Annotated in this window: 37 protein-coding genes (2 of these 37 cut by a window edge); 24 read left to right on the top strand and 13 right to left on the bottom strand. The window is 41.1% G+C overall.

Annotation, left to right across the window (positions count from 1 at the left end; translation table 11 throughout):
* On the bottom strand, positions 1–2,002 hold the 5' portion of the coding sequence (locus AAW12_RS13490; RefSeq protein ID WP_156167644.1) for a SusC/RagA family TonB-linked outer membrane protein. Its footprint begins 1,199 nt before the window's first position; the window shows 2,002 of its 3,201 coding nt (coding positions 1–2,002); the start codon lies at positions 2,000–2,002; the stop codon falls past the left edge of the window.
* A 256-nt stretch (positions 2,003–2,258) separates the two neighbouring features.
* On the opposite strand from AAW12_RS13490, the gene AAW12_RS13485 reads away from it, so the two are divergent.
* Positions 2,259–2,951, top strand: a complete 693-nt coding sequence (locus AAW12_RS13485; RefSeq protein ID WP_084823171.1) for an outer membrane beta-barrel protein — start codon at positions 2,259–2,261, stop codon at positions 2,949–2,951.
* Positions 2,952–3,094: 143 nt separating this feature from the next.
* Here AAW12_RS13485 and AAW12_RS13480 read toward each other — a convergent pair whose 3' ends face one another.
* Positions 3,095–5,485: a TonB-dependent receptor gene (locus AAW12_RS13480; protein WP_084823170.1), complete on the bottom strand. Its 2,391-nt coding sequence runs from the start codon at positions 5,483–5,485 to the stop codon at positions 3,095–3,097.
* Positions 5,486–5,955: 470 nt separating this feature from the next.
* Here AAW12_RS13480 and AAW12_RS13475 point away from each other — a divergent pair, with 470 nt between their 5' ends.
* The 8 genes from AAW12_RS13475 (at position 5,956) to AAW12_RS13440 (ending at position 18,690) form a co-directional block, all read left to right on the top strand.
* Positions 5,956–6,576, top strand: coding sequence for an RNA polymerase sigma factor (locus AAW12_RS13475; protein WP_046674158.1), 621 nt, complete (start codon positions 5,956–5,958; stop codon positions 6,574–6,576).
* A gap of 57 nt (positions 6,577–6,633) precedes the next feature.
* Entirely contained in the window at positions 6,634–7,629 is a 996-nt protein-coding gene (locus AAW12_RS13470) for a FecR family protein (protein WP_046674157.1), read from the top strand.
* Positions 7,630–7,745: 116 nt separating this feature from the next.
* Entirely contained in the window at positions 7,746–11,399 is a 3,654-nt protein-coding gene (locus AAW12_RS13465) for a SusC/RagA family TonB-linked outer membrane protein (protein WP_053003676.1), read from the top strand.
* A gap of 13 nt (positions 11,400–11,412) precedes the next feature.
* Positions 11,413–13,065 (top strand): SusD/RagB family nutrient-binding outer membrane lipoprotein, encoded by a 1,653-nt coding sequence (locus tag AAW12_RS13460; RefSeq protein WP_046674156.1) that lies wholly within the window; start codon positions 11,413–11,415, stop codon positions 13,063–13,065.
* A 65-nt stretch (positions 13,066–13,130) separates the two neighbouring features.
* Positions 13,131–14,324 (top strand): purple acid phosphatase family protein, encoded by a 1,194-nt coding sequence (locus AAW12_RS13455; RefSeq protein WP_046674155.1) that lies wholly within the window; start codon positions 13,131–13,133, stop codon positions 14,322–14,324.
* A gap of 159 nt (positions 14,325–14,483) precedes the next feature.
* Complete coding sequence (locus AAW12_RS25505) at positions 14,484–15,332, top strand: glycerophosphodiester phosphodiesterase family protein (protein ID WP_084823169.1); 849 nt, start codon at positions 14,484–14,486, stop codon at positions 15,330–15,332.
* Positions 15,333–15,424: 92 nt separating this feature from the next.
* Positions 15,425–15,919 carry a hypothetical protein gene (locus AAW12_RS13445; protein WP_156167643.1) on the top strand — a complete coding sequence of 165 codons (495 nt, stop codon included), beginning with the start codon at positions 15,425–15,427 and terminating at the stop codon, positions 15,917–15,919.
* Positions 15,920–16,326: 407 nt separating this feature from the next.
* Positions 16,327–18,690 carry a glycoside hydrolase family 3 N-terminal domain-containing protein gene (locus tag AAW12_RS13440; RefSeq protein ID WP_084823168.1) on the top strand — a complete coding sequence of 788 codons (2,364 nt, stop codon included), beginning with the start codon at positions 16,327–16,329 and terminating at the stop codon, positions 18,688–18,690.
* Positions 18,691–18,746: 56 nt separating this feature from the next.
* Here the strand turns inward: AAW12_RS13440 and AAW12_RS13435 are convergent, their stop codons facing one another.
* The 8 genes from AAW12_RS13435 to AAW12_RS13400 form a co-directional block, all read right to left on the bottom strand.
* Positions 18,747–19,784, bottom strand: a complete 1,038-nt coding sequence (locus tag AAW12_RS13435; RefSeq protein WP_053003674.1) for a sialidase family protein — start codon at positions 19,782–19,784, stop codon at positions 18,747–18,749.
* 160 nt (positions 19,785–19,944) lie between these two features.
* Complete coding sequence (locus tag AAW12_RS13430) at positions 19,945–21,381, bottom strand: alpha-L-fucosidase (protein ID WP_046674153.1); 1,437 nt, start codon at positions 21,379–21,381, stop codon at positions 19,945–19,947.
* A gap of 74 nt (positions 21,382–21,455) precedes the next feature.
* The gene (locus AAW12_RS13425; protein ID WP_046674152.1) at positions 21,456–23,048 is read right to left on the bottom strand and encodes a SusD/RagB family nutrient-binding outer membrane lipoprotein; all 1,593 of its coding nucleotides are present in this window, start codon (positions 23,046–23,048) and stop codon (positions 21,456–21,458) included.
* Between the two features lie 4 nt (positions 23,049–23,052).
* Positions 23,053–26,373, bottom strand: a complete 3,321-nt coding sequence (locus tag AAW12_RS13420; protein ID WP_046674151.1) for a SusC/RagA family TonB-linked outer membrane protein — start codon at positions 26,371–26,373, stop codon at positions 23,053–23,055.
* Between the two features lie 23 nt (positions 26,374–26,396).
* The gene (locus AAW12_RS13415; protein ID WP_046674150.1) at positions 26,397–27,560 is read right to left on the bottom strand and encodes an ROK family protein; all 1,164 of its coding nucleotides are present in this window, start codon (positions 27,558–27,560) and stop codon (positions 26,397–26,399) included.
* Between the two features lie 487 nt (positions 27,561–28,047).
* On the bottom strand, positions 28,048–29,628 hold the full coding sequence (locus AAW12_RS13410) for a SusD/RagB family nutrient-binding outer membrane lipoprotein (RefSeq protein WP_156167642.1): 1,581 nt from the start codon (positions 29,626–29,628) through the stop codon (positions 28,048–28,050).
* Positions 29,629–29,647: 19 nt separating this feature from the next.
* Positions 29,648–32,872 (bottom strand): SusC/RagA family TonB-linked outer membrane protein, encoded by a 3,225-nt coding sequence (locus AAW12_RS13405; protein ID WP_046674148.1) that lies wholly within the window; start codon positions 32,870–32,872, stop codon positions 29,648–29,650.
* 49 nt (positions 32,873–32,921) lie between these two features.
* Positions 32,922–34,088, bottom strand: coding sequence for an ROK family protein (locus tag AAW12_RS13400; RefSeq protein ID WP_046674147.1), 1,167 nt, complete (start codon positions 34,086–34,088; stop codon positions 32,922–32,924).
* Between the two features lie 227 nt (positions 34,089–34,315).
* On the opposite strand from AAW12_RS13400, the gene AAW12_RS13395 reads away from it, so the two are divergent.
* The 3 genes from AAW12_RS13395 to pnp all read left to right on the top strand — a co-directional run bounded on the left by AAW12_RS13395 (position 34,316) and on the right by pnp (position 38,682).
* A complete protein-coding gene (locus tag AAW12_RS13395; RefSeq protein ID WP_046674146.1) occupies positions 34,316–35,527 on the top strand; it encodes an acyltransferase family protein in 1,212 nt (403 codons plus the stop codon).
* 104 nt (positions 35,528–35,631) lie between these two features.
* A complete protein-coding gene (rpsO, locus tag AAW12_RS13390; protein WP_046674145.1) occupies positions 35,632–35,910 on the top strand; it encodes a 30S ribosomal protein S15 in 279 nt (92 codons plus the stop codon).
* Positions 35,911–36,498: 588 nt separating this feature from the next.
* Positions 36,499–38,682: a polyribonucleotide nucleotidyltransferase gene (gene pnp, locus AAW12_RS13385; RefSeq protein ID WP_046674144.1), complete on the top strand. Its 2,184-nt coding sequence runs from the start codon at positions 36,499–36,501 to the stop codon at positions 38,680–38,682.
* A gap of 334 nt (positions 38,683–39,016) precedes the next feature.
* Here pnp and AAW12_RS13380 read toward each other — a convergent pair whose 3' ends face one another.
* Both AAW12_RS13380 and AAW12_RS13375 read right to left on the bottom strand, forming a co-directional pair.
* Complete coding sequence (locus AAW12_RS13380) at positions 39,017–39,343, bottom strand: DUF493 domain-containing protein (RefSeq protein ID WP_046674143.1); 327 nt, start codon at positions 39,341–39,343, stop codon at positions 39,017–39,019.
* Positions 39,344–39,420: 77 nt separating this feature from the next.
* Entirely contained in the window at positions 39,421–41,703 is a 2,283-nt protein-coding gene (locus AAW12_RS13375) for a GH92 family glycosyl hydrolase (protein ID WP_046674142.1), read from the bottom strand.
* Between the two features lie 147 nt (positions 41,704–41,850).
* Here AAW12_RS13375 and AAW12_RS13370 point away from each other — a divergent pair, with 147 nt between their 5' ends.
* Positions 41,851–42,861 carry a LacI family DNA-binding transcriptional regulator gene (locus AAW12_RS13370; protein WP_046674141.1) on the top strand — a complete coding sequence of 337 codons (1,011 nt, stop codon included), beginning with the start codon at positions 41,851–41,853 and terminating at the stop codon, positions 42,859–42,861.
* On the opposite strand, the gene AAW12_RS13365 is transcribed toward AAW12_RS13370, so the two are convergent.
* Entirely contained in the window at positions 42,851–43,231 is a 381-nt protein-coding gene (locus AAW12_RS13365; protein WP_046674140.1) for a methionine-R-sulfoxide reductase, read from the bottom strand. The two genes, AAW12_RS13370 and AAW12_RS13365, sit on opposite strands and share 11 nt — an antisense overlap.
* Before the next feature lie 491 nt (positions 43,232–43,722).
* Between AAW12_RS13365 and AAW12_RS13360 the strand changes: the two genes are divergently transcribed.
* From AAW12_RS13360 to AAW12_RS13310, 11 genes are all read left to right on the top strand, one after another.
* Positions 43,723–44,985 (top strand): cytochrome c3 family protein, encoded by a 1,263-nt coding sequence (locus AAW12_RS13360; RefSeq protein ID WP_046674139.1) that lies wholly within the window; start codon positions 43,723–43,725, stop codon positions 44,983–44,985.
* A gap of 37 nt (positions 44,986–45,022) precedes the next feature.
* Complete coding sequence (locus tag AAW12_RS13355) at positions 45,023–48,037, top strand: TAT-variant-translocated molybdopterin oxidoreductase (protein ID WP_046674138.1); 3,015 nt, start codon at positions 45,023–45,025, stop codon at positions 48,035–48,037.
* Positions 48,038–48,066: 29 nt separating this feature from the next.
* Positions 48,067–49,551 carry an NrfD/PsrC family molybdoenzyme membrane anchor subunit gene (nrfD, locus tag AAW12_RS13350; protein WP_046674137.1) on the top strand — a complete coding sequence of 495 codons (1,485 nt, stop codon included), beginning with the start codon at positions 48,067–48,069 and terminating at the stop codon, positions 49,549–49,551.
* A gap of 6 nt (positions 49,552–49,557) precedes the next feature.
* A complete protein-coding gene (locus tag AAW12_RS13345) occupies positions 49,558–50,094 on the top strand; it encodes a DUF3341 domain-containing protein (protein WP_046674136.1) in 537 nt (178 codons plus the stop codon).
* Positions 50,078–50,716: a c-type cytochrome gene (locus AAW12_RS13340; RefSeq protein WP_286833372.1), complete on the top strand. Its 639-nt coding sequence runs from the start codon at positions 50,078–50,080 to the stop codon at positions 50,714–50,716. Before AAW12_RS13345 ends, AAW12_RS13340 begins: the two co-directional genes overlap by 17 nt.
* Positions 50,717–50,735: 19 nt before the next feature.
* Positions 50,736–51,971 carry a hypothetical protein gene (locus AAW12_RS13335; RefSeq protein WP_046674134.1) on the top strand — a complete coding sequence of 412 codons (1,236 nt, stop codon included), beginning with the start codon at positions 50,736–50,738 and terminating at the stop codon, positions 51,969–51,971.
* 43 nt (positions 51,972–52,014) lie between these two features.
* Positions 52,015–53,352 carry a cytochrome c oxidase subunit II gene (locus AAW12_RS13330; RefSeq protein ID WP_046674133.1) on the top strand — a complete coding sequence of 446 codons (1,338 nt, stop codon included), beginning with the start codon at positions 52,015–52,017 and terminating at the stop codon, positions 53,350–53,352.
* A 28-nt stretch (positions 53,353–53,380) separates the two neighbouring features.
* Complete coding sequence (locus AAW12_RS13325) at positions 53,381–55,252, top strand: cbb3-type cytochrome c oxidase subunit I (protein WP_172462307.1); 1,872 nt, start codon at positions 53,381–53,383, stop codon at positions 55,250–55,252.
* A 78-nt stretch (positions 55,253–55,330) separates the two neighbouring features.
* Positions 55,331–56,374, top strand: coding sequence for a COX15/CtaA family protein (locus AAW12_RS13320; RefSeq protein ID WP_046674131.1), 1,044 nt, complete (start codon positions 55,331–55,333; stop codon positions 56,372–56,374).
* Positions 56,375–56,447: 73 nt separating this feature from the next.
* Positions 56,448–57,353: a heme o synthase gene (gene cyoE / locus AAW12_RS13315; protein WP_046674130.1), complete on the top strand. Its 906-nt coding sequence runs from the start codon at positions 56,448–56,450 to the stop codon at positions 57,351–57,353.
* Positions 57,353–57,671, top strand: partial view of a heme-copper oxidase subunit III gene (locus AAW12_RS13310; RefSeq protein ID WP_046674129.1) — the 5' portion only. The gene runs 263 nt beyond the window's last position; only the first 319 of its 582 coding nucleotides appear in the window; its start codon is at positions 57,353–57,355; the stop codon falls past the right edge of the window. The genes cyoE and AAW12_RS13310 overlap by 1 nt, the downstream gene beginning before the upstream one ends.

The raw sequence follows: 57,671 nt of genomic DNA, 5'->3' as shown, positions 1-57,671 counted from the left end.
ATGATGCGCGGAATTTCAGGTTGGGCATCCATTTGACATCATAGAAATCTTCTGAGGAAACCTTCCAGCCAAAGGAAGCTGAAGGGAATGTTCCCCATCTGCTTTTTCCGCTCATAAAACGTGATGAACCGTCCGTCCTTAGATTGGCTTCCAAGAGATATTTGTCATCCCAAGATAGGTTGATGCGGCCAAAAAACGAACGCATAGCCCAATCGGTGATGTTGCCTGAAGCCGACGCATCCATAGTCGCCGCGTTGAGGACGGTCAGCGAGGGGTCTACCAAATCGAGTTTGGATGCTGCAAACCAGCCATCTTTAAAATACTCCTGGCTGGCACCGACCATGACTTCATAGTTCAGTTTTTCAAACAGTTTGTTTTTATATTTAGCAATTCCATCCATGTAATAGCGGTAGGATTTGATCGATTCGTTGGTTACTGAAGAACGTCCTGTACCCGCTGTTGCAACTGTATTGGTCAGAAAGTTCCAGCGATCATTAAACACGGGTTGCGAATAGACGAAATCATCATCATAGGTATAGGTGTATGATCCCTCGATAGAAAGTCCTTCGATAGGTTTCAGTTTTCCGTAGAATCGTGATACAAAGCGGTTTTTGTTGATGTTACCTTTCTGCGCATACAAGCGGTGGAGCACGTTGTTGGACTGCGGATCGTCTTCCGGATTATTTGGTGAACCAAATCTGCCATCTGGCGCACGCAGTACCATTCCTGGGGTACTTGCTGCAGCAAAAGTAAATACATCATCGATGATGTTGGTCCCAATATCTGTTTTGGAAACCACACCATTGATATTGGCTCCCAACGTTAACCAGGGTTTTACATCCGCTTCTAAATTGATACGTCCGGTATGACGTTTGTACGTTGCCTGTTCGATGATTCCAGGGTTGTTGAGGAGACCATAGGAGCCAAAGAACTTGATTTTGTCACTACCTCCGGTAAAGGAAAGGTTATGGTTTTGGCTGATTTTGTTTTGGAAAAGCTCCGAAACCCAGTCCGTGTTGGGGTATTTCAATGGATCCTGTCCAGCGTTCTGGCGCCAGAGGTCAATTTTTTCCTGCGAAAATATGGGCTTAGCATTTGGATCGCCATTGCGATAGCCTTCATTGATCAGCTCCATATAGTTGGCATAGTTGGAAACCATTCCAATGGTGTTGGATGGTTTTTGACTCGAGAAATAATTGTTGTAAATAACTTTAAATTGCTCTGATTTACCTTTTTTCGTAGTAATGAGGATAACGCCATTTGCGGCTCTTGAACCATAAATTGACGCTGAGGCAGCATCTTTCAACACCGATATGCTTTCAACATCTTGTGGGTTGATTAGGTTCATGTCGCCAATAACGCCGTCGATCACGACAAGTGGGTTGGCATTATTGAGTGTTCCCTGTCCACGAACACGCAGTGTTCCCCCATCACTGCCCGGTCTACCTGAGCCCTGATTAACATATAATCCCGGTGCCTGCCCAGCTAGGCCAGCAGACAAGGAGGTTACAGGTCTGCTTTCCACCACCTCAGACATCTGGATGGAAGAGACCGAACCGGTTACATTCTCTTTTTTCTGTGTACCAAAACCGACAACAACAACCTCGTCAAGTCCCTTGGATTCATTTTCCAAGGTGATTGTAAGGGGGCTGCCGGCTTGCGCCTTAGTCTCGATACTTTTATAACCGACGCTGGTGAAAATTAATATTGCATCGTTCTGTTGACTTTTGAGTTCGAATGAACCACTTGCATTGGTCGATGTTGCTAGATTCGTTCCTTTAATCTGAACGGTGACATTGGCAATGCCTTTGCCGTCTTTGTCTACAACCTTACCCCGAATGGTTGTCTGCTGTATGGCCAGTGAAAGCTTGCTGTTTGTTTTAACAGGTGCAAATGGAGTCGCTTGTGTTGTCAGGCTAGATACGACCAACAAGCAGGATAATGGTATTGCCGGATACATCCAACGATTCTTCGAAACGGATGCGTTTTTGATCTTGATCATAGGCTTTTAGATTTAATTGGTCTGAAAAATAAATTTTCTATGAAGTGAATTTACAGTATTGGCAGAAAACAATAAGCACGTTTTTTCGCAATCGTTTTCGTAACAGAGCGCCGAAAAACCGAAAGATTTTTGATTAATATTTGTTTAGAAATGTATGACTGCCGGGAGTATTTTGGATTATTTGTTCAACGGTCGGTGTAGCGTTTAAAAGCAATTATCGTTAAATAAAGAAATTATGTAAACCTATTTCTTTCGTATGATGAATATCAAAAAAACCGCGTTATTGTTGTGTCTGTCACTTGGAGCATATACAGGCTATGCGCAGACAAAATGGAATGTAAAAGCTGGGGTTGCCTTTTCAAATGTGGATGCTAAAAATAAAGCGGGCGATAAGGCCAGCACGGCCGCGGTTTCAGGTCTGTATTTGGGGCTCGGTCCCACATTACGCCTCAGTGAGTATTTCTCTTTAGAACCGGCCTTTATATTCGCTAAACGGGGATTTGAACGAAATGAGGGAAATGTTATCGGTTGGGGTAAGGATTTTAAAGCACATACGTCTTATATCGAAATGCCTATCGATGTTGTTTTTAATGCTACGATTGGTGCAGGTAAACTGGAGGTCGGTATAGGCCCTTATATCGGTTATGGATTAGGTGGGAAATGGAAAACCTCAGGCCCTGTCCATTTAGGTGATATTGCCATTGGTGAGGAGGGCGACATTAAATTTACGAACGATGCCAGTGAAGGTGCATATGGAAGCTATAATCTTGGGAGACCTTTTGATTATGGCGCTCGTGCAAAAGTGAATTATCTTTTTAGGGAACATTATCTTGTCGGCATAGAAGTTCAGAAAGGAATTGCCAATTTGGAATCCAAATGGGGGGATTATAAATCTGGAGATGCTATACGTAACCGCTCTTTGGGTATTTCGCTTGGCTATCGGTTTTAGTGACTTGAAAACGGCGAATAATTAGTTGACGTTGTAGGAAGCATGAGCCGTCTCATCAATCCAGTCGTTTGCCTTCAGCGCCTGCTGTCTGGAGACAAACGACTGGAAATAAATCTTTCCGTTGTACGTGCTACTCTTGCGAATTAGAATTCAATCCGGTAGTTAATGGTTGGAATAATACCAGTCCATTTTTGGGGTTCAATGATGCGTTTGCTGAAATTATAATGCATACCTACCGTGTTCTCTCTATTGAGTAGATTCTGAATATCCAAAATAAACAGATGGCTTACTTTTTTGCGGTTAACCCGATAGCTCGATGAGAAATCAACACGTACATAGGGATCGGCAGTCAGTGTATTGATGCGATCTTGGTCAATAATTTCTTCATCCAGACGAAGCGATTCTTCTTCCAGAACAGGGGAATATTTTCTTCCGCCGGCATAAATTAATTTGGCATTCAGACCGAACAGATTATTTTTATTCTTTCCCACGGTCCATTCTTTCCCCATCAGCAAATTTCCTACATAACGTGTGTTGAATGTAGTATTGTACTCTTTACCATTAAGCGCCTTGAACTTCGAGTCAAAAAGGGAGGTCGTTGCCATAAAGTAATAACCCTTGCTCAAAGACTTTTCAAGCGTGAGTTCAATGCCGTAGTTTTTACCGGTTCCTTTATTGATAAGCTGGCGGTAGCTTGAAGTACCAATGGCTGCAATATCCGATACATTGAGTAAGGAGAAGTTGATGTCGGAATCGGTCGATACTGGGACATCATAAAGATGTTGATAATATATTTCTGTCTTAAATCGGAGTGTTCTGCTGAGGTTCTTTTCATAGCCGATTACCACCTGGGCGGATTTGGTTGGCGAGAGAGCCTTGTTTGGTTCAGGGCTTGTTTGATCGCTACTCTTAGCAAAATAATAAGCCAAGGGTTCCAGTCGGTTATATAAGCCGGTTCCGAAGGAGATGGTTTGGTCTGCAGCAACATGCCAATTGAGACCAAGCCTTGGCTCGATAGACCAGCTTTTGCTCAACGCAAAGTAATTTGTATGTACGCCGGTGTTGAGCGTCAATTTTTCGTTTAAAACTGTTTTTAACTGTGCAAAAGCATCATAAGTATTTGTATTCCCATTCTCTTTAATCCGTTCCCGTAGGCTGGCTAATTCGGCGTCATAGCTTAGTGCATACAAATCATAACGTAATAGGCTTGCATTGAAGCCCGCTCTAATCGTATTTTTACTGTTGGCGCGATAGTTTAACGTACCTGCATAGCGAAGAGCCGTATTCGTAAATTTGTCCTTGTGATAGAGGCTGGAAGTATAGTCCCGTGTTAATGTATCGGTTCGGTTGGAATTACGGCTAAGGGACATGGAAACAATGTTTGTGAAATATAATCTGTCGTTCGCAATGTACTGATGTTTTAGTCCGGCACTTCCGGCATTAAATTTTACATCCAGATCCTGGGCATCTGTCCGTTCCTCCCATTTTTCGTGATTACGCTCGGCAGTTTGTTGAAGTTTCCCCAAGCCGCCTATACCGAATAAGGAAAAAGTTCCAGCCTTTTTTGTGGGAAAGACAAAATTAAAAGAAAGATCCTGGTATTTTGGGACGCCTGTGTCTGAAACTTTTACACCTACTTTTTCCAGGAGACTCAAGGAAGAATAGCGGTAACTAATCAAATAGGAGGCGTCACTTCCTTTTTTGAAAGGCCCCTCTAACGTTGCTCCTACGCCCAGGACTCCGACGTTGAACGTGTATTCGCGTTTGTCGGTATTTCCTTTACGAAACCTCAGGTCAAAAACACCAGCCGTTGCATTGCTGTATTCCGCTGCAAGTCCACCGGTATAGAAATCAGACTTTCCCAATACCATGGTATTGAGCATGCTGATTCCGCCGCCCGCAGCGCCTTCGGCTCCAAAATGATTGGGATTTACAATTTCGATACCTTCAAGTCGCCATTGTAAGCTTTTTGGGGAATTTCCGCGAACAATAATTTCATTGTCATCGCCGCCGGCAGCGACACCTGGAAAACTCTGTGCCATACGGGCGGGATCAAAAAAAGCGCCTGCATAACGATTTGTTTCCTCAGGAGAAAAGGAACGTCCACTCGTCATTGCCATCTGATTGAGCGGTTGTTTCCCTGCATTGGCGTAGACGATAGCCTCAGCTAATGCATTAGTTTGTGTCTCCATTTCCACATTAACCATATTCTCCCGGCCACTGGTGATGAGTAATTCCGTAAATTCTTCTGGTTTGTATCCGGCCATGCGAACTTGAAGCTGTTGACGCCCAACCGGAACTTGCTGCAGCCGAAATATGCCCTGTGCATCAGTACTTACAGACTTTGTCCCATCGCTGGATGAAATAACAATTGTGGCACCTACAATCGGTAATCTGGTATTTTTATCTATCACGGTTCCTTTGACAGTTTCGGTCACAACCTGATTTTTTTGCTTTGGTGATGCTGGTTGCTGGGCTAATGTAATCCCTGCTTGAAGCGATAATCCAATGAGTAAGATTGGCGATAGTTTCATAAAAGATTAGTTTTTATCTTTATGACAGCTGGCTTTCAATTTACCCTTAGCTTTTCCCTGATTTTTTTGTTTTTCACGCTACTTATGTGCATGATTCAATTTCAATTTACCTGTCATTGCAGGAAATTTTAGGTATTTTTATCAGGTGTAGTTATTAACATAAAGTGTGTTGATTATAAGTTTATTAACATTGTTATTAACATTTTTGTGGAGCTGTTTTTGGCCTAAATGCTTAATCGTGAAAAAATAGGAAATCCGCTATGTTTTTAACAAAATATCTGCTCTAAACTAGAAAGTTAACATGTTTATTAACAATTCCTGGGATGGTTTTTTACAAACAGGAAGCGGATTGCATTCAAATGGCGCAGTTCATTCAAATGGCGCAGTTTATTCATATAGTAGAGTGCATTCAAATAAAAGCTTCCCGAAAAATTAACATTTTGATAATCTGACGAACCTATCTTTGTGAGGTGAAAACTACCGAAGCCAATGTAGATAACCACCATGTGTTGCGTTTTAAAGAAGGTGACCCCACCGCTTTTGCCTATTTCTTTGAGCGGTATTGGGAGGATCTATACACTGTCGCTTTTCGTCACCTTCGGGAAGAGGATCAGGCAAAGGATCTTGTGCAGGAAGTTTTTATCCATATCTGGGAAAAACGATCGCTCGTGAGTACTGAATACTCCGATATAAAATTCTATTTCCACAAAGCCCTCAAAAACAAAATACTGAATTACTACGCCTCAGAGCGGGTACGAAAACAGGTCTTGGAAAATTCAATGGAACGCATGGAGGCTTTTTCCAATTTGGATAGTCAGGCTTTTGCTAGGTATAAGGCGCTGGAGACTATTGTAGATGATTCGATCGACAAATTACCTAAATTGATGAAAGCAGTCTACCTCATGCGTTCCGACAATTATTCGATCACACAAATTGCCAAGGAACTCAATCTGGCGGAACAGACCGTTAAAAACTACCTGTCAGAGGCCAAAAAGATCATGCGGTACGAATTGACAAGACGATTTGCCGACCATGATTCTATATTTCTATTGCTTGCGGGCAGCGCTCTCCTTTATGATTATTTAATATAAAGAACATATTTAATTAAAGTACTTTGCCCGCTTTGATCTGTATTAGTATAAAAATTAATGCAGGTGAATTTAGAACGTTTTAAACTTATCATAACAGATTATCTCGGAGGAAAATCGACCGAGGAGGAAAGAGGTCATGTTGACAATTGGTACGAGTCGATTTCAAACGATGATATTAATCCCTTTATCGATGCAAATCATCGGGAAAAAATCAAACAAGAATTATTTATTCGTGTAGGAATAGCTGAAGCACCTGTCAAGGAAAAGAAGATGCAAGCCACAGCGGTCAGAAAATTCTCTTGGCTTTCAGCTGCAGCGGCTATTCTGGTTATAGGAGGTATCAGTCTGCTATTTTTTCAGCATAACCCGATGTCGCTTTCCCAAAAGCAGACAGAAACGATCGCATTATTGACAGAAACGGTCACGGATGCGGGCGAACTGAAAGAAATTCAGTTGCCTGATGGGACATCCATTTTTTTAAATGGAAATACGCGTATTCGCTACGATCGCAAAAATTTTGCTTCAAATAGAAGATTCTTTTTAGATCGAGGGGAGGCATTCTTTCGGGTCAAACGGGATACCTTACATCCATTTAAGATAGAAACAGGCATCGTTTCTGTCGCAGTCCTAGGAACATCCTTCAACGTTAACAATTCGATGTCTACTAAACAGGTGACGGTCGAAGTTAAAACGGGGCGTGTGCGTGTTGCAAATGCAAAAAATGGAGCGAACCATATGCTTACAGCAGGTAAGGCCGTACGGTATAGCGTAGCTCATAATGACTTTGAAACTTTCGATAGGGATCCAGCTTATATCAATCTTTGGACACAAGGCGGTATGCAATTGAATAACATCGGCTTCAAGGAACTAAAAGAAGTAATCTATAATCGCTTCGGCGTTATGCTGCATACCGACAATCTGAATACTGATACATTTAATTATTCACTGATGATACCGCATGTACAGTCATTGGATCAAGTGCTGAATATCGTTTGCAATATTCATCAAATCAAATTTAGGAGGGAGAAAAATGGAATAATCTTATACAAATAAAGCTGTAGGGGTAGAACAGCATAATTTATCTGCTCAAGAAAAGTGCTCATCTGGCAAACCGCTAAATCGACCAGTGAGCACCCGAATATTCATGTTTAAAACATTCATACAAATATATGTATAAAATAATTAAGCTTACCGGCCTTGCGACAAAGCTTGCGCTCTGCTCCATGGTCTCTTGTGCTGTAACCAATAGCCATGCTGGAGGATTGGAAAAGATCAATCGCGCTTATTGGGATAATATCAATATTCATTTGTCTGGTGGCAACGCCGCGCAGGCGGTACTGCAGTTGTCAAAACAAACAGGTCAAGCCATCGGCTACGATCGGAGTGTGCTCCAATTAGATCGGGTGTTAATTGCCGAAAAGAAATTCCAGAATGCGAGCTTCGAAGAAGTCCTTGCCTATATTCTGAACGGAACCAACATCAAGTCAAAAAGAGTCTCAGGCGGTATTGTTCTTGTGAAAAATACGGGTAGACAAGAATCTTATGATTTGAAATTGCAGCTTGTCGATCACACAAAACAGCCTATTGGGGGAGCTTCTGTGCATATTCCATTGACTGGACAGAGCGCCTTTTCGAATGCCAAAGGTGAAGTGACTATTCGATTAGCTGCCGGCGTATACGATGTACTGATAAGCCATGTTGGCTATGAAAAAAAAGAGTTGAAGGATCTCAAGCTCGATGCCAACACGACAGGTATACGTCAGGTGATATTAAATGAAGATGCGAACGAATTGGATGAAGTGGTGGTAACCGCATTGGGTATCAAACGCCAAGACCGTTCACTGGGTTATGCTGTCGGTAAAATTAAGGGTGAGGATATCAATCGGGTCAACAATGATAATTTTCTGGTTGGTATGGCCGGAAGAGTACCCGGGGTTTCGATTAGTTCTACTGGACCCACTGGTTCCAGCGTGAATATGGTGATTCGTGGGGCATCATCGTTAAGTACAGACAACCAGCCGCTATTTGTCGTGGATGGAGTGCCCTTGATGAATAGTTTAAATAATGTTGGTCAGATCGGTGACGACAACAAAGTGGATTATGGTAATGCAATTGCCAATATCAACCCCGAAGATATTGACAATATTTCCATCTTGAAGGGACCAAGTGCAGCGGCGCTTTACGGCTCACGTGCGGGTAATGGTGTGGTGCTGATCACAACCAAAAGTGGTAAGAATGCGGAGAAGATGACTATTGCTGTGACTAGTAATACAGTATTTGATATTCCTTATAAATTTATTGAGTTGCATAACAAATTTGCCAGTGGCACCTTGCCATGGCGGCCAGGCGACCTACCCGGCAATTTAGTTATTGAGGAGGAGTCGAGTGTTATGGTAGGCGCTGCGCTAGATAAGGGCTATAAAGCTGTCCAATGGAATAGTCCACTTGACGAGAACGGTAAACCCATTCCTACGGAACTAAAAGCGTACCCCAATAATATCAAAAACTTTGTTCAGACTGGAGTGACAAGCACCAATGGGATTTCCCTGAGCAACAGAAGCGAAAAACTGGACTATCGTTTCTCTTATTCCAATATGGCCAATAAAGGTATTATCCCCAATTCGGATCTGTTTAGAAACACCTTGAATATCAATTCGACCATGCGCCTGCGCAATAGCCTGACATTGGGCCTCTCATTAGATGCCAGTAGAAATAACTCCAACAATAGACCTGCTGGAAATCGCGGAACCAATCCGATGCAAGCGGCCTATGAAGTTGCGCCTCACATCAATATTCTGGATTTGCAGGATTATTGGCTGCCGGGGCAGGAGCAGATTCAACAGCGTTCACAGTCTATTGGCAACCACAATAACCCGTACTTCCTTGCCTATGGGGTGAACAATGCTTTTACAAGAGACCGTGTCTTTGGAAATCTACGGTTAGATTGGACCATCAAAAAAGATTGGACGGCCATGATTCGGTACGCAACGGATATCTATTGGGAAAACAGGGAAACAAAAATCCCTTATAGTTATACGAACGAACCTAGAGGTGCTTATGGAATTGTTAATCTGATGAACATGGAACAGAATATCGACTTTCTGACGGCATATACAAAGAAGATCACCGACTTTCAGATCACAGGATCATTGGGTGGGAATTTGCGGTATAATCGTGGTAAAACCGTGCAAAATACATCAAAGAATGGCGCTGGACTCATCACGCCGGGGCTCTATACATTGGCCAATATCAGTCCACTGAACCTGGATTTCTACAGCACAATTTCTGAAAGAGCGATAAACAGTGTTTACGGACTGATCAATCTAAGTTACCGGGATATGGTTTATTTGGATGTGACTGGTCGTAATGACTGGTCCAGCACCTTACCTGTAAACAATCGATCCTATTTTTATCCTTCGGCATCTCTAAGTGTGTTGGCCAACCAGGTATTTTCTTTGCCTAAAACGATCAATTTGGCTAAGCTGAGAGCGGGTATTGCGCGCGTGGGAAATGATACTTATCCTTATAATCTTTCCAATGTACTGAGTAATCCAGGTAGCTGGGGTGATGTATTGCGGCTAACACGTTCAGGATCACTCTTGGTTCCTAACCTGAAGCCCGAAATTGCCACATCTTACGAATTTGGCTTGGATCTGGGTATGTGGAATAATCGATTGAAGTTTGAAGGAACATACTATAAGCTGGAGAACAAAAATCAAATTATTTCAACAACCTTACCGGGATCAAGCGGTTTCAATTCGAAAAATATCAATGCCGGACTGCTAAGCAGCCGAGGTATTGAACTTGCTGTTTCCGGGCGACTTATTGCCAGGGAAAATTGGTCCTGGGACGTTGGTGTCAATTGGCATCGCAATCGTACACGTATCGATGAGCTTTCTGATGGTGTAGAATTCTATACCTTTTGGACCGACGGTCGGGGTGGGGCACGTACCTATGTCGGGGAAGAGATCGGGGATCTGTACGATTCCAAGTTAGTGACCGTGGAGGATCAGTCGTCGCCGTATTATGGTTTTCCCATTCTCAATAAAAATGGTTCTTGGCAGGCTGTACGGATCAATAATAGTCGCAACAAAATCGGAAATTTTAATCCCGATTTCACGATGGGCCTACAGTCAAGCCTTCGCTATAAAAAATGGACGATGAATATTGCCGCAGATATGCGTTTTGGCGGGAAATTTATGTCGCAGACTTATCGCTATTTCGAATCGAACCTAACCACGCAACGTTTTCTTGACCAAATGATCAATCCCAATGGGATGACAGGTGAAACGCTGCGCAATTATTTGGTCGATAACAATCTTGTTCGTGTACAGGGCAATCGTTATCCCATTGTTGGAGGACCAGGCGAAGAGTATGGTGGTTATCCGATCAGTGTGGGTGGTCTTGTTGGCAATTTTGGCGTGTTTAATCCTGGTGTTATCGCACAATATGATGATAAAGGTAATATCACAGGTTATACGGAGAATCTGGGTGGTGAAGGAACAAAATATATCGCTTATTCAGACAATTACCCCTGGGATTTTATGAATGCAGCAACATTTGATGCATCTTTTATCAAGCTTCGGGAACTTTCCTTTAGCTATGATTTAACAGGAAAATGGCTGAAGCGTCTTGGGATAGAAAATGGTAGCGTGGGCGTTTATACCCGTAACCTGATCTTATGGACCAAAGCAAAAGTAGGTATAGATCCGGAAATGGCCTTCCAGCCAGAAACTGGTGTTGGATTTAAACAGGGGATTGAGCGCTATAACGTTACCCCTTGGTCAATGCCTATTGGATTTAAAGTAAATGTGACATTTTAAATATACAACATAAATGAAAAATCAGTTGAAGAGATTCACCATGGCTGTAGTAGGTCTTGGTATAGTATGGAATATTTCAGCTTGTAAAGATCTGACTGAACTTAATATCAATCCAAACGGTGTAAGTGAGGAAGATGCCAATCCCAATCTGTTGTTACCGACAATATTGACAGGAGCAGCAAAAAAATACAATGAGTTGAGTTTCTCAGATCTTGGCGGAGTCATGCAGCACACGCAGTTTGATGCTTGGTTCAATTCACATAATGATTACGAGTGGACTGGAGGAATTTTGAGCTGGGAAGCTTATTATGGCTTTTTACGTGACAATGAACTTATGCGTAAACGCGCGGAGAAATTGGGGCTAGATTTCCATAAAGGAGTTTCGCTGGTGATGCGCGCTTACTTATTTGGTTTGGTGACCGATCTCTGGGGGGACGCACCTTATACCGATGCCTTAAAAGCGGAACTGGGAGATGCTGTATATAATTTTCCGAAATACGATAGCCAGGAAATAATCTATAAGGGAATTATCGACGAGTTGAAACAAGCGAACGACCTTCTATCCCGTCCCGATGGTTCCTATGAGGTACTGGCTAATGCGGATGTTTACTTTGGCGGAAAAGCTTCAAAATGGCGCCGTTTTGCCAATTCGTTGGCCTTACGGTATTATATGCGAATTTCAGCAAAGTCTGCGGACTTTGCCAAACAGGGGATTGAAAGTATTGTTGCCAACCCCGATAAATTTCCACTTATTACAAGTGCAAACGATGATGTGTTGATGGATTTTGTTGGTAATAATGCAAATGACTCCTGGCCGTCAAATACCGCTTATGATGCCAGTGGAAGTAATTTTAGACGCATGAAAATGTGTGCAACATTAGTTGAACGGCTGCAAGAACTGGGCGACCCTCGTCTAGCGGTTTGGGCGAAAAAGATAGAGATCCCTATTGAAATCCGTAATACTGAACCTGCAGGTACAGATAAGATCGTCAATGGTGTCCGGATTGTATCACCGGATGTTGTCAAAGGTATTCCGGTGGATACCGATAAGGAGTATGTTGGACTGCCGCCAAGTGTTTCTAAAAATCCTTCAGCCTACAATCTCAACCCAACACCAGGGCAGACCTCAATCAACCCGCATGTTTCTTACCTGAATGATAGCTATCGTTCGGCGAAGGGAAGTTTATTAAAAGCACGATTGCTTTCTGCTGCCGAAGTTAATTTTATTTTAGCTGAAGCGGCTTGGAAAGGATGGGGGATGCCTGAGTCAGCGAAGACCTATTATGAGCGTGCTATACAGGAGTCGCTGGCAAGCTGGGGAAAGGCGGCAGACTATTCCAATTATATCCGTCAGAAAGGTGTGACGTTTGAAAATACCCAAGTGCAGATTATCGAACAAAAATGGATCGCCAGTTGGACAACTGCCGCACAGTCCTGGTTTGATTACCGTCGCACAGGGTACCCCGCTTTAAAGGCCGGCCCCGCAGCCATTCGAACACAGCTTCCTGTTCGCGTACCTTATATGCAAACCGAAATGAGTGTGAATCAGAAAAATGCTGAAGAGGCCTTGAAACGTATTGAAAAGACCGCTTATTCACAAGCGGATAATGAAAATAGTGCTTGGTCAAAACCTTGGTTATTGCAAGGGACAAACAAGCCCTGGTAATTCGTAATCATCAATTAAAAGTTATTAAACATAACAATCAAATCGATTCATAAAACAATATCACCATGAAAATCAAACATATTCTTCTAGCTGTAGTACTATGCTGCACTTTATTGGAAGGGAAAAGCCAGACGGATAATAACGCCAAACAACCTGATCGGATTACGTTGACCTGGTCCGATAATCCCAGCAATACACAGTCTGTTTCTTGGCGGATCAATGCGGATAGGACTAAAATCATTGGTCAGATTACCGAAGAACAGAGCAATCCGGAACTTGAGAAAAATGCAACTACAATAAATGGAACAGCGCTATCTCTCGAGCGAGGACAGCAAGAGGATGCTTATGGACAGGTAACCTTCCGTGACCTGAAACCCGGTACAGTTTATGCCTATCGCGTTGGAGATGGCAGCAATTGGAGTGCCTGGAACCAATTCAGAACTGCGGAGCGTTCAGGCGCGTTTTCATTTATCTATTTGGGCGATGCGCAGAACGACCTACGTTCACGTTGGGCACGTGCCATTCGTCGTGCTTTCCAGCAGGAAGCAAATGCTCGTTTTATTGTTCACGCGGGCGATCTGATCAATCGTTCAAATGCGGATGAGGAATGGGCAGAATGGCATGAGGCCGCAGGATTTATTCATCAGATGATCCCTGCTGTTCCAACACCCGGGAATCACGAGTACCGTCGCGATTCGTTGGGGAAACTTGTCTTGGATCCGCATTGGAAAGTACAATTCAACTTGCCGAAGAATGGACCTGAGGGAATGCAGGATGCTGTTTATTACCTCGATTATCAGGACCTTCGTATGATCTCTCTAAATTCGCAATTGATTATGCTGGATTCGACTGCAGCAGCAACGCAGGAAAAATGGCTTGAAAAAGTACTGGCATCGTCAACAAAAAAATGGAACATTGTTGTCATGCACCATCCCGTATACTCCACGGCAAAAAATCGTGACAATACCATCTTGAGAGAACGTTTCAAACCTATTTTCGAGAAATATGGTGTCGATTTGGTCCTTCAGGGGCACGATCATACCTATGCTCGTGGCGGGCTGGGTAAAAAGCGACCTGTCTATCTCCTGTCTGTAGCGGGGCCTAAGATGTATGAATCAGATTCTGAGCGCTGGATGGAAGTTGCAACCTCACAGACGCAATTGTATCAGGTGATCAAACTGACCGCTGATAAACTGTATTTTTCAAGCTACAAGTTGAATGGGCAGTTGTTTGATTCATTCGAGTTGTCGAAAAAGTAGAACGACATAGACGGAAGGTGATCCATTCAAACCGGATTACTTTCCGTCAATATAGGTGCAGGATTCAATCCATGACGCGATTAAGATGTAACTGCAGCGAGATCGCCGGTTTCTAACGCATAACAAAAAGAGGTTGCTTAAAATAATAGCTATACAGCAATGAAAAATATTATATTTTCTACTATCTTGTTGAGTATGATAGTAAGTTCTACAAGCCATTTATATGCTCAGTCGAAAGATTTAATAACCAAGTTAGATCAACAGAGTTTACACATAGCTGCCCACCGGGGAGCTCATCTGGAGCAACCGGAAAACTCGATTGCCGCTATCGAAGAGGCTATTCGGCAGGGGGCTTCCGTGGTAGAGGTGGATGTAAGGGCAACCAAAGATGGTGTGCTTGTGCTGATGCACGATAAAACAGTCAATCGCACGACAACCGGGCAAGGAGAGCTTGCCAAACAGACCTATGCCGAGCTTCAACAGCTCCACTTACGCAAAAAGGCAAATGGTGAAGCCTCGGATCATGTTATACCAACCCTATCGGAAGCTTTGCGCGTTGCAAAGGGAAAAATTATTGTTGACCTCGATTTTAAAGAAGATCGCAAAGAGTTTATTAAGAAAACCTATGAACTTGTTGAACAGGAGGGAATGGAAGACCAAGTGCTGTTTTTTCTTTACGATTACAAAGACATGCCCAAGATTTACAAATTCAATCCAACGATAACACTTTTTCCGAGGGCACGTAGTATGAAGGATCTTGAGGCCATACTAAAGATGAAATTAACCTCAATTGTCCATCTTGATGAATCATTTACTGATACCGAAAAACTTAATGCATTGCGCAAACAGGGTATTTATTTTTGGATGAATAGTTTGGGGGAATATGACGACAAAGCAGAACAGGAAGGAAAGGAAGCTTATCGATCTTTTTTGGAGAAATATCCTTTTGTACGTCTTATTCAAACAGATCATCCGAACTTGTGGCGCGAAGTGCTTTCCGGCTCTTAGTCTATTTTTATCTGTTTAGTTAATAATAATTAATTTATTGTAGCGATATTGGTAGGATGATCGTCATACAGCTATAACTAATGGAAACCGCAATGAATAAATTATTTACGGGAAGTTTTGCTATCCTCTTTTTACTGACGAGCTGCAGTAAGGAAAATGAAGTGACTGTACCTATGGATGTTCAAAAACAGCTGGAAAGTTTTGAATGGAGCCCTATCGTGTCTGTGAAAGGTACGACAAATGAGCAGCATAAGTATAAACTGAAAGATTGTGAAAAGGATAATGTGTATACGTTCACATTTGCTGAATCAGCGAATAAGTTCACTGTCAATCGTGGTAAGGAACTATGTGGGGATGATAAGCTAACATTTGAAAGTTTGATTTTTGCTGAACAACAGCATCGCGCTTTTATCTATGATAAAGAGAAGAAAAGTATCAAGTTTGCCGACAGTAGCCCTTACCAAAGTTATGAGGTACAGATTGATGCTGATCAGCTCATATTGATTTCGCGCAATGATAATCCGCTAGCATACGCAGCTCCAATTGAATACTATTTTCAAGGTAAGCGGGTGGCTGCAAAAAAATAAGTAGTATATTTCCTTTAATACTCAAAAGAAAGACGGCTTGCCGTCTTTCTTTTTTTAGTTATATATGGATAAAATCCCATTCTACTGATTGGATCAATTTTCCTTGCTCCCTGATGTCATGCCGATCTCGCAATGTGCTAGAGCGAACCTTGTGTTTTTTGCAATTTGTTTTCCTTCAGTTGAGTAGTTAATCTAAATCAGACCGTTGATCTTACTGTTTTACGTACATGTAATTTAAACCGATGCTGCGAAATATAGATGGTTAAAAGAATTAGGAATCAAAATTTAACTTGATTATTTAGGCTAAATCGTTAATTTAGTGCTTTGGAAACCGGTTGCATAGGTGCAGTGAAGTAATAATACCGTGTCCAATTAATGATTAAAACTAGATAAATAATAATCTACTTATGAAAGTCCGTATATTACTGATGGCGGCAATGACGACATTGCTCTGCCCACAACTTCAAGCCCAGCAATTGCCCTATAAGAATAGTGCCTTACCTATTGAAAAAAGGGTAAGTGATCTATTGGGAAGAATGACTGTGGAAGAGAAAGTCGGGCAATTGAGCAAATTGCTGGGCTGGGAAATGTATAGCAAAAACGGAAAGCAGGTTACAATCAGCAATAAATTGCGAAAGGCGGTAAAAGAACAGCATATCGGATTATTATGGGCTACCTTACGTGCCGATCCCTGGACACAAAAAACCTTGCTGAATGGTTTGAGCCCTGTAGAAGCTGCGCGCGCTACCAATGCGATCCAACGTTATATGGTGGATAGCACGCGCCTTGGAATTCCATTGTTATTGTCTGAGGAGGCGCCACATGGACATATGGCTATTGGTGCAACGGTGTTCCCTACCGCGATCGGACAGGCGAGTACATGGAACCCACAGTTAATCCAGGCTATGGCTTCAACAATCGCCATGGAGACTTATGCCGTGGGTGGTAAAAACGGTTACGGTCCTGTATTAGATTTAGCACGAGATCCACGATGGTCGCGTACTGAAGAGACCTATGGGGAGGATCCCTATCTTATTGGACAAATGGGAAGTGCAATGATCCGTGGTTTTCAAGGGGAAAAGCTAGGTGAGCGGCATAAAATAATAGGTACTCTAAAGCATTTTGTTGCCTATGCGGCTCCGGATGGCGGTCACAACGGTGAGTCCGTGTCGTTTGGCGAGCGAAGCCTGCAACAGTATTTTCTGCCGCCTTTTGAGCGTGCTGTAAAATCTGGAGCTGGTTCAGTGATGACCGCTTATAATAGTATTGATGGTATTCCTTGTTCTGCCAATTCCTGGCTGTTGAATGACATCCTACGGAAAGACTGGGGATTTAAGGGATTTGTCGTATCGGATCTATTGAGTATATCGGGGCTCAATGGCGGACATGCAACAGCAGCGACTGCAGAAGAAGCGGCTTCACAAAGTATACATGCTGGATTGGATGTTGATTTAAGCGGTACGGGGTATGGTTCAAATCTGCTTAGGGCTGTTCAAGAGGGGCTGGTTGAACCTGCTGTTCTTGATACCGCAGTGGCCCGTGTGCTTCGTATGAAATTCAATCTTGCCCTTTTTGATCATCCTTACGTGGATGAAAAATTGGTAGCGCAAAAAGTCGCTACGGCACAAAATAAAGCCGTGGCAAGACAGGTGGCACGCGAGTCAATTGTTTTGCTTAAAAACGATCAGCACATTTTACCCTTAAGTAAATCGTTGAAACGAATAGCCGTTATTGGCCCCAATGCCGATAATGCTTATAATCAGCTTGGCGATTACACTGCTCCACAGGCCGACGGTAAAGTGCAGACCCTGCTGACCGGGATCCGAGCGGCAGTTGGTAACAGTACCAAGGTCGATTATGTGAAAGGTTGTGCGATCCGTGATACCAGCAATTCAGATATTGCTGCTGCTGTTGCAGCGGCAAAGCAGGCCGATGCAGTGGTTTTAGTACTCGGAGGTTCGAGTGCACGTGATTTTAAAACGTCGTATCAAGCAACAGGGGCGGCCAATGTTGATCCCAATACGGTAAGTGATATGGAGAGTGGAGAAGGATTTGACCGCGTTTCCCTGGATATGATGGGCGATCAGATCAAGTTGCTGAAAGCGATACAGGCTACCGGAAAACCCCTTGTACTTGTTACGATTATGGGAAGACCATTGAACTTAAATTGGGCTGCTGACAATGTACCAGCAATTGTGAATGCATGGTACCCTGGACAGGAGGGAGGCTTGGCTATTGCTGATGTATTGTTCGGTGACTACAATCCGGCGGGAAGATTACCGATTTCGGTACCTCGTTCGGTCGGCCAGCTTCCGGTACATTACAACCATACAAAACCCAAACATCACGACTACGTGGAAATGTCGGCTAAGCCATTGTATGCTTTTGGCTATGGGTTGAGTTATAGTAGCTTCGATTACTCCAATTTACAAATCTCTTTGAAGGAGGCCGAACATGATTTCGCTTGTACAGTGTCATTCGATATCGCCAATAACGGTAAATTGGCTGGCGATGAAGTCGCACAGCTGTATGTTGTGGATGAAGTAAGTTCGGTCGTGACACCGGTCATGCAATTGAAGCGATTTGAACGCAAAAAGATTGCAGCTGGAAAGACGGAACGCTATTCTTTTCAATTGACCAAAGAGGACCTCAAATTATGGAGTGCAAGCAAGGCATGGAAGACAGAAAAAGGAAAGTTTAAATTCTTGGTTGGAGCATCTTCGGATGACATCCGACTGAAGGGCGAAATGGAATTAACAAGAGATTATTAATCCTAAACCACAAACAATACTATAGGGCTGTCCAATTTTGGACAGCCCTATTTTTTTTATTTGAGCACAATATGTTTGATACTTTTCCTATTCCAGGTATAGGTGATATGGATGAGGCCCTTTGAATCCTGAATGATTGTCGGATAAGAATACTCATCGTTCTTTACGCCATCTTCCAGGGTTAGGATATCTTTCCAATGTAAGCCATCCTTTGATATGGCGACATGCAGTTTTGTACGTCCTTCCCACCAGTCGTTACCTGCTATGGCCGGATTGAAGACGATCATAAATAAACCATTTTTTAGGCGGATGGCATCGGTGGCTGAATTGGGATTGAGCAGGTTTGTCGCTTGCCAGGACCCCCAGGTAAGGCCTTGGTCTGTCGAAAAAGCGGCCATCACCTTATTTTCTTTACTTCGACAAAGCACCTGAATGCGTCCATCCGCGTGTTGAATCACACTTGGTTGAATGACCTGTATGCTGGTATCGGGACGTATTGCGCTGGTGGACCAGGTGCGACCATGATCGGGGCTAATTTCTAGGTGTGCTTTCCAGATTTCTGTTTTGGATTCCGTGCTGGAAGGGGAGAGCAGGAGTCCGTTTGTCAAGGTGAGCGGTTTATTCTTGATAGGTCCTAATATACCTTCAGGCAACTGCCGCGGTGCTGACCAGCTGGTTCCTTTATCAAGCGAATGTTTGACATAGCCCTTCCATTCTCTGGGGTTGGGTCCTATTTTATAATATAAAGATAGGGTGTCACTGTGCGGATACTGATAGAAGACAGGATTCCATGTTGGAAAACGGTTGTCACCAAGGATGCCATCTGCAATCTGTACGGGACGTTGCCACTGTCCATTACTATACAGTGAACTCCATATGACAACATCGGGGTTAGATTCATGTGTACCACCAAACCAGGCTACCAATAAACTGTCTTTTCCGACGACTTGAATCGTGGAGGCATGGCATTGCTGGAATGGAACTTGGCCTGTTTTAAAAATTTGCTCTGACACCAGGATCTTAGGTCGATACGTTGCACATGAGAAAGTTACAAAAAGAAGGATAAATAGTGGAAATAGGTTGATTTTTTTCATTGGGAATTAAGGTTCTAAAAACCCATAGTTTGTTGATGTCTTATTTTCTTATTCCCGAGCAGAAGCTTTGGGTATGTTGAAATGTTCGGGCGGTCATCGGGAAACAATGATCTTTTTAAATGATAAAATTCCGTTGGATTATATCCAACGGAATTTTATATTATTTGCTTTGCAATTGAATTGCAGTAGCATAGCTAAATCGTGTACTAGGACTTCTCAAGGTAATTTGGTTACCACGTTGAGACCAGTCCAATTTACCTTTATGACCTAGAATAGCAATCTTTTTTACGTTAAAATTGTCGGGTACTTGAAAGACGTATTCATTGGGCTGCCGGTAAGTATCACCTTCAGAAAGATGGAATACATTGACCACTTTACTGTCTTTGCTTCTGGTGTAGTAATAGTCACCTTGGTGATAAGGAGCGATGGTACGTGTTGCAAACACTGCAGTTTGATTGATTTTCATCCAGGCTGCCAGCTCGTTCAAGCGATCGTATGCAGCCTGATCGTAATCCCCTGTAGGGCCAGGGGCTATGTTCAATAAGTAGTTTCCGCCGCGAGAAATAATTTTCACCAATGTTTCTACGATTTTTTTGGTCGGCTTGTATTGATCGTTGGGCACATAACTGAATGAATTACCCATGGTGATGCAACTTTCCCATGGAATATCCAACGGATGTTCAGGAATCGCTTGTTCGGGAGTGACATAATTTTCCCAGTTTCCAGGTACCGTACGGTCAACGACGATAATACCCGGTTGATTTTTTCTTGCCATGCCACCGATGCGGTCCATGTCAATATTTTGATCCATTTTGATTGTCTGTTGCCAGTCGACAGATTTGTCAACCGTTTCTAAGGGGCGGACCTGGCCTCCATCCAACCAAAGGATATCAACCTTGCCGTATTCGGAAGTCAGCTCGTTGATCTGATTGTAGGTAAAGTCTTTAAATTTTTGCCAGCGGTCCGGATATTTTTTAGGGTCATAATTTACATTTCTGTCTTTTGGCGGAAAGTAGGACCACCAGTAGTAATCGGAGTGCCAGTCCGGTTTGGAGAAATAGGCGCCAATTTTGAAGCCATCATTGCGAAAAGTATTGAAGATTTCTTTGGTTACATTGGCCTTTGGATTTGTCGAAAATGGCGTTTTAGCAGAGGTGATTTTATAATCCGATTCTTTGGTATCGAACATGGCAAATCCATCGTGATGTTTGGTTGTAAAGACGACATATTTCATGCCGGCAGCTTTAGCGGCATCGGCCCATTTTTGAGGATTAAAATCTGTTGGATTAAAGGTTGTCTGTAGATTTTCGTAGTTCTTGAGGTATTCGAAATAGGTTTTACCATGTTCGGGTTTGCGTTGGGTCCAACCTTCATCTTCAGGACAGATACTCCAGCTTTCAACGATTCCCCATTGACTATAGGTACCCCAGTGCATGAAAAGGCCAAACTTCATATCTTGCCATTGTTCGAGATTTTCAATCACTAGAGGATCTGTCGGTTTTTGATAGCCATTAGATACGTTATGTGCTTGGCCAAACGCTAATGTTGCGCTTGAAGCAATCAGCGCGGTGGATATAATGGTTTTTAGTTTTTGCATGGATAAAGATAGTGAAAATGATAAAAAGAAGGCCACCTTAGGTGGCCTTCTTGTAGATAGATATAGCTTATGCGTTAATTTACGTCCCAGAAGAGTTTGGTGTCAAGCTTATCTTTGCTTTTTACAGCGTCATAATTTGCGCCATTTAAATTCACTTCTGTTGCGGGGATATTCCATCTCGCAGGGACAGTTTTTTGAATATCAGATACTTCTGTTCTAAAAGTAAATACAGGGTAATTTAATCTTCTTACTTCCGCCCAGGATTGTAAAGGTTGAATAACGTTGAAGTGTAGCCATTTCTGAGTGGCGATTAATTGAACGTTATTTGTTCCCCAACCAATATTTGAGATGTAGGTATTGATCTGATCTTCTGTTGGTTGTGCTGCGGCAGTAGTTGTGTTGTCTTTGCTTAACGCCCTGATTGCAGGAAATAGTGCAATGGATTGTTTTATGCCTTGTTCGAAAGCTGATTTTGCAGCAGCATTATTTCCGGTCCTGTTGTAATATTCTGCAAGTAAGTAATTGACTTCTGATGCCGTGATCAATAAGCCCGGGAAATATTCATTTCTCGAGTAAGTAGAACGATTATAGATGGCAATCTTACTTGGATTAGCTGGTGTTCCGGAAATCAAAGCAGTTTGTTCTGCACTCGTTAGAGACTGATCTAGCCCAATATAAGCTCCATTAGCACCTTGTCCAGGTTCAAAAATAAATGGTAATCTCGGGTCTGCCTTTGAAACCATGTTGTCAATCATTACTTTCCCGGCAATATTGGCGTTCCAACTTTCTAAACCATCTCTAAATCCTCTTGCATTGATATCTGATCCTGAATTGAAGACACTGATGTCGATATTATCTGCATTGGTGAGCGTTAATGGATAAGTTGATTGATTTCCAATAATGTCGGCCAGCTCTTGGTTTGCTCTTGCTGTAAAAGTAGAGGCAGCACTTACGCGAGTCAACATACGTAGGCGAAGGGAATTACAGTATTTTTTCCATAGTGTAATGTCACCTTTGTTTATTAAATCTTGCGTTTTAAAAGACGTGGAAACACCTGAAGTTAGTGCTGGTAGTGTATTAAGCTCGGTACTAATGGCTTTTAGGTCATCCAGCATCGTTTTATAAATATCTTCTGCAGTGTCATATTTAGCATACGAGCTCGGATAATTTCCACCATTGGTGCTCAACATGCCTGCTTGCGACCAAGGGATATCTCCATGTAAATCAACAACCTGTTGCGTTTGATCATAAAAGAAAATCTTTGCTGCAAGGTAAAATATGCGTAGCTGAGTTCGCTCTGCTTCTGGCAATGCTGTGTATACTTTTTCAAATTCTCTGTATTGTGCAAGACCTGCATAATAAGTATTCCACCGATCTTGGGTAGAAGCACCTCCCGGTATTAATTGATTATTCTCGTTTGCCCATCCCGTAGCCTGAACATAGCGATTAGCAGTCGATCGGAGGATAACAAAGTAATTCCAGTAACTTGGGACAACCAGTTCTCTGTAGGAATAGGTAATTCCTGCGAACTGTTTGTCGGCTGACACTTCACTTATTTTTCCTGGATCTCTATATAACTCATCAAAAGATGATTTACTACAAGAGGTTATTGCTGTAATACCCGCGGCACATAGACCAGCAAGTAAGATGTGTTTTTTGATTTTCATAATTTTAGAAACTTGCGCGTAACATTAAACCATAAGTTCTTGTTGCTGGACCTGAACCAGCATTGGTAATTTGTTGTGACCAGTGTGAACCACCTGTCATTTGTTCAGGATCGAGGTGTTTGGCGGTTCTGTAGATGAAGAACAAGTTTCTTCCAAAGGCCGATAAACTGATGTTTTTCGCTTTTAACTTGCGAGCGAAATCTTTCGGAAGTCTATAAGCGAGCGAAAGTTCACGCATCTTGATATAGTTGTTTTTCTCTACATAAAGTTCATAACGAGAGTTTCCGCCATATTGTGGGCCACCCCAGTTATAGGTTGAATTGAAGTAGGTCGCTTGGGAGATGATATTCGCGTTTTTAGTACCATCTAATAAAACCCCGTCCAATAACATACCATCATGATAAACCGTTTCTCCATTAGGTCCAGTGGAACCAGTAGTAGCAATTCCTTTTCCTCCAGACAAGTAGTAACTCAATCCACCATGTTCAGCGTCCATACCCTCTAAGGTTTCTTCTAGCAAGCCTCTACTTTTCATCCAGTTGATACCGGTAGGCATAATATGTCCTCCCCAGCGGAAGTCAATTAGAGCGTCCAAAGTGAAATTTTTGTAACTAAAGGAGTTGATGAACCCACCAATTGCTTTAGGCATGGCATTACCAACTTTTTTGTACGTTGTGTTATCCAATTGATATAAACCATTTGCGTCAACAATCATTCGTCCTTGATCATCTGTTTTTACCGGCCGAGCGTAGATATCACCCAATGGTTCTCCAACTCTCGAAATAATCTTAGCTGCATCACCATCAATAAATCGGTGCTCTAATTCGGTCGCACCGCCTGCTAATTGCTCGACCTTGTTTCTGTTGAACGCAAGGTTAACGGTTGTATTCCACTTGAAGTTTTCACTTTGAACTGGTGTACCGTTAACAACAAATTCCCATCCTTTGTTACGTAATGTACCTACGTTTGCAACAATGGAGCTAGCACCTGTCGTCATTGGTAAAGAGAAATCTAGGATCTGATCTTTGATCTGGCCATTGTAATAAGTAATGTCAAATCCTAATCGGCCTTTTAACAATCTAGTTTCTAAACCAAATTCGATCTCATGCTTGGTCTCAGGTTTAATGCGCTCATTTCCGAAGCCGGAGGTTGGAACCTGTGTATAAATCACAGATCCTGTTCCTTGATCGCCCAGTGTTTTTTGAGAGAAGCTCAAGGCGCTTTGGAAAATATTAGGATAATTTCCCACAATTCCCCATGAGCCTCTTAATTTCGCATAATCGAAGACTTCCGGAAGTTTAAACGCATCAGATAAGATTAAACTTGAGTTGACCGATGGATAATACAAAACATTGTTATCTGGGTGCATCTGTGAAATAAGCTCACGACGTAATGTCCCCTCTACATACCAATAGTCTTTAAAACTAAAATTTAAAGTTCCAAAAGTTGCATCTCTTAATGACCAAACCCTAGCTTGTGAGCTTCTGGAATCATTAACGGAGGCTGATAGATCATACCAATTGCGTTGAGATAATCCGCCGTTAGTCCAGCCACTAACCGAAAAGTCCTGATTTTTTGTCGCAGTATAGCCTACTGCAGCTCCTAACTTAATGTCCTTATTAATTTGTTTTTTATAGGAGGCAAGAAGGTCGGTGTAATAAATGTTTTGATTTTGATTCTTTGTCGTAAATCCTGACTCGGTGTCAAAACCGTAAAGTAATGGGAAGCGATTAGGGCTGCGGTCTTCAAATCGTGCTGATGTAACGTCAGCAGAGAATCTAGCGCGAACAGATAAATCGTCTGTGATTTGATAAGTATTCGTAAATGAACCAATTAAACGGTTTGAATATTCATCACTTGTTTTAGCTCGAGTATTCCAATAATAATCTAATACATCGACTTTATATCCGTTGTGTATTAGATTTTCACCCGGGGTAAGACTTTGATTCGTTCCAGTTACATATTTGTAACCTAGGCTTGTTTGATAGCGATCTGCATACCAGTCTGGGTTATCAAATGTGGAAATCATCCCCGTAAAATTGTTAATCAAACGATCCGTCATAAATGGCCTGTTATGCGTATGCTGATTGATATAATTAACGACAACATCGGTTGTCAGTTTATTCCACAATTTAAATGTTGAGTTAAAATTGACAATGTTCTTTTTGTTATACGAATCGAACGACGTCATCTGATTATCTTGACGCGTAAGGGAGAAACGAACATTTGACGTTTCTGTTGCGTGGCCTAGCGCGAGATTAAGGGATGTATTGTTGGGATTGTTGAAAAACTTTCCATAAGCATTCTGAGCTTCATAAGGCCGCACTTTACCGTCCCATGTTACCGTTGGTAGTCCATCAAATTTAGGCCCGAAGTTTACCGTTGCGGGTAAAACACCTCTTGTAACTCCATCAACAGCCCGATCAGCACCATAATAGAAAAATTTATCTTCTGCCTGTCCTCCATTTGCATAAGCTAAGCTATAGCCTGGCCCCCGTACATTTTGGAATTTGGGTAGGTATGCAATTTGATCATGCGTATAGTTTGCATTAAAATCAATTGAAAAGCCTGTACCCCCCTTATTTGATTTTGTTGTGATAAGGACAACACCATTCATTGCTTCAGATCCATATAATGCAGCAGCTGAAGCGCCTTTTAAAATGGATACTGTTTCGATATCCTCAGGGTTTAAATCCTCAAGGCCATTACCACGAGCACGTTGGTCGCCCCAATAATTGGAGTTATCAAATTTATTTTGGCGCATAGGTACCCCATCAATAATGACTAATGGTTGTGAACCTCCTGTGATAGAGTTAATACCACGAATATTGATATTTACGCCTGAGGTCGCTCCCCCTGGAGCAGTTGTGATGCGTACGCCCGGTGCTTTACCATATAATGCCCCCGCAAAGTTTGGTGAACCGGTTTTTGTTAGTTCTTTAGAATCAATCGTACTCATGGCATAACCAAGCTCTCTCGGGGCTTTTTTGATACCCATGGCAGTAACAACAACTTCTTCCAGGTTGGATTGATCGCTGGTTAAGCTTACGTTGATTGTTTTGTTGGAACCAACCACAACTTCTTGGGATTTGTAGCCCACCATGGAGATGCGCAAAGTTTCACCTGTTGAAGCTTGGATTGTGAAAGATCCATTGCCGCCAGTTTGGGTGCCCCTGCTGGTTCCTTTTACGGAGACAGTGGCGCCAGAAATTGGTCCATTAGCATCTGAAACTATTCCAGAAATGCTTTGCTGCGCGTAGAGCGATGTAGCACTGAAAAGTGTACATAGCGCCAATCCTGCAGTTTTTTTGTAAAATAGACTCATGTTTTAGGTGTTTGTGTAAAACGTTAGTTAATTATGTTAGTAATATATTTTTCGATGACTAAGGCAGTTGTCCCCTTTTGTTGTGCCCTTTTATGCAGTGTGGAAATTGCCAATGTTGTCTTCCTTGAAATCTTCGGAATGCTATATTCATTAATGGCCACTTGAATATGAGGCGCCAGAATATCCCCAATTTCTGCACCACGGCCACTGATGATTATTTTATCCGGATTGAGGATGTGTATTAACGTCGAAATTCCCTTGCCAAGTAAATAGCCAACTTTCCCAATGTTGTTGATTGCTACCTGATCTCCGATTTGGACGGCTTCAATTAATGCGTCGATTTTATTGATGTGTTCATGGGCCAGTTTATCATAAATGGAATATTCTCCATTCTTTATATCCCGCTCGGTATTTCGAATGGCGGCACTAATGGAAGCTTCGACTTCAAGACAGCCGCGTTTGCCACATGAGCATAAGGTTAATGTATCGGAAAGTGGAATATGGCTGAATTCGCCGGCATAACCTGATGTTCCCTTGAAGATATCATCATTGATGAGTATTCCTAAGCCTACACCCCAGTTTAGATTGATCACGAGCGAGTGGGATGAATCTTTTGCTTCACCAAATTTCCGTTCCGCGAGGGCGATACAACGTGAGTCATTGTCAATGATGGCCGGAACCTTAAATTTTTGCTCAAATAGTTTTCGAATGTTATATAAGGGCGAATCTTCATTGTACGATTCATTGAGACCTGTTTCCGAATCAACAAAACCAGGCATACTTATTCCAATACCGATTACTTGTGTAATGTTGATCTGGTTGGAAATGATGAAATTGTTCAATGCTTCCAGAATGGACTCCGTTGCCTTCTTATCTCTAAGGTCGATTGGAATATTATTTTGCGACGAAATTGTTTCAGCCTTGAGATTTGAGGAAGATATGGATGTATAGAATTGATCGATAGACACGCTAATAATACTTTGCTGTAAATTTTCATTAAGCATGTATTGTATAGCTTTTCTTCCACCTGTGGATGCTGCATAACCTTTTTCGACAACAACATTTCGTGTCAAAAGATCATTGATCTGTTTGGTGACAGAGGGGATGCTTTTCGATAAAGAGTTTGCAATATCTGCAATCGGTTGCATCGGCCTGTAATACAAAATTCTCAAAATTTCGCCGCCCATAATTTAGTTCAATTGTATTAGTATAACTATTGGTTTTCTCTAAGTTTCATAATGGCTGATAAAAATCATTTCATCGCGCCTTGGTTTTTCATAGTAACTTGCTTATAGATCATCAATATGTTTAGATTCTCATAAGCATTGTATGTTAAAGATAAACACACTTTGTGTTAAGTTCAAAATTCTTTTTAAAATTTTTAAAAAGAATTTGATGATAATGTGTTTTTGGTCAAAAGAAGGCTCTTTTTTTTATCTAATGAAGAAAGGTTGGGTGGGTATTGTAACGAAATTGCTATAATTTTAAGTGATATTTAAGCGAGAAGCCCTGACTATCATCTCCTAAAATGGGCGTTTTTTTTAGGGATTTAACGCTTATTGGTATCTGTATAGTTCGATATACTAGTAAAATAAAAGAGCCTGGGAATACCAGGCTCTTTCAAAGTCTCAGGACAATTGCTCGCGAGATTTTATTCGTTTAAATTGTGATCATCTATTTGACGTCCCAGAAGATTTTAGTTGTTCTTGTATCATTTGCTTTAACAGCATCGTAATTAGAACTATTATTTGAAATCTCTTGGGTAGGATATAATAAACGTTTAGGAGGATTTGCGTAATTAGCCAATCCAGCCACAGGATATGTCAATATTGGATATCCTGTACGTCTCAATTCAGCCCAAGCTTGTTGTGCCTGTAAAAAACCATAATGTAACCATTTTTGAGTCCATATTAATTCTAGGTTCTTTGCTTGAGTTGTTGAGAAGCTGATAGTCGATTTGTCTACAAAGTCATTGATGACGTCATCGGTAGGTTTTTTCTCTGTTTTCAGTCCTGAAGTATTTAAATTATTTAAATAATAATAGAAAGAAACGGATTGTTTAACAGCGACATCGTAAGCATCTTTGGCCGCATTACTTGCTCCCCATCTTAATAACGCTTCAGCTTTATTGAAATTGGTTTCAGAAGCGGTAATGACAATTCCGGGCAAAGCATTGTTGTCGAAGATAGTTGCCGAATCCAACACAGCGTAGTCTTGATAATTCTTCTCCATATCCGCTGAAGTAAAGGAAATTGGCATTGCTCTATACTCTTTGTTCTGAACAAACTTACCGTCTACTGTTTTTCCGAATTTATCATAAAGTACCGGAATACGTGGATCATTCGCTGGTAACATCACTTTGTTCAACATATGATCTGTTGCGAATTGGTTAGGACCTTCAATCAAAGCCTGTCTCAAAGTTCCCGTATAGTTTGTTAGCGGCTGCAATAAGATGTCTTCATTTCTAGGGTTATAGTTTGCCGTTGCGCCACCATCTGCCAATGGATATTGTGTTGGGTTATTCAGCATTTCAAGTACTTCAGTTCTTGCTTTTGCCTCATCAACAAAAGAAATACGCATCAATAGACGCAGGCGAAGTGAATTGGCATACTTACGCCATTTCGCAACATTACCGCTATTCAAGATGTCGTATTTTGAAAAATCGGGATTGGTCGTTGCTGTTGATAAATACGTGTTGATATTTTTCAATTCGCTGATGAACTGATTGTATAATTCTTTTTGCGCATCAAACTTTGGCTTAATAATCGTACTTGTTGTTGGTAGACTACCGGCTTCACTGAAAGGAATGTCACCAAAATTATCCACTAATTTAGACGCCTCGTCAAACAATACAATTTTGCCCGTTTGGATAAAGATCTCTTTACTTGCTTTCTCCGCTTCAGGAAGTTCAGCGTATGCTTTTTCCATGCTTCTTGTGATACCGAGTACACCAGGAGCATAAAAGTCCGTCCAATATGCATAAGAGTAGCTATCGTTCGGCTGATACATGGTATTTGACGGATAAAAAGACGCTGTCTGCGTATATACTGCCTGATTGGACAGAATAAATGTACGGTAGTGGTAATAAGCTGGTCTTACACGATCATTATTTAGCATTTCGGCAAAGAACGCCGGAATATTTGCTTTTGTCGATGCATCTGGGTTTTGAAACTTGTCGTCAAGTTGTGATTTACAGCCGACCATCGTCGATAGGGCCGAAACCAAAGTTAATATAGAAAGAAAAGTTTTTTTCATGATTCTCGTGGGTAAAAAATTAAAAATTAGCATTCAATGAAAAACCGAAACTTCGGGTAGCAGCAGATGAACCAACGTCTACACCTTGTGCCCACCATTTGTTACCTACTGGAGCTTCAGGGTCAAGATTTTTCAATGTACGGTAGAAGTAGAATAGATTTCTGCCCAATAAAGAAACCTTTAAGTTGTTAATTTTAAGTCTTTTGGTGAAACTGTCTGGAATACGGTAACCAATAGACAATTCTCTTAATTTGATAAAGTTGTTGTCGTAAACGGCACCTTTTTCAGTCCAAGAATCTGCACCCCATCCGAATGTGTTCATGTAATATTCTGCAGCACTCAAATGTACATCGTTTGCTTTTCCTGTATTGGCGTTAACACCTTGCAAAGTCACTCCATTTTCGCGATATGGTAAGGTGTTTTCATATAGACCAGCACTCATGCCGTATTTGAGGTTTTCGGATACCATTTTACCTCCAAAACGATAATCAGCAGTAAAGTCTAACATAAAGTTTTTATAGGTAAATGTATTGGTCCAGCCTCCGATCGCTTTTGGCATAATGTTGCCAGCATATTTGTACTTGGTTTTGTCGATCACATAGAGTCCATCGTCAGAGATCAAATTATTGCCGTTTTGATCTTTGGCAATGTCATAAACGTAAATATTTCCTAATTTCTCACCTTCTTTTGCCGTAATCTTCAAAGAGTTTTCATCGGCAGAGTAGAATACCAATTCTTCAACACCCGGTGCTAGGGTTTTAACTGTCGACTTATTAAATGAATAGTTTAGTCTAGAATTCCAGGTAAAGTTTTCATTTTGAATTGGGGTACCGTTGATAGAAAGCTCCAAACCGTTATTGGCAATTTTTCCGATATTCAAAATTTGGGAAGTAGCCCCTGTAGAGGCTGGTGTTGTAAGTCCTAAGATCTGGTCGTCGATATAGTTGTTGTAGTAACTAACATCCAATCCTAATCTATTTTTTAGAAACTTCAATTCCATACCGACCTCAACCTCATATTTACGCTCAGGACGTAGATTAAGATTTCCATAGTTATTTCTATAGGTCAATGATGGAACAGCTCCATTGATGGTCAATAATGGATTTTGGTTGTAAGCGATATTTGCTTCGTAGATTGCGGCATCATTACCAACAATACCGTAGGAAGCGCGAAGTTTACCGTAGGAGAACTTATCAGACTTGATATCGAAAGCATCGCTGAAAATAAAGCTACCACTAACCGAACCATAGCGATAATTATTGTTTGATGAAGGTAGTGTAGAAGAATATTCAGAACGATAAGTACCGTCTAAGTAAGCAAATCCTTTATAGCCAATATTCAAGGAACCGAAGTAGGCATATTTTAGCATTTCCTTTCTGCTATTTGAAGTTGTTGCCTGCGCGTAACTATTGCTTAAGCTAAACCAGTTTTCTGTGACAAGACCACCTGCTGTACTTGACGATTGATCATCATAACGCTCTGATCTCGATTGGAAACCCACGCTCGCTGAATAGTCGAAATCTGCATTGATTTTGTTGCTATAGGTTGCCATTACATCACCATACAGGATCGAATAGACTCCTTTTGAAGTTGCGAAGCCTCCAGAACTGCTGGTAGTTGAATTGTAAGCCGTTGCATATTCGTTGTATTGCTTGTTGATGCTCGTTGCAGAAGTTAAGTCATTACCAATTCTTCCGCGGAGTTTCAAGTGATTTACAACATCCCAGTTTAATGTGGCACTTGTTAAAATCCTATTTTCGGTCTCATCATAACTGTTTTTGTACTGATTCCAAAAATAATCTAAGAGGTTAGAAGCCCTCATCGTGTATTTGAAGTCTTCAGGACGTCCTGTTCCAAATTTGGAATATTTGTAGCCGTCAGTGGTTTGATACGCATTTTTCATGGCAGACATATCTTCTGTTCTGCTGAAAAACCCGTCGAAACTTCCAAGTACCTGACCCAACAGATAGGTTCTGTTGTGGGTATTGGTATTGATAAAGTTAGCGACGATATCGGTCGACAATTTGTCGCTAAGTTTTAGCGTGCTATTAAGGTTGAAGGTATTTCTGTTTTGTTTACTACCAGGGCTCGTACTTTTATAGTCCATTCTGGTCGCACTCAAACGGTAGTTAATTTTCTCTGTTTGGTTTGAGATACCAACGTTAATATTGGAATTGTAGCCTTTGTCAAATACGTCGTAGTAGTTATTTTCACGTGCTTTGTATTGACGTACCTGTCCGTCCCACCACATAACATCTTCGCCAGTGAATTTTGGACCAAAACTTCCGTAGGATCTATAGTATGGCCTTCTTCCCGAAGGAGAATTAGCATCTGTAAACCAACCTTCGGCAGACGCGCCGTTAGCGATGTTTGTCGCTGCGTCGTAACCGGGTCCATAAATATTTTGGAACTTCGGTAAAAAGGCTGCTCTTTCGATTGATCCATTATAGTTGAAGTCAATTCCTAGACCTCTTCCTTTTGTGCCTTTCTTTGTTGTAATAACAATTACCCCACTTGCAGCGTCCGAGCCGTATAGTGCACTGGCTGCAGCACCTTTTAAGATGGAAATATTGTCGATATCAGCGGGGTTGATGTCCAGCATACCATTACCCCTAATACGTTGATCGTCCCAATAATTATTATTGTTTGCACCAGTCGCACCACCTTGTTGATCGTTACGGATGATGATACCATCAACAACATAGAGGGGCTGACGTTGATAGTTTAATGAATTGATACCACGGATTTGAACGTTAACCGCACTGGCAGAACCACCCGGAGCAGTGGTGATTTTCACACCTGGTGCTTTACCGTATAGTGCTGATCCAAAGTTGGTGTTACCCGCTTTAGTGATTTCCTCAGCTTTGATATTGCTAACTGCATATCCTAGCGCCTTAGATTCGCGCTTGATGCCCATCGCTGTGACAACAACTTCATCTAAAGCCGAAGCGTCCTGATTTAAGGATACTTTAATCGATTTAGCGGAAGTAACCGTAACTTCTTGGGTTTGGTAACCCACAATAGAAATACGTAATACTTCTCCTGGGGATGCTTGAATGGTAAAAGCTCCGCTTGCATTTGTTTGGGTTCCTTTGACAGTGCCCTTAACAGAAACTGTCGCTCCTGAAACTGGACCTTTGGCGTCAGTTACTGTACCAGTAATGGTTTGTTGTGCGTAAAGCGAAGTGGCGCTAAATAGCGTACACAATGCTATACCCGCTGCTTTTTTGTAAAATAGACTCATTTTTTAATGATTAGTATGAATTACAATAAGTAAATGATTAGTGTGGTTATTATTTTGTTAAAATTTTATTAATGTGATTTTCGACTACAATCGCTGCAGTACCTTTGATTTGTGCATGTTTGTTTAAAGATGACATTTGCACATTTGTCGTTTTTGCAATTTCAGGAATACAAAATTCATTGATGGCAATCTGTATTTGGGGATTCAAAATTCGGCCCAGTTCTGCACCTCTTCCGCTGACGATGATCTGTTTTGGATTCAGAATATGGATAAGCGTTGATATGCCTTTACCCAACATATAACCTATTTTTCCTAAATTATTGATAGCAATTTGATCGCCCACGTTCGAAGCTTCAATTAAAGCATCGATTTTGTTGAGCTTACTTTTTACAAAAGTACTGTAAATGGAATATTCATTGTTTTGGATGTCAGTTTCCGTACTTCGAATGGCTGCGTCTAATGAAGCTTCTACCTCTAGGCATCCCCTTTTCCCGCAAGAACACAAGGTGTTGTCATCCGAGAGCGGGATATGACTAAATTCTCCCGCAAAACCTGATTCGCCTTTGAAAACAGAGCCATTGATAATAATGCCCAATCCAACACCCCAATTTAAATTGATAATGAGTGAATGATCAATATCTTTTGCTGCTCCAAACTCTTTTTCTGCTATAGCAATGCATCTGGAGTCATTCTCTATCACAGTTGATATTTGGTATTTTGCTTCTATGCTACTTTTAATACGGTATAAAGGATGGTTGTGCGGGTAAGATTCATTGACACCCAATTCTGAATTGACGAATCCCGGTATACTAAGGCCAATTCCAATTATTTTGTCCCTTTGGATTCCCGATAGTTCCAAAATCGATTCAATTTCGTCCAATAGTAAATTAGCAGAATTACTGGACTTCAATTCTAAGGGAACATCGCGGTGTTCGATAATCTTCTGCTGATTGAGATCTGTTAAGGTAAATGTAGAGAAATGCTGATCGGCTGAAATTGTCAGGATATAAAAATTCAGTGCTGGATTAATAGCGAACTGTAAAGGACGTCTTCCGCCGGTAGATTCTGCAAAACCACATTCAACAATTATTTTTTCTTCAAGTAAACGATTGATTATTTTTGTAATGGAAGGTGTACTCTTGGAGAGCTTTTTGACCAACTCTGCAATAGAAAGCGCAGAATCAAAATAAAGGTTTTTCAATATTTCTTTTTCCATTAGTTCGTGTGGTTTCTAAAAGTTGATTAAACTTTTGTTAAAGATATGTTAAATCGCATGTAAGATCAAAATACTTTTTAAAAAACTTTAAGAAGTTGTTGCTGCGCGGCGTTTTTTTTGTTTTTGTGTAACAATCTACATTCCTGTTTGTGCCATTAAATCATAGATTATGCATAAAAATGAATGTCAAATAGCTTATATTTACCCTTTAATTATATGATCTGATTATGAAACAACGCTATTACTCCTTGGATGTCTTTCGTGGAGCTACTGTGGCACTGATGATTATGGTGAATAATCCGGGGACATGGGCTCATATGTTTGCGCCGCTAAAACATGCAGAATGGCATGGTTGCTCGCCTACAGACCTGGTTTTTCCTTTTTTTCTTTTTGCAGTGGGTAATGCCATGTCTTTTGTTATCCCACGATTACAGGAAGCTGGTCCAGCGATATTTTGGCAAAAAGTCATTAAACGGACGGTCTTAATTTTTGCGATCGGACTTTTTATAAACTGGTGGCCTTTCGTGAAATGGGATGGCGCAACCCTGGTATTTAAGCAATGGGTAGACGGAGCGGACCCGAGCCGTGGAATTCGGATTTTTGGCGTATTGCAGCGCATTGCTGTCGCCTACTGCTTTGCGTCAATTCTCGCCTATTATTTTAAAGAGAAAACCATTATTTGGATTTCAACAATCATTTTATTGTTATACTGGGCGATTTGTGCAATCGCTGGCGGGGCAGATCCCTATAGCTTGGAAGGCTGGTTCGGTACACAATATGATATCGCCATTTTAGGTTTACCGCATGTTTACAAAGGGGAGGGGGTACCCTTTGATCCCGAAGGACTGATGAGCACATTACCGACGATTGTTCAGGTCGTCTTTGGGTATTTAGTTGGTGTATTTATAAAAAAACAAGGTCAGGTGGATTGGTTGTGGTCTAAAGTACCGCCCTCTAATGAGCCTCATTTTAAATTGCTGGCGGGCATGTTTGTGACCGGATTTATTTTAGTCGTCCTGGCTTGGATATGGGCTTTGGGTTTTCCGATCAATAAAAAAATATGGACAAGTTCCTACGTGCTCTATACCACAGGTTTGGCAACCATGACGCTGGGTGGCATGATCTGGTTTATTGAAGTACAGGGCGTAAAAAATAAATTGACACAGTTTTTTGATGTTTTTGGTAAAAATCCATTGTTCATCTTTGTGTTGAGTGGGATCTTGCCGCGCTTTTTGGGATTATTCCGAATTCCTGATGGCCTAAAAGAAGATGGCACACAAAAATACCTCGACGCTTTTGGCTGGTTCTATAAATACGTTTGTGCGAAAATCCCCGGGATACCAGAAGTTGGATCTTTTGTTTATTCGTTATGCTTCCTGACCTTAATGTGGGTAATTTGCTATTGGCTGGACAAGAAGAAAATTTATGTAAAGGTGTAACATCAGGGAGATCTTTGCTTGTTAAATTATTTTGGCACTCCAAGATTTTTGTTATCTTTGCAGCCAATTAATAAAATTTTTAACGCTTTAATATTATTCAGGAAATGTATTTAAGTAAAGAGTACAAAGCTGATATCTTCGCAGAATTTGCTGGATCAGCTACAAACACAGGATCTACTGAAGGTCAAGTTGCTTTATTCACTAAGAGAATTGCTCACTTAACTGAGCACTTGAAAAAAAACAGAAAAGATTTCGGTACACAACGTGCCCTACAAATGTTAGTAGGTAAACGTCGTTCATTATTAGCTTATCTTTATAAAAAAGATATCAACCGTTACCGTGCGATCATTAAAGGTCTAGGTTTACGTGATATCATCAAATAAGCTTTTATACAAAGGTGTTAAGAAAGCCATCCAAATTTTGGATGGCTTTTTTATTGTGTATATCTAGACAGATTTATTAGTGAACTTTGCGCGTCTCAAAGGGATTATTCTATTTATAACGGCTTTCGCAATTGCTTGGGATACCCTTGGGAAAAGGAGGGGATGGTATAGGTTCTTTCTTACTTCAATTTCGCCATTTAGTCATTATTTAATCGTTTTTTCTTCGGAACTTCTTCGGTCTTTATTCGCTTACAACCGAAGAAGCACCGAACGAGTACCGAACAAGTACCGAAGAAGCACCGAACAAAGGGCGAAAATGAACATAAAATTTTCCCAGTCTGTTTTCCTACTGTTGTCGCCTAACTTACCAATGTTTTCCAGGTTTACTGCTGAACTTTTTGCTCTGAGCTACGTTGTTGAATGAGTCGCTGGACTTTTTGGCACAGTTATTCCGATGGTTTGATGATTTAGCCTGCCGTTAATTGCATTAATCTTAATATTTTAATTTACCTTTGTGCTGAAATCTAATGTATTTAAAATATTGGCATGCTGCCAACAAGATGAAAAGCATGTCGCAAACAAGATTAAATGAATTACAACGAAATTAAAACAACCATCGATATGGGTAATGGCACCCAGATCGAATTGTCTACAGGTAAATTGGCAAAACAAGCTGATGGTGCTGTAGTATTAAAACAAGGTGATACGATGTTACTTGCAACAGTCGTTTCAGCTAAAGAAGCTAAATCTGGGGTTGATTTTTTACCTCTTTCGGTAGATTACCAAGAAAAATATGCGGCAACAGGCCGTATTCCAGGAGGTTTCTTACGTCGTGAAGCTAGACTATCGGATTATGAGGTATTGATCTCACGTTTGGTAGACCGTGCATTACGTCCCTTGTTCCCTGAAAACTATCACGCAGATACACAAGTGGCAATTAGCTTGATTTCTGCAGATAAAGATATTATGCCTGACGCTTTAGCAGGTTTGGCTGCTTCTGCAGCTATTGCTGTTTCTGATATTCCTTTTAATGGACCAATTTCTGAAGTTCGCGTTGCGAAAATTGACGGTCAATTGGTGATCAACCCAAAATTATCTGAACTTGAAAAAGCAACGCTAGAATTTATCGTTGCTGGTTCTGCACAAGATATTGGTATGGTTGAAGGTGAAGCGAAAGAAATTTCTGAAGCTGAAATGGTAGAAGCAATTGCTTTTGCTCATGAAGCGATCAAAAAACAAGTTGCTGCTCAAGTAGAACTGGCTAACTTAGTTGGTAAAACGGTTAAACGTGAGTATAACCATGAGCCTGAAAACCTTGAATTGAGAGATGCTATTTTTGCAGCTACTTACGATAAGGTTTACGCTATTGCAAAATCTGCTTCTGCAAAACATGACCGTTCTGAAAACTTCGCAAAAATCGCGGAAGAGTTCAGAGCAACAATGCCCGAGGAATTGGATGATGATACAGCTTTCTTGTTCAAAAAATATTTCCACGATGTTCAGTATGATGCTGTTCGTAACCTTGTCCTGGATGAGGGAATTCGTCTAGATGGCCGTAACGTACGTACAGTTCGCCCAATCTGGTCAGAAATAGATTACTTGCCTGCTGCACATGGTTCGGCTGTATTCACACGTGGTGAAACACAATCATTGACTTCGGTTACTTTAGGTGCTAAAGACGATGAGCAAATGATCGATGGTGCTTTTATCAACGGTTATAACAAGTTTATTCTTCACTACAACTTCCCTGCATTCTCTACAGGTGAGGTAAGACCTAATAGAGGTCCAGGTCGTCGTGAAGTTGGTCACGGTAACTTAGCAATGCGTTCATTGAAACAGGTACTTCCTGCAGACAGTGAAAATCCATATACGATCCGTGTTGTTTCTGATATTCTGGAGTCAAATGGTTCTTCTTCTATGGCAACTGTATGTGCTGGTACATTAGCACTTTTGGATGCCGGTGTGAAATTGAAAGCGCCAGTTTCAGGTATTGCCATGGGATTGATTTCTGATGAGAAAACAGGTAAATATGCGATCTTATCGGATATCTTAGGTGATGAAGATCATTTAGGTGATATGGACTTTAAAGTAACGGGTACAGAAAAAGGTATCGTTGCTTGTCAAATGGACTTAAAAATCAATGGTTTGAAATGGGAAGTGTTGACGCAAGCTTTGGATCAAGCAAAAGAAGCGCGTTTACACATCTTGGGTGAGATGAAGAAAACAATTTCTGCTCCTCGCGAAGATTACAAACCACATGCACCTCGTATCGTTCAATTATTGATCGATAAAGAATTTATTGGCGCTGTAATCGGACCAGGTGGTAAAATTATCCAAGAAATGCAACGTGAGACCGGTGCTACAATTTCGATCGAAGAAGTTGATAACAAAGGTGTTGTGCAAGTATTCGCAGATAATAAAGCGGCTATTGATGATGCAGTAGGTCGTATCAAAGCGATTGCTTCTAAACCAGAGATTGGTGAAACTTATGAAGGTAAAGTGAAATCAATTATGCCATTCGGTGCTTTCGTTGAAATCATGCCTGGTAAAGATGGTTTATTGCACATCTCTGAAATTGACTGGAAACGTCTTGAAACAATGGACGGTATCTTCAAAGAAGGTGATAAAGTAACAGTTAAATTGTTGGATATCGACAAACAAGGTAAAATGAAGCTTTCGCGTAAAGCGTTATTGCCTCGTCCTCCGAAAGAAGACAAACCAAAGCAGGATAAACCTGGCGAAGCTCCTGTAGCTGGTGCCGGCCAAGAATAAGTTTATTCTTTAAATGATATGAAAAGCTCGCTTTACGCGGGCTTTTTTTATGGAAAATAAAACTTAGCAGCATCTTTATCCCATGAAAGGTATACTTCGCTTGCTTCTGTTGAAATCCAGTCAGATTCTGGAACAGTTTGCTGCCCGGCGGGATGTCAAACGAATTTTGGATTTTTAAAGGAGGAGACTGCTGTTAATCTATTGAAACTACATCATGATAGTAAAAGATTTAGTGGCGATTATTGGCTGGATGTTGTGGTGTTGAAATAGGGAGGCGCGATTACAATAACGATGAAACAACTGAGGCTGTCAATTCGACAGCCTCAGTTGCTTTTTATAACATGATAACACCTTTTATCTTCGCTACTTCTTTGTAGTAGTAGATCACCTGGTCGGCGTCTTTAACGTTCAAGTTTACCGTAATTGAAGTATATTTACCTGTTTTGGAATCCTTAAAATCAAACTGAGCACCTGTGTCATCAAATACGCTCTGAATCTGATTGAAGTGGTCCTGATCTTTTGGTAAGATAAATTTATACGTATAGTCCTTTGGAAATGTTTCTAAGTCTTCTAAGCGCTCTTTAAAAGTTTCATAGAAGTCTTTTGGATTATCACCTCCGTCAGGGATATCTTGTATATTGATGTTTTTGTAATCTGCCATGTTTTGTTTCTCCTTAAATATGTTATTAAGGTATTAACAAATATTAATCCAGTAATGTTTTACTGACAATTTTTCAGTTAATTATTGTCAATGCTTGAAGGCCAATCGGCTTTGTTTTTACCGAAGTTTTTGTTTGGCGTAGCACTCATCTCGATTTCCATCTGTCCACCTGCTAAAAGTTGCGCATGTGTAATGAACGTTTTGGCGTAAGGCTTGCCATTTAATTTGATCGATTTGATGTATTGATTGGCTTTGCCTTGGTTTTTAACATCGATCGCTAACGTTTTGCCATTCGGTAGATTGATATTCGCATGTTGCATCATCGGAGAACCGAAGACATAAACACCACTCATTGCATTCAATGGATAAAAGCCCATTGCCGAGAATACATACCATGCGCTCATTTGTCCGACGTCATCATTTCCACATAGACCAGCTGGACTGTTTGTGTAAAACTCAGTCATCGCTTTACGGACTAAGGCTGCACCTTTCCAAGGTTGTCCCGCGTAAGCATACAAGTAAGGGATATGGTGATTTGGTTCGTTACCTTGCGCATATTGGCCGATTAGTCCTGAAATATCCGGTGAAGCTTCACCACCAAGATCCGATGACATGGTCGTAAAATAATCCAGTTTTTTCAAAAATTTCTCCTCGCCACCGAAAAGATTGATCAGACCTTTGACATCTTGGGGTACTAACCAGGTGTATTGCCAAGCATTACCTTCGCAATAGTCATTCTCGCGGTGTTTGGCCATCAATGGGTCGAAAGGTCTGCGGAACGCACCATTGGCTTTTTTACCGACGAAATGACCTAATTCTTTGTCAAAATATTGCTCGTATAGTTTATAGCGTTTTTTGAAATAGGCAGCGTCTTCTGTTTTACCCAGTTTTTCGGCAATTTTATACGCACCGAAGTCAGCAATAGCATACTCCAATGCCCATGCTACAGACTCATTAGGCATGCTGTCGATCGGAATGTAGGTCAGTTCACGCGCATATTTTAGACCGTGATCATTACCCATAGCCGTGGTCTTAACAGCTTCCCACATCAAAGGATAATCTTTCTCGTCAATAATTCCTTTTAAGAAAGCGTCAGCAATCACTGGAATTGCAGGCAGCCCCACCATGGTGTTGGTTTCATTGCCTTGTAAGTGCCACATGGGTAATTTACCTTGTTGTTGATAGATAGCCAACATGGTTTTGATAAAGTCCTGATTGATTTTACGGTCTTCCAAGATGGTCATTAAGGGGTGTAGGCCCCGGTAAGTATCCCAAAGCGAAAATACCGTATGGTTGACAAAATCCTGTTTCTCGTAGACTTGTTTGTCGGTCCCTAAGTAATCGCCGTTGGCATCGTTAAAGATGGTAGGGGCGAAGTAGGTATGGTATAATGCCGTATAGAAGATGGTCTTTGTATCCTTGTCGGCTTCAAATTGAATCTTATTTAAGGTTTTGTTCCAACGTTGATCGGCGTCTTGCTTTACTTTTTCAAAATTCCAGCCTGGAATCTCGGCGTTGATGTTGTTCAGCGCATTGGTCGAGCTTACCGGAGAAATACCGACTTTAAGTTCAATGGTTTTGTTTTTAACAGCATCAAAGAATAAAGCCGCTTTGATTGCCTGTCCTTTGAATGTTGTTTGGCCTAATTTTTCTTCTTTACCGTCGAAAAATCTTACTTTTTGTATCGGTTGGGAAGTTCTGATCGCAAAATACAATTTTTGATCAGTGGCCCATCCTGTTGAAAAGCGGTAACCAACAAAGGTCGAGTCGTTCACCTGTTTGATGTAAGTGTCTGTCGGTTTATCCCAGTTGATATGGTAACCTAAGTCGACCAAAATATGTGCATTGTCTGTTTTTTCATAGCGATATTGATGATAACCAACACGTTCGGTTGCCGTCAAGTTGGCTTGTACTTGGTAATCATCTAAATAAGCGCTATAGAATCCCGGCTTGGCCACCTCATTTTCCTTTTTGAAGGAAGAGCCATAACCTGTATTCATTTTGTTGAATTCTGCGGGCGTTAATTGTAATTTTCCGTTAGCAGGAACGATCATAGGGTCGTTGAGGTCACCGATACCGGTTCCGCTCAGGTGGGTATGGGTAAAACCCAAAATTTCCTGGCTTTTGTAATTGTATCCACTGCACCAATCCCATCCGTTGAACTTGTCCCAAATCTGTGGAATTTGAGTAGGCCCCAATTGCACCGCACCTAAAGGTACATTGGCGCCAACAAAGACGTGGCCATGATCCGCGGACCCAATAAAGGGGTTGACATATTGTGTAAGATTTTGCTGGGCTTGCGCACAAAATGGTAAAATTAGTGTGCCCAACACTGTTTTGAGTAGTTTATTTCCTGTCATAGGTTTTGTTCGGGTATTTGAAAACTGCTTAAAATTAGTAAATAAAACCTTTTAGCGCAATTTTATTATTATTTTAGTAAATTGTCGTTAAATTTTTTACTTTAGTAATCTTCGTAATAAAAAACTTAACAAACCTACTACTACTACATGAAGAAACGTATTCTGATCAGTGATATCGCAAAGGCCTTGGGGATTTCTGTAACTACTGTGTCCTTTATTTTGAATGACAAGGCAAAAGAGAAGCGTATTAGTGAGGCTTTGACAAAGCGTGTGCTGGATTATGTCAAAAAGGTAGGGTATAAGCCGAATGAATTGGCAAAAAGTCTCCGTACCGGAAAGACAAAGATTTTGGGTTTGATTATCGAGGATATTTCCAATCCTTTTTTTGGGAATATTGCACGTCTGATCGAAAGTAAGGTCTATGAGCAGGGCTATCGTATTATTTATTGTAGTACCAACAATGATGTAGAAAAAGCGAAGGAGTTGATCCAGATGTTTTACGATCGGCAGGTGGATGGTTTTATTATTACACCTTCCGATGGTTTGGAAGATACCGTAAAGCAGTTACAGCAGAATAATATCCCGGTTGTGCTCTTCGACCGTTATTTTCCGGGGCTTGAAACAGACTATGTTGGGGCCGACAATTTTCAGGGGGCCTTTGATGCCAGTAACCATTTGTGTCAACAAGGTTATAGACGTATCGGATTTGTATCGCTCTACTCGGATCAAACTCAAATGAAAGAGCGTTCAGATGGCTATATGAAAGCTATGGATAATAATAAGCAGCAAAGTTTTATCCAGAAGATCCAGATGGATGCTTCGGATGAGGAGGCGATGGAATCTTTGCGGGAGTTCATCTGTGAAAACAGGCTGGATGCTGTTTTGTTCTCCACTAACTATTTGGCGATTTCGGGCTTGAAGGCCGCTAAAAAGTTCAACTTTACGATGCCAGCAGTCATTGCTTTTGACGACCATACAGTTTTTAAGCTGGTAGAACCTGCTATCACCGTTGTTTCGCAGCCGATCAAGGACATTGCTGAGAACCTGATCAATATTTTGTTGCTTCGTCTTCAGGGTAAAATAAAAGCAACACGTAGAATGGTGTTGCCTTGTGAACTGAAAGTTCGTGAGTCGACTAAAGTGAAAGTTATTTCGTAGTATCGGCTACAAATTTCATTGAAATAGAATTAACGCAGTGACGCGTGTTTTTTGTCGTAAAGCCTTCTCCAAGGAACACATGGCCTAAATGCGCACCACATGTGCTACAAAGGATTTCAGTGCGGCGACCATCGGCATCGGTGATCCTTGTAATTGCCCCAGGAATCTCATCATCAAAACTCGGCCAGCCACATCCTGATTCAAATTTTGACTCCGAACGGTATAGCGGGCTGTCACAACGGCGGCAGATATACGTTCCTTTGAGCTTATTGTCTAAAAGTTCACCCGTAAAAGGCCGCTCAGTTCCCTTGTGTATAATAATGTATTCCTCTTCTTTACTTAGCGGGTTGTATTTTTTGTTTGTTTCCATGGCTGTCGTATGTTAGTCGTTGATTTTGACAGGAGCGGTCGACTGGGGTCAATCTATTCCTTTATATAAAAGAGCATCTCTATAAAAGTAGTATCATCCAGATTCTTTCATTTTCAGTCTGGGAATTGATCCTGGCCCGGTCTCCATTCATCTTGATAAAGTTACGGAAATAAAGACGAAAAAAAATTTTTTGTGTTCCTCGTGTTCGTCAATTTTGGGTATTTTAAATTGTCATGGAATTGTCTTATATTTGAGTGGCTATCCAAATGAAAAGTTGTAGCGATGGAACTACTTTAATAGCTTAATGCTGTTTTTATCCTTGTTTAAACGCATTTGTTTAGAATGATTATAAATTGATATTAAAGGTCACAAAATTGTCAGCGATTTGTTAATAAATCATACTTTTGTGGCATTGTTAGGGGGGTAGTGGCTCCTTTAACCATGGGAGTTAATTTTTTACATTCACAAATAAATAGTATAAAGTGCTAAATATGAGAACTATCTCATCCGTTTTGGGAAGCCTTGCGAGGGTGGTGTCAACGAGTTTGATGCTATTATTTGCCGTTACGACGTTGCATGCGCAAGATGTCAAGGAAGGTGAAAAAATCTTCAAATCTAAGTGTACATCCTGTCACGCCATTGACAGAAAAGTGGTCGGTCCTGCTTTGAAGGGGATTCCAGAGACGAAAGACGAAGCTTGGTTAATCAAGTGGATCAAGAACTCTCAGGCTTTAATTGCGTCTGGCGATGCTGATGCTGTTAAAATCTTCGAAGAGAACAACAAGCTTGTGATGACTTCTTTTACTGATTTATCTGACGATCAGATCAAGTCGGTATTAGCGTATATCACAGATGCTTCTAAGGAGAAACCGAAGGATCCAAACAAAGATGGAGCTGCTGCTAAAGATGATAACGCGTCTATGTTCATGATTTTGGGCTTGATCGCAGTTGTTGTTTTGGCTGTAGTGGTTATCGTGGTGTTGAATCGTGTGATCCGTACCTTAGAAAATGTTATTGCTAAAAACCAAGAAGCTATTGCTGCGCAACAAGAGCCAGAGGATAGCCAACGTTTTGTGAAGTTTGCGAAAGCATTCGTTAAAAACAAAAAGTTGGTTGGCTTTACAGTCTTGATGTTGGTTGCATTATTAGCTGTCGGTGGTTGGAAGACCATGTGGAACGTTGGTGTTCACCAAGGCTATCAGCCGGTTCAACCCATTAAGTTCTCGCACCAAATCCACGCGGGTGTTAACAAAATTGAGTGTCAATACTGTCACGGTGGAGCATTTAAATCTAAAAATGCGTCTATTCCATCGGCCAACGTATGTATGAACTGTCACAATACAATCACTGCTTCAGAGCATTATGATGGTGAGATTTCTCCTGAAATTGCTAAGATCTATCGTGCATTGGATTGGAATCCTGATACGCGTACTTACGGTAACAATCCAAAACCAATTCAATGGGTTCGTATCCACAACTTACCTGACTTTGCTTACTTCAACCACTCACAACACGTTGTGGTAGCTGGTGTAGAGTGTCAAACTTGTCACGGTCCGATCCAAAATATGGAAGAAGTATACCAATACTCTCCATTGACGATGAAATGGTGTGTTGATTGTCACAAAAAGACAGATATCAAATCGGATAACAAATACTATGAAGATTTGATCAAAGCACACGAAAGAATTAAGAAAGGTGAGAAAATGACTGCAGCCATGATCGGTGGTCTTGAGTGTGGTAAGTGTCACTATTAATAATTATTTGAAATACGCAATCTTATATACAGCTTAAATGGATAGCAATAAAAAATATTGGAAAGGTTTGGAAGAGTTAAATCAAACTCCTGCTTTCGTTGAAGGAAGCAAGGGTGAGTTTGCCGAATCTATTCCTGTAGAAGATGTATTAAACGAAGCTGGCTTGAGTACTAAAACTCCTCGCCGTGACTTCTTGAAAGCATTAGGATTTGGTTTGGGTGCTGTTTCTTTAGCGGCTTGTAACCGTACTCCTGTGCATAAGGCAGTTCCTTATTTGATTAAACCTGAAGAGGTGACTCCAGGTATCCCTAACTATTATGCTTCGACGTTCAACGGTCAAAGTATCTTGGTTAAAACGCGCGAAGGTCGTCCGATCAATGTTGAGCCTAACCCGAATGCAATTGGTTTGAACCAAGGTTTGGATTCAACGACTGCTGCTTCCGTATTGGATTTATATGATGAGTCCAAATTGAAACAGGCACAATTGAAAGGTCAAGATGTAGAGTGGTCTAAATTGGATGGGGAAGTTGTTAAAGCTTTGAATGCAGCGGCATCTTCTGGTAAACAAATTACGATCGTTTCTAACACGGTAAACAGTCCTTCAACGTTGGCGGCTATCGCTGCTTTCGCAACGAAATTCCCAACAGTTAACCATGTACAATACGATGCTGTTTCTTACAGCGGTATTATTGAGGCGAATAAAGCTTCATTTGGTAAAGCTGTTGTGCCTTCATACAATTTTGAAAAAGCAAATGTGATTGTTTCCGTTGCAGCTGATTTCTTAGGAACTTGGTTAGCAGGTGAAGAGCATACACAACAATACGCTAAAAACCGTGATTATAAATCGTTGAAAAACGGAAAAATGTCACGTCACGTGCAATTTGAGTCTGGTCTTTCGATGACTGGTACAAATGCGGATGCACGTATCGCCATCAAACCTTCAGAAGAAGGTGCGACCTTGATCGCTTTATATAATGCAATCACTGGTCAATCTTTGGCTGGCGCTACTGCGAACAAAAAAGCACAAAAAGGTGTCGCTCTAGCGGCGAAAGAATTGGTGAACAGCAAAGGCGCAGCAGTTGTTGTTGCTGGTTCTAACGATGTCAATGTACAGGTATTGGTCAATGCAATCAACGTTGCATTAGGTGCTTACGGTACAATCATCGATTTGGATAACTATTCTAAACAATATCAAGGTTCGGATTCTTCGTTCCAAGCTTTCTTAGCAGCAGCGAAATCAGGTCAAGTTGGTGTTGCGTTCTTCTTGAATAGCAACCCGGTGTATGACTACTTCAAAGCAGATGATGTAAAAGCGGCGTTGAAACAAGTTCCTTTCACCTTATCGTTTTCGCAACGTGCGGATGAAACAGCTTCTGAATTGACAGCGATTGCTCCAGCAAGTACATTCTTGGAGTCTTGGGGTGATGCGAATCCAAAAGAAGGTTTGTTCTCGATCGTTCAACCAACAATCAATCCTGTTTTCAAAACACGTCAAGCTGAGCAAAGCTTATTGACTTGGGCAGGAAATGATACCGATATGTACAACTTTGTTAAGAACTTGTGGTCGACACAAATCTTAGCAGGTTCTACGAAAACTTGGGATGCTGTATTGCAAACTGGTTTTGAATATAAAGGTGCTAAAGCGGCAACAGCTCCTGCATTTACAGGAAATGCTGCAGCGGCAGCTTCAGCAATTGAGGCATCAAGCAAAGCGATTACAGGTGAGTTTGAATTGAAACTTTATGAGCCTGCTGGTCTTCGTGACGGTCGTTACGCGAACAACGCTTACTTACAAGAATTGCCTGACCCTGTTTCTAAAGTAACTTGGGATAACTACGCTGCTCTTAACCCGAAAGATGCTGAGAAATTAGGATTGGGTGAAGATGGTAAAGTGACTGTAAAAGCAAATGGTGTTGAATTGGAATTGCCAGTTGTACAACAACCTGGTCAAGCACAAGGAACAGTTTCAGTTGCTGTAGGTTACGGCCGTACAAAAGTGGGTAAAGCAGGTAATGAAGTTGGTAAAAACGCATTCCCTTTTGCTTCTATCATCAATGGTACAGTACAAGGTGTTGCTAAAGCAACTGTAGCGAAAGCGTCTGGAACTTACCAATTGGCACAAACACAAACACACCACACGATCGAAGGTCGTAACGTGATCCGTGAGACGACATTTGCGAAATATCTGAAAGATCCTAACTCTGAGGCAGGACGCTTTACAGATAATCACAAAACATACGATTTGTGGAACAAATATGAGCAACCTGGTCACAAATGGGTGATGGCAATCGACTTGAACGCATGTACGGGTTGTGGTGCTTGTATTGTTGCTTGTAACGTTGAGAATAATATTCCTGTTGTAGGTCGTGATGAGGTTCGTCGTCGTCGTGAAATGCACTGGTTACGTATTGACCGTTACTATACGATCGAAGGAAAAGATCAAGATCTTACAAAAGAGAAAGAAATTGCGAGAGCTTCGGCTGATTTAGATTTCGAAGATATCACTGTTGTTCACCAACCGATGTTGTGTCAACACTGTGGTCACGCACCTTGTGAAACGGTTTGTCCAGTATTGGCAACAGTACACTCTTCAGAAGGTTTGAACCACATGGCATATAACCGTTGTTTTGGTACACGTTACTGTGCGAACAACTGTCCGTTCAAAGTTCGTCGTTTCAACTGGTTTGCATACTGGAATGATTCACGTTTTGACAACTACTTGAACAATGAGTTCACACAATTGGTATTGAATCCAGATGTTGTTACTCGTTCACGTGGGGTAATGGAAAAATGTTCAATGTGTATCCAACGTATCCAAGCAGGTAAATTGCAAGCTAAGATTCAAAATCGTAAAGTTAAAGATGGCGATATCCAAATGGCTTGTCAACAAGCATGTTCTGCAAATGCGATCATCTTTGGAGATGCAAATGATCCAGAATCAGAAGTATCTAAAGCATTACGCAACGAGCGTGTTTATTACGTACTTGAGGAAATCAATGTTCAACCGGGTATCGGTTATATGACAAAAGTTAGAAACACTTTTGAGGCGTAATCTTGTACAATATTTGAAATAAAAATACTATGTCATCGCATAACGAATCAATATTAAGAGAACCATTAATGACCGGTAAGGACATTACGTATGCAAAAATTACGGATGATATCTTACTACCGGTTGAAAATAAACCGAATAAAGCATGGTGGATTGGTTTTACCGTTGCTGTATTAGGTGCTTTATTATGGGTAGTTAGCGTTAGTTATACCTTTTGGACAGGTATCGGCGCTTGGGGTCTGAATAAAACTGTAGGCTGGGCTTGGGATATCACCGACTTCGTATGGTGGGTAGGTATCGGTCACGCGGGTACGTTGATTTCAGCTGTATTATTAATCTTCCGCCAAAACTGGCGTAATTCAATCAACCGTTCTGCAGAGGCGATGACGATCTTTGCGGTAATCTGTGCGGCTACATACGTTGTAGCTCACATGGGTCGTCCTTGGTTGGCCTATTGGATTTTCCCACTTCCAAATCAGTTTGGATCACTTTGGGTAAACTTCAACTCTCCTTTGGTATGGGATGCGTTTGCGATCTCGACTTACTTTACAGTATCCTTGGTATTCTGGTACTGTGGTTTGTTGCCGGATATCGCGACAATTCGTGACCGTGCTACCGGATTAAAACAAAAAATCTATTCTGTATTATCATTCGGATGGAATGGTTCAGTTAAGACTTGGCAACGTTTTGAAATCGTGTCATTGATCTTGGCCGGTATTTCTACTCCGCTGGTACTTTCTGTACACACGATCGTATCCATGGACTTTGCAACTTCGGTTATCCCTGGATGGCATACAACGATCTTCCCTCCGTATTTCGTGGCGGGTGCGATCTTCTCTGGTTTCGCGATGGTACAGACTTTATTGTTGATCTTACGTAAAGTAATGAACTTTGAGAACTACATCACGATGTTCCACATTGAGTCCATGAATATCATTATCATGACAACAGGTTCTATCGTAGGTGTGGCTTATTTGACTGAGTTGTTTATCGCTATGTACTCGCGTTCAGAATACGAAATGTATGCGTTCGAGAACCGTATGTTGGGTCCATACGCTTGGGCTTACTGGTCAATGATGACTTGTAACGTAATTTCTCCGCAGTTATTCTGGTTCAAAAAAATCCGTACAAGTATTCCAATCTCCTGGATCTTATCGATTGTTGTAAACATCGGTATGTGGTTTGAGCGTTTTGTAATTATCGTGACTTCATTGCACCGTGATTACTTGCCTTCATCTTGGGCAATGTTCTACCCAACTTGGACAGACGTAGGTATCTTTGTAGGTTCAATCGGATTATTCTTTACATTATTCTTGTTGTTCTTACGGTTCTTACCAGGTATCGCTATCGCCGAAGTGAAATTGTTGTTGAAATCATCTTCATTACAACATAAAACTAAATTGGCTCAAGAAGGCGCATTCCCTGAGGAACAAGTGAAGTACTTCCAAGAGTCATTAGAGAAATATGATTCAGTGACAGAAGAAGAGATTAAAGAATTATCAGTTAGAAAATAATCAGCAATGAGCAATACAAAATATATATTAGGTAGTTTTGCGGATCCCGATGAAATGATGCATGGGATCGACAAATTGCAAGCAAACAATATTAGTATTTACGACTGCTTTACTCCGATGCCTATCCACGGCATCGAAGCGAAGTTAGGCGTAAGACCTTCTCGCTTGCCTATCGCAGCATTTTGCTTTGGAGCATTAGGAACGACATTAGGTTTTAGTTTGTTGTATTATACAATGGCATACGATTGGCCGATGAATATCGGTGGTAAACCATCATTTGGTATGCCAAACTTTGTTCCGGTTACATTTGAGGTTACCATCTTATTGTGTGCTTTGGGTATGGTTGCTACGTTTTTCTTCCGTAACCACTTATTTCCGGGACGTGCACCTCGTGTAATGGACTTGAGAGCAACAGATGATCGTTTCATCCTTGCAGTAGATGCCAATGAAAATACAGATCACGCTTTGATCGATTCTTTATTGAAAGAAGCTGGTGCTGTTGAAGTTAAGTACAATGATAGAAAATATGTTAGCTATGAATAAGAAGAATTTACTTGGAACGCTATGCGCAGCTGTGGCATTGACAGCACTTGTTTCTTCTTGTGGTGACAAAACAACTCGTAGTACAGGTTTAGAGTTTTCTCGTAACATGTACGATCCGCTTGCTTTCAATCCGGATCAACCTAATGCGAATTTTGCTGATGGAAAAACAGCACAAACACCTCCTAAAGGTACAGATCCAATTGGTTTTACTCGTTTTGAGTATGCCAATACATTAGAGGATTATGAACGCGCAGGAAGAGAAGTAAAAAGTCCTTTGGTCGTAAATGCCGAAAATCTTGAAAAAGGGAAAGCGTTGTTCACAACTTATTGCTCTATATGCCATGGAGTAGAAGGTAAAGGTGATGGTCCTATCACAAAAGATCGTAGCGTGACTGACTCAAGAGGCACTCGTCAATTAGAGAACTTTCCTCCGCCACCATCTTATCACAGAACAGATGCGGCGAGCTCTTCACGGGGTGGTTTGATGGCTGACTTGACTGATGGTAAAATTTACCATACAATTTATTACGGACACAACTCGATGGGATCACATGCATCTCAATTGTCTCCAGAGGAGCGATGGAAAGTTGTTATGTATGTTCACGAATTACAAAAGAAATAATCTAACATCAGATATATAAATGGGAACTCACAGTCATCATCACGATTATAATTTCAACGAGCGATACGAGTTTGCTGGCAAAGCTAAAATGTTCAGTATTGTCGCTGTTGTACTAGGCGTAGCTGCTGTAGCTTTCGGGTTGCTTTCGGGCGATCACGTTACTGTAGAGCGTACTTATGCCAACTTGTTATTGATGGGTTATTACTTTACATGTGTATGCGCAGCTGGAACATTCTTCGTTGCCTTGCAATATGTAACACAATCTGCATGGTCTGCAGGTTTGGTACGTATACCTCAGGCTATGGCGAGTGTTTTACCAATTGCATCGTTGATTTTATTGGTTATCGTCGGTTTAGGTTTAACCACACATAACTTATATCATCACTGGAATGCAGACGGTATCACTGATCCGCATAGTACAAATTTTGACCCTATTATCGCAGGTAAATCTGCTTATTTAAATGTTCCATTCTTCTTGATCCGTCAGGTTGTATTTATGGGTACATATAGCATTTTTGCTGTTATTTTTGCGAAACTTTCTTATAAAGAGGATTTAGAAGGTGGATTGACTTCTTATAAAAAGTCATTCAAATTGTCAGCAATCTTCTTAGTTATTTTTGGTTTTACTACACCTATTTGGTCTTTCGATACAGTAATGTCTTTAGAGGCACACTGGTTTTCGACAATGTTTGGTTGGTATAACTTTGCAGCAATGTGGGTGAGTGGTATTTCATGCATCACGATCATCGTTGTTGTATTGAAGAAAGCTGGTTATATGAACTGGGTAAACGAAAATCATTTACACGATTTAGGTAAATTGATGTTCGGTTTCTCGATCTTCTGGACTTATGTATGGTTTGCACAATTCATGTTGATTTGGTATTCAAACATTCCAGAAGAGACAGTTTATTTCTACAAACGTTGGGAACCGGAATACAAACCTTGGTTTTGGTTGAGTATTATCATTAACTTTGTGGCACCATTGTTATTATTGGTAGACCGCGATGCGAAACGTAAACAAAACGTGATGTTGTTTGTCGGTATTCTATTGTTAGCGGGTCACTGGCTTGATTATTATATCATGATTATGCCAGGAACTGTAGCTGAGCACAGAGGATTTGGTATCATTGAAATCGGAACTGCACTTGGTTTCTTAGGTTTGTTCATCTTCTTAGTGATGAGTAAATTGAGTAAACAAGCATTGGTGCCTAAAAATCATCCTTTCTTGGATGAGAGTTTGCATCACCAGATATAGTTTCACTTTTAAAGGAAGGTTACGTAAAAACGTTATAAAAGAAATGAGCTTTAAATTAAATAATAGATTCAAATCCATCTCGGGTTTTGTGCTTGCACTAGGATTGCTTTTTGCGACTCCTATCCTTGCAAGTCAACAAGATACAGTAGCATCTGATTCTGCTAAAGCGGCGACTACAGCAGTAGCTGCCCCTGCAGCGACGGATTCGGTTGCAAAAGATACAACAGCGGCAGCAGGTACTGCTGCTGTTGCATCTGCTAGTTCTTCCAAAGAGGCTAGTGCGGCTGCTCCTGCTGTTGAAGAAGTGAAGCAAATAGACCCTCAGGTTTATAAAAACTTCACATATTATGTCTTGTTATTCTTGGTTATATGTACTGTTGTTGCCGTTATTGGTAAAGTACTTTCGATCTATGAATTGACAAGAAAGATGAACGGTAAATATAATCCGTTTGCGAATAACACGTTTCAATCGGCATTGTTATTTATTTTCTTGGTTGTATTCCTTTACGGTGTATATTGGTCATATGTACATTGGGGAGCAGCTTATTGGAGATCAGCAGTAACGGAGCACGGTGAGCGTATTGATACTATGTTTATCATTACGACAGCGATTACAACATTTGTATTGGTTATCACACACATCTTGTTGATGACATTTACATTCTTGTACCGCATGCGTGCAAAACGTCAGGCTTATTATTACCCACATAACAATGCGATCGAAAAATTGTGGACAATTGTTCCTGCTGTTGTTTTGACCGTATTGGTATTGTTTGGTTTCTTTACGTGGAGATCAATTACAAATATTCCTGAGGACCTTCAAAAATCAGCTTTGCAAGTTGAAGTTCTTGGGGAGCAGTTCCAATGGAATGTCCGTTATGCTGGTTCTGATGGGATTATTGGTAAACGTAATTATAAAATGACAACACCAACGAATCCGTACGGTATCGACTTTAATGATAAAAATTCTTGGGATGATATTCAAGGATCTGAAATCTGGTTGCCTGTAAATAAACCAGTACGTTTCCATATCGTTTCAAAAGATATTATTCACTCTTTTTACATCCCTGATTTCCGTGTTCAGATCAATGCGGTACCGGGAATGACTAACTACTTCCAATTCACACCTACTGTAACAACAGAAGAAATGCGTGATCGTTTGGGAGACTATAACTATGACTTCGTGATGTTGTGTAACAAGATCTGTGGATCTGGTCACTACAACATGCAAAAGAAAGTTGTTGTCGTAACTGAGGAAAAATATAAAGAGTGGTTAGCTAAACAGAACAAGTATTTTACTGAGGATTTGCAAAAAGAGTTCAGCGGTAAAACGGCTAACGTGAAAAAGGATAGCGTACAAGTTACAGCATCTTTGAACTAATTAAGAATTTTTGAATATAAAATCGAATATGTCAAGTACAGTAATATCGCATAGCGCTGAACATCACGATTCGCACGGCCATCATCACGAGGAGTCGTTCATCAGAAAGTATATCTTTTCGGGTGACCACAAGATGATTGCTAAGCAATTCTTGATCACTGGTATCATCATGGCAGTTTTTGCGATGCTTTTATCAGTATTATTCCGTATCCAATTAGCATGGCCGGATAAAGAATTCCCTATATTAGAAGTATTCTTGGGTAAATGGGCTGAAGGTGGTCGTATAAAACCGGAGTTTTTCCTTTCCTTGGTAACCATTCACGGTACCGTCATGGTATTCTTCGTGTTAACTGCAGGTCTATCAGGTACTTTTAGTAACTTATTGATTCCATATCAAATCGGAGCACGCGATATGGCATCTCCTTTTATGAACATGTTGTCTTACTGGTTGTTCTTTGTAGCATCGGTAATTATGGTTGCATCGTTCTTCGTAGAAAGTGGACCTGCTTCTGCTGGTTGGACAATCTACCCACCACTATCGGCTGTTCCTACTGCAATCGCTGGATCGGCGACTGGTATGACCTTGTGGTTGGTGAGTATGGTTCTATTTGTGGCTTCACAGTTGATCGGTGGTATCAACTATGTAAGTACCATTTTGAACATGCGTACAAAAGGAATGGACTTATGGAAAATGCCTTTGACAATCTGGGCGTTCTTCTTAACGGCTATCGTCGGTATGTTGTCATTCCCAGTATTGGTTTCTGCGGTTGTTCTTTTGATTTTTGACCGTGCTGCTGGTACGTCATTCTATTTGTCGGATCTTGTTGTTCAAGGGCAAATCTTGCCGAACGAAGGTGGTTCACCAATTTTGTTCCAACACTTGTTCTGGTTCTTAGGTCACCCTGAGGTATATATCGTTGTTATGCCTGCTTTAGGTTTAACTTCTGAGGTTATTGCAACCAACTCTCGTAAACCAATCTTTGGTTACCATGCGATGGTTTACTCGTTGATCGGTATCACCGTATTATCGTTTATCGTATGGGGTCACCACATGTTTGTAACGGGTATGAATCCGTTCTTGGGTGGTGTATTTATGATTACAACGTTGATTATCGCTGTTCCTTCAGCTGTAAAGGCGTTTAACTATCTTGCAACCTTGTGGAAAGGTAATATCCGTTTCACTCCGGCGATGATGTTTGCTATCGGTTTGGTATCGTTCTTTATCTCTGGTGGTTTGACAGGATTGTTCTTAGGTAATGCGGCATTAGATATCAACTTACACGATACCTATTTTGTTGTTGCCCACTTCCACTTGGTCATGGGTTCTGCTTCAATCTTCGGTATGCTTTGTGGTGTTTACCACTGGTATCCTAAGATGTTCGGTCGCATGATGAACACCAAATTGGGTTACTTACACTTCTGGTTGACTTTCATTGGTGCTTACATGGTATTCTTCCCAATGCACTTTATGGGTATTGATGGTGTGCCTCGCCGTTACTATGCATTTACAGAGTTTGCTTTCATGGCGAAGTGGGTTTCTGTAAACAAATTGGTCACTTGGGCTGCCATTATCGCTGCTTTAGGTCAGGTAGCTTTCTTGTGGAACTTCTTTACATCGATTTTCTTCGGTAAAAAAGCCCCACAAAACCCTTGGCAATCCAATACCTTGGAATGGACTACTCCGGTAGAACATATCCACGGTAACTGGCCAGGAGAGATCCCGACAGTACACCGTTGGCCATATGACTACAGTAAGCCAGGTCACGGTGAGGATTTTATTCCTCAAAGTGTTCCTTTCTCTGAAACAATGAGCTCTAATTTGCCTCATGATTTCGAAGGAGATGAGGAAGCTGAGCGTATCCAGGCAGAATGGAATGCGCAAAATGGTAGAAAAGACTAATAAAATCTTATAAAGTAGCGTCGGGAATTTCGACGCTACTTTATATAAGTTTATATTTTAAGAGGTAGGGGTAGTATTATGTTTCCAGCAGCTGAAAAGCGATTTGTAAAGACCAATTTTATAACGATCATCGTATTGTTTTTGGTCATTATTGCTGGAGGAGTTGTTCGGAGTACAGGGTCAGGAATGGGATGTCCAGATTGGCCAAGATGTTTTAACCGTATTATTCCTCCGACAGATATTTCCCAATTACCTCCAGGATATGAACAACATTATAGTGAAGGAAGAGCAAAAAAGAATGAACGTTTCGCACGGATAGTAGAATTTTTCGGCGATAAGGAAATGGCTTATAAGCTCCGTACCGATAAGAGTATCTTACAACATGAAGAATTTAATGTTGCGAAGACTTGGACAGAGTATATCAATCGACTAGTAGGCGTTGTTTCCGGATTTTGTTTATTGTTTACGGCTATTTATTCTTTCACCTATTTGAAATCAAAAAGTTCGATCGTTGTTTGGTCAGTGATTAATCTTTTTGTTGTCGTACTTCAGGCGTGGTTGGGGTCGATTGTTGTATCGACCAATTTGATGCCCTGGATTATTACAGTACATATGCTCTTAGCGATTGTAATTGTTTGTATTAGTATCTATACTTATTTCAAAGCTGTTACGTTGCGAAACAAGACCTTATTGGTCAATCGTTCTTCGGGTATATTAAAAGGACTTGCTATTGTGTCTATTTTGCTGATGCTAACGCAAGTAATTGTCGGGACGGGTGTTCGGGAAGAGGTTGATTTATTAACTGGTTCATCGGTAGCTCGTACTGATTTTATAACAACTATTGGCCAACAGTTTGAATTGCATCGCTGGTTGGCATATTGTTCTTTGATTTTAGTTATTATATTATTCTTTTTGGTCCGCACAAGTTTTAATACGGTTTCTAAGCAATATAAATTTGCTTTAATCGCATTGATCCTCGTGGGTATCCAAATGCTATCAGGAATTATCTTAGCCCGATTTGCAATACCTGCTTTTGCACAGACGACGCATTTGGTGGTGGCGACGCTCTTATTTGGCGCGCAGTTCTACCTGATGTTATTGTTAAATAAGCAGAGGCATTAATCTTGGAATTCGGGATGTTTATGTTAAAAAGTACGTGTTTAATTACACTGGTAGTAGGAGGTCTCTTTTAGTTATGAAAGAATTTATTTCAGATTTTAAAAAGCTAGTTAAGTTGAGACTTACGTTGACGGTCGTATTTTCGGCGTCAATTGCTTTTCTGATAGGATCAAAACAACAGGGTGATATATTTTGGTTCAACTGGTTATTGTTGACTGTCGGCGGATTTCTGGTTACAGGTTCCGCAAACGGATTCAACGAGATCATTGAGAAAGATTTGGATAAGTTGATGAAACGTACAGCGGATAGGCCTTTACCGTCTGGCCGTATGACAACTGGACAAGCTTTGGTCTTGAGTGTCTTTATGGGCATCTTAGGTACTTTGGTACTTGTTCGGTTAAATTTTGTCGCTGGTTTGTTATCGGTTTTCTGTATCCTTCTTTATGCCTTTATCTATACCCCTTTAAAAAGAAAATCACCAATAGCCGTGTTTGTCGGCGCGTTTCCAGGTGCATTTCCACCATTAATTGGTTACTATGCAGCTTTTTCGCAAGATGATCTGGCCTACTATAGTGGACATAATGAAGCGGCAATTATTATTATTCCCTTTGTGTTGTTTGCTATTCAGTTTTTATGGCAGTTTCCGCATTTCTGGGCTATTGCCTGGGTTGTGGACGACGACTATAAATTGGCAGGCTTTCGCTTGTTGCCGACGACAAAACGGGATAAGATATCCGCTTTTATGGTATTCATTTCAGGTTTGTTTATGATACCTGCGGGATTTATTCCGTATCATTTTGGCTTTGGTGGGATTTGGTTTACGGTTGTATCCGTGATTGGTGGAGTGATGTTTGGTTACTACGGTTATTTGTTGTTTAAGAATTGTGATATTCCTTCAGCAAAGAAAGTGATGTTTACCTCATTTATCTATTTGCCTGTGACACAACTCGTATTATTGCTTAACTTTATTCCGTTGAAATAATGTTAGATGTACAAGCACAAACTGACGAGAAGTTAGTACAGAGAAAGGCCCAGAAGTTCAACTTATGGTTGGGCATGTTGGGTATGTTCATGATGTTTGCGGCGTTATCCAGTGGTTTCATTGTATATACGGCGAGCGGTGTGGACAAGGGGATTAAGACCCTATTGCCAAATGCACTTTTATACAGTACTTTGGTGATTGTGGTGAGTAGTCTGACGATGTTTTTAGCACATAGAGCGGCTAAAAATGGGGAGTCTTCCAAACAAAGATTGTTTTTGATAGCAACTTTTATTTTGGGAGTTGTATTTTTTGCCTTGC

Source organism: Sphingobacterium sp. Ag1, assembly GCF_000988325.1.
Lineage (GTDB): Bacteria > Bacteroidota > Bacteroidia > Sphingobacteriales > Sphingobacteriaceae > Sphingobacterium.
This window is presented reverse-complemented; position numbering and strand designations above follow the sequence as displayed.

Coding starts and splice junctions, on each gene's coding strand:
- AAW12_RS13485 (WP_084823171.1), top strand. CDS start 2,259: ATGATGAATATCAAAAAAACCGCGTTATTGTTGTGTCTGTCACTTGGA.
- AAW12_RS13480 (WP_084823170.1), bottom strand. CDS start 5,485: ATGAAACTATCGCCAATCTTACTCATTGGATTATCGCTTCAAGCAGGG.
- AAW12_RS13470 (WP_046674157.1), top strand. CDS start 6,634: ATGCAGGTGAATTTAGAACGTTTTAAACTTATCATAACAGATTATCTC.
- AAW12_RS13465 (WP_053003676.1), top strand. CDS start 7,746: ATGTATAAAATAATTAAGCTTACCGGCCTTGCGACAAAGCTTGCGCTC.
- AAW12_RS13460 (WP_046674156.1), top strand. CDS start 11,413: ATGAAAAATCAGTTGAAGAGATTCACCATGGCTGTAGTAGGTCTTGGT.
- AAW12_RS13455 (WP_046674155.1), top strand. CDS start 13,131: ATGAAAATCAAACATATTCTTCTAGCTGTAGTACTATGCTGCACTTTA.
- AAW12_RS25505 (WP_084823169.1), top strand. CDS start 14,484: ATGAAAAATATTATATTTTCTACTATCTTGTTGAGTATGATAGTAAGT.
- AAW12_RS13445 (WP_156167643.1), top strand. CDS start 15,425: ATGAATAAATTATTTACGGGAAGTTTTGCTATCCTCTTTTTACTGACG.
- AAW12_RS13440 (WP_084823168.1), top strand. CDS start 16,327: ATGAAAGTCCGTATATTACTGATGGCGGCAATGACGACATTGCTCTGC.
- AAW12_RS13435 (WP_053003674.1), bottom strand. CDS start 19,784: ATGAAAAAAATCAACCTATTTCCACTATTTATCCTTCTTTTTGTAACT.
- AAW12_RS13430 (WP_046674153.1), bottom strand. CDS start 21,381: ATGCAAAAACTAAAAACCATTATATCCACCGCGCTGATTGCTTCAAGC.
- AAW12_RS13425 (WP_046674152.1), bottom strand. CDS start 23,048: ATGAAAATCAAAAAACACATCTTACTTGCTGGTCTATGTGCCGCGGGT.
- AAW12_RS13420 (WP_046674151.1), bottom strand. CDS start 26,373: ATGAGTCTATTTTACAAAAAAACTGCAGGATTGGCGCTATGTACACTT.
- AAW12_RS13415 (WP_046674150.1), bottom strand. CDS start 27,560: ATGGGCGGCGAAATTTTGAGAATTTTGTATTACAGGCCGATGCAACCG.
- AAW12_RS13410 (WP_156167642.1), bottom strand. CDS start 29,628: ATGAAAAAAACTTTTCTTTCTATATTAACTTTGGTTTCGGCCCTATCG.
- AAW12_RS13405 (WP_046674148.1), bottom strand. CDS start 32,872: ATGAGTCTATTTTACAAAAAAGCAGCGGGTATAGCATTGTGTACGCTA.
- AAW12_RS13400 (WP_046674147.1), bottom strand. CDS start 34,088: ATGGAAAAAGAAATATTGAAAAACCTTTATTTTGATTCTGCGCTTTCT.
- AAW12_RS13395 (WP_046674146.1), top strand. CDS start 34,316: ATGAAACAACGCTATTACTCCTTGGATGTCTTTCGTGGAGCTACTGTG.
- rpsO (WP_046674145.1), top strand. CDS start 35,632: ATGTATTTAAGTAAAGAGTACAAAGCTGATATCTTCGCAGAATTTGCT.
- pnp (WP_046674144.1), top strand. CDS start 36,499: ATGAATTACAACGAAATTAAAACAACCATCGATATGGGTAATGGCACC.
- AAW12_RS13380 (WP_046674143.1), bottom strand. CDS start 39,343: ATGGCAGATTACAAAAACATCAATATACAAGATATCCCTGACGGAGGT.
- AAW12_RS13375 (WP_046674142.1), bottom strand. CDS start 41,703: ATGACAGGAAATAAACTACTCAAAACAGTGTTGGGCACACTAATTTTA.
- AAW12_RS13370 (WP_046674141.1), top strand. CDS start 41,851: ATGAAGAAACGTATTCTGATCAGTGATATCGCAAAGGCCTTGGGGATT.
- AAW12_RS13365 (WP_046674140.1), bottom strand. CDS start 43,231: ATGGAAACAAACAAAAAATACAACCCGCTAAGTAAAGAAGAGGAATAC.
- AAW12_RS13360 (WP_046674139.1), top strand. CDS start 43,723: ATGAGAACTATCTCATCCGTTTTGGGAAGCCTTGCGAGGGTGGTGTCA.
- AAW12_RS13355 (WP_046674138.1), top strand. CDS start 45,023: ATGGATAGCAATAAAAAATATTGGAAAGGTTTGGAAGAGTTAAATCAA.
- nrfD (WP_046674137.1), top strand. CDS start 48,067: ATGTCATCGCATAACGAATCAATATTAAGAGAACCATTAATGACCGGT.
- AAW12_RS13345 (WP_046674136.1), top strand. CDS start 49,558: ATGAGCAATACAAAATATATATTAGGTAGTTTTGCGGATCCCGATGAA.
- AAW12_RS13340 (WP_286833372.1), top strand. CDS start 50,078: ATGTTAGCTATGAATAAGAAGAATTTACTTGGAACGCTATGCGCAGCT.
- AAW12_RS13335 (WP_046674134.1), top strand. CDS start 50,736: ATGGGAACTCACAGTCATCATCACGATTATAATTTCAACGAGCGATAC.
- AAW12_RS13330 (WP_046674133.1), top strand. CDS start 52,015: ATGAGCTTTAAATTAAATAATAGATTCAAATCCATCTCGGGTTTTGTG.
- AAW12_RS13325 (WP_172462307.1), top strand. CDS start 53,381: ATGTCAAGTACAGTAATATCGCATAGCGCTGAACATCACGATTCGCAC.
- AAW12_RS13320 (WP_046674131.1), top strand. CDS start 55,331: ATGTTTCCAGCAGCTGAAAAGCGATTTGTAAAGACCAATTTTATAACG.
- cyoE (WP_046674130.1), top strand. CDS start 56,448: ATGAAAGAATTTATTTCAGATTTTAAAAAGCTAGTTAAGTTGAGACTT.